The organism is Vibrio parahaemolyticus, assembly GCF_900460535.1.
Lineage (GTDB): Bacteria > Pseudomonadota > Gammaproteobacteria > Enterobacterales > Vibrionaceae > Vibrio > Vibrio parahaemolyticus.
The window spans coordinates 692059-749729 of sequence record NZ_UHIL01000002.1; the positions used below are offsets into that span (position 1 = coordinate 692059).

48 protein-coding genes and 1 pseudogene (2 of these 49 only partly in view) are annotated in these 57671 nt (G+C 46.1%); 28 read left to right on the top strand and 21 right to left on the bottom strand.

Annotated features, from left to right (window positions below; all coding sequences use genetic code 11):
- On the top strand, nt 1-1808 hold the 3' portion of the coding sequence (locus DYB02_RS20005; RefSeq protein WP_029804309.1) for an ABC transporter ATP-binding protein. 43 nt of this gene lie to the left of the window's left edge; 1808 of the gene's 1851 nt are visible here — the last part of the coding sequence; its start codon lies off the left edge, out of view; it ends in the stop codon at nt 1806-1808.
- 595 nt (nt 1809-2403) lie between these two features.
- Entirely contained in the window at nt 2404-3111 is a 708-nt protein-coding gene (locus DYB02_RS20010; protein WP_025793590.1) for a DUF445 domain-containing protein, read from the top strand.
- Nucleotides 3112-3192: 81 nt separating this feature from the next.
- On the opposite strand, the gene DYB02_RS20015 is transcribed toward DYB02_RS20010, so the two are convergent.
- On the bottom strand, nt 3193-3669 hold the full coding sequence (locus tag DYB02_RS20015) for an Lrp/AsnC family transcriptional regulator (RefSeq protein ID WP_005465952.1): 477 nt from the start codon (nt 3667-3669) through the stop codon (nt 3193-3195).
- Between the two features lie 322 nt (nt 3670-3991).
- Between DYB02_RS20015 and DYB02_RS20020 the strand changes: the two genes are divergently transcribed.
- Nucleotides 3992-4159 (top strand): hypothetical protein, encoded by a 168-nt coding sequence (locus DYB02_RS20020; RefSeq protein WP_005466428.1) that lies wholly within the window; start codon nt 3992-3994, stop codon nt 4157-4159.
- Between the two features lie 7 nt (nt 4160-4166).
- On the opposite strand, the gene DYB02_RS20025 is transcribed toward DYB02_RS20020, so the two are convergent.
- Entirely contained in the window at nt 4167-4415 is a 249-nt protein-coding gene (locus DYB02_RS20025) for a hypothetical protein (RefSeq protein ID WP_020838321.1), read from the bottom strand.
- A gap of 360 nt (nt 4416-4775) precedes the next feature.
- Between DYB02_RS20025 and DYB02_RS20030 the strand changes: the two genes are divergently transcribed.
- Both DYB02_RS20030 and DYB02_RS20035 read left to right on the top strand, forming a co-directional pair.
- A complete protein-coding gene (locus DYB02_RS20030) occupies nt 4776-5309 on the top strand; it encodes a GNAT family N-acetyltransferase (protein ID WP_029806432.1) in 534 nt (177 codons plus the stop codon).
- A gap of 18 nt (nt 5310-5327) precedes the next feature.
- Nucleotides 5328-5762, top strand: a complete 435-nt coding sequence (locus DYB02_RS20035) for a hypothetical protein (protein WP_005484769.1) — start codon at nt 5328-5330, stop codon at nt 5760-5762.
- Nucleotides 5763-5852: 90 nt separating this feature from the next.
- On the opposite strand, the gene DYB02_RS20040 is transcribed toward DYB02_RS20035, so the two are convergent.
- Nucleotides 5853-6092 (bottom strand): RNA recognition motif domain-containing protein, encoded by a 240-nt coding sequence (locus DYB02_RS20040; RefSeq protein WP_005466432.1) that lies wholly within the window; start codon nt 6090-6092, stop codon nt 5853-5855.
- A 148-nt stretch (nt 6093-6240) separates the two neighbouring features.
- On the opposite strand from DYB02_RS20040, the gene DYB02_RS20045 reads away from it, so the two are divergent.
- The gene (locus DYB02_RS20045) at nt 6241-6771 is read left to right on the top strand and encodes a GNAT family N-acetyltransferase (protein ID WP_029806434.1); all 531 of its coding nucleotides are present in this window, start codon (nt 6241-6243) and stop codon (nt 6769-6771) included.
- A 75-nt stretch (nt 6772-6846) separates the two neighbouring features.
- Here DYB02_RS20045 and putP read toward each other — a convergent pair whose 3' ends face one another.
- The 4 genes from putP to DYB02_RS20065 form a co-directional block, all read right to left on the bottom strand.
- Entirely contained in the window at nt 6847-8340 is a 1494-nt protein-coding gene (gene putP / locus DYB02_RS20050; RefSeq protein ID WP_005484781.1) for a sodium/proline symporter PutP, read from the bottom strand.
- A gap of 136 nt (nt 8341-8476) precedes the next feature.
- A complete protein-coding gene (locus tag DYB02_RS20055; protein ID WP_005467523.1) occupies nt 8477-9184 on the bottom strand; it encodes a 1-pyrroline-5-carboxylate dehydrogenase in 708 nt (235 codons plus the stop codon).
- Between the two features lie 11 nt (nt 9185-9195).
- Nucleotides 9196-12327 (bottom strand): bifunctional proline dehydrogenase/L-glutamate gamma-semialdehyde dehydrogenase PutA, encoded by a 3132-nt coding sequence (gene putA / locus DYB02_RS20060; protein ID WP_029805950.1) that lies wholly within the window; start codon nt 12325-12327, stop codon nt 9196-9198.
- A 387-nt stretch (nt 12328-12714) separates the two neighbouring features.
- Nucleotides 12715-13527, bottom strand: coding sequence for an AraC family transcriptional regulator (locus DYB02_RS20065; protein WP_005468852.1), 813 nt, complete (start codon nt 13525-13527; stop codon nt 12715-12717).
- Nucleotides 13528-14365: 838 nt separating this feature from the next.
- Between DYB02_RS20065 and DYB02_RS20075 the strand changes: the two genes are divergently transcribed.
- The gene (locus DYB02_RS20075; RefSeq protein ID WP_029805948.1) at nt 14366-15085 is read left to right on the top strand and encodes a helix-turn-helix transcriptional regulator; all 720 of its coding nucleotides are present in this window, start codon (nt 14366-14368) and stop codon (nt 15083-15085) included.
- A gap of 76 nt (nt 15086-15161) precedes the next feature.
- Here DYB02_RS20075 and pdxH read toward each other — a convergent pair whose 3' ends face one another.
- Nucleotides 15162-15797 carry a pyridoxamine 5'-phosphate oxidase gene (gene pdxH, locus DYB02_RS20080; RefSeq protein WP_029804697.1) on the bottom strand — a complete coding sequence of 212 codons (636 nt, stop codon included), beginning with the start codon at nt 15795-15797 and terminating at the stop codon, nt 15162-15164.
- 461 nt (nt 15798-16258) lie between these two features.
- Between pdxH and DYB02_RS20085 the strand changes: the two genes are divergently transcribed.
- From DYB02_RS20085 to DYB02_RS20120, 8 genes are all read left to right on the top strand, one after another.
- Nucleotides 16259-18109, top strand: coding sequence for a sensor histidine kinase (locus DYB02_RS20085; RefSeq protein WP_029862022.1), 1851 nt, complete (start codon nt 16259-16261; stop codon nt 18107-18109).
- On the top strand, nt 18102-19328 hold the full coding sequence (locus DYB02_RS20090) for a sigma-54-dependent transcriptional regulator (RefSeq protein ID WP_005477499.1): 1227 nt from the start codon (nt 18102-18104) through the stop codon (nt 19326-19328). The genes DYB02_RS20085 and DYB02_RS20090 overlap by 8 nt, the downstream gene beginning before the upstream one ends.
- Before the next feature lie 169 nt (nt 19329-19497).
- Nucleotides 19498-20889 carry an HlyD family type I secretion periplasmic adaptor subunit gene (locus tag DYB02_RS20095; protein WP_005464847.1) on the top strand — a complete coding sequence of 464 codons (1392 nt, stop codon included), beginning with the start codon at nt 19498-19500 and terminating at the stop codon, nt 20887-20889.
- A gap of 114 nt (nt 20890-21003) precedes the next feature.
- A complete protein-coding gene (locus DYB02_RS20100) occupies nt 21004-21687 on the top strand; it encodes a transglutaminase-like cysteine peptidase (RefSeq protein ID WP_005464869.1) in 684 nt (227 codons plus the stop codon).
- Nucleotides 21688-21692: 5 nt separating this feature from the next.
- Nucleotides 21693-23606, top strand: a complete 1914-nt coding sequence (locus tag DYB02_RS20105; protein WP_005500162.1) for a bifunctional diguanylate cyclase/phosphodiesterase — start codon at nt 21693-21695, stop codon at nt 23604-23606.
- Between the two features lie 15 nt (nt 23607-23621).
- Nucleotides 23622-25736, top strand: coding sequence for a type I secretion system permease/ATPase (locus tag DYB02_RS20110; RefSeq protein ID WP_005464845.1), 2115 nt, complete (start codon nt 23622-23624; stop codon nt 25734-25736).
- Between the two features lie 505 nt (nt 25737-26241).
- Nucleotides 26242-26835: a mechanosensitive ion channel family protein gene (locus DYB02_RS20115; RefSeq protein ID WP_020838327.1), complete on the top strand. Its 594-nt coding sequence runs from the start codon at nt 26242-26244 to the stop codon at nt 26833-26835.
- Between the two features lie 136 nt (nt 26836-26971).
- Entirely contained in the window at nt 26972-27556 is a 585-nt protein-coding gene (locus DYB02_RS20120; protein WP_025574527.1) for a flavodoxin family protein, read from the top strand.
- Between the two features lie 63 nt (nt 27557-27619).
- Here the strand turns inward: DYB02_RS20120 and DYB02_RS20125 are convergent, their stop codons facing one another.
- Nucleotides 27620-29245, bottom strand: coding sequence for an ABC transporter substrate-binding protein (locus DYB02_RS20125; protein WP_029804695.1), 1626 nt, complete (start codon nt 29243-29245; stop codon nt 27620-27622).
- Between the two features lie 141 nt (nt 29246-29386).
- Between DYB02_RS20125 and mpaA the strand changes: the two genes are divergently transcribed.
- Nucleotides 29387-30097: a murein tripeptide amidase MpaA gene (mpaA, locus tag DYB02_RS20130; RefSeq protein WP_029804694.1), complete on the top strand. Its 711-nt coding sequence runs from the start codon at nt 29387-29389 to the stop codon at nt 30095-30097.
- 19 nt (nt 30098-30116) lie between these two features.
- Here the strand turns inward: mpaA and DYB02_RS20135 are convergent, their stop codons facing one another.
- Complete coding sequence (locus DYB02_RS20135) at nt 30117-30968, bottom strand: SIS domain-containing protein (RefSeq protein WP_029804693.1); 852 nt, start codon at nt 30966-30968, stop codon at nt 30117-30119.
- A gap of 241 nt (nt 30969-31209) precedes the next feature.
- On the opposite strand from DYB02_RS20135, the gene murQ reads away from it, so the two are divergent.
- The 3 genes from murQ to DYB02_RS20155 all read left to right on the top strand — a co-directional run bounded on the left by murQ (nt 31210) and on the right by DYB02_RS20155 (nt 34799).
- Nucleotides 31210-32112, top strand: a complete 903-nt coding sequence (gene murQ, locus DYB02_RS20145; protein ID WP_029804692.1) for an N-acetylmuramic acid 6-phosphate etherase — start codon at nt 31210-31212, stop codon at nt 32110-32112.
- 28 nt (nt 32113-32140) lie between these two features.
- Nucleotides 32141-33595, top strand: coding sequence for a PTS N-acetylmuramic acid transporter subunit IIBC (gene murP, locus DYB02_RS20150; protein ID WP_029804691.1), 1455 nt, complete (start codon nt 32141-32143; stop codon nt 33593-33595).
- A 148-nt stretch (nt 33596-33743) separates the two neighbouring features.
- Nucleotides 33744-34799, top strand: a complete 1056-nt coding sequence (locus tag DYB02_RS20155) for a porin (RefSeq protein ID WP_029805170.1) — start codon at nt 33744-33746, stop codon at nt 34797-34799.
- A gap of 89 nt (nt 34800-34888) precedes the next feature.
- Here DYB02_RS20155 and DYB02_RS20160 read toward each other — a convergent pair whose 3' ends face one another.
- Nucleotides 34889-35554, bottom strand: coding sequence for a Type 1 glutamine amidotransferase-like domain-containing protein (locus DYB02_RS20160; RefSeq protein WP_029805168.1), 666 nt, complete (start codon nt 35552-35554; stop codon nt 34889-34891).
- A gap of 37 nt (nt 35555-35591) precedes the next feature.
- Complete coding sequence (locus tag DYB02_RS20165; RefSeq protein WP_029805166.1) at nt 35592-36503, bottom strand: LysR family transcriptional regulator; 912 nt, start codon at nt 36501-36503, stop codon at nt 35592-35594.
- A gap of 88 nt (nt 36504-36591) precedes the next feature.
- Between DYB02_RS20165 and catC the strand changes: the two genes are divergently transcribed.
- Nucleotides 36592-37251: a type C chloramphenicol O-acetyltransferase gene (gene catC / locus DYB02_RS20170; RefSeq protein ID WP_029805164.1), complete on the top strand. Its 660-nt coding sequence runs from the start codon at nt 36592-36594 to the stop codon at nt 37249-37251.
- A gap of 56 nt (nt 37252-37307) precedes the next feature.
- On the opposite strand, the gene DYB02_RS20175 is transcribed toward catC, so the two are convergent.
- The 4 genes from DYB02_RS20175 to DYB02_RS20190 form a co-directional block, all read right to left on the bottom strand.
- Nucleotides 37308-38987, bottom strand: coding sequence for a flagellar assembly protein A (locus DYB02_RS20175; protein ID WP_029805162.1), 1680 nt, complete (start codon nt 38985-38987; stop codon nt 37308-37310).
- Nucleotides 38988-39413: 426 nt separating this feature from the next.
- Nucleotides 39414-41435 (bottom strand): tRNA(Met) cytidine acetyltransferase TmcA, encoded by a 2022-nt coding sequence (locus tag DYB02_RS20180; RefSeq protein ID WP_029805160.1) that lies wholly within the window; start codon nt 41433-41435, stop codon nt 39414-39416.
- Nucleotides 41436-41559: 124 nt separating this feature from the next.
- The gene (locus DYB02_RS20185; protein ID WP_015313732.1) at nt 41560-42534 is read right to left on the bottom strand and encodes a ParB/RepB/Spo0J family partition protein; all 975 of its coding nucleotides are present in this window, start codon (nt 42532-42534) and stop codon (nt 41560-41562) included.
- A 7-nt stretch (nt 42535-42541) separates the two neighbouring features.
- Nucleotides 42542-43759 (bottom strand): AAA family ATPase, encoded by a 1218-nt coding sequence (locus DYB02_RS20190; protein WP_005500197.1) that lies wholly within the window; start codon nt 43757-43759, stop codon nt 42542-42544.
- Nucleotides 43760-45011: 1252 nt separating this feature from the next.
- Here DYB02_RS20190 and DYB02_RS20200 point away from each other — a divergent pair.
- On the top strand, nt 45012-46982 hold the full coding sequence (locus tag DYB02_RS20200) for a replication initiator protein RctB domain-containing protein (RefSeq protein WP_020838338.1): 1971 nt from the start codon (nt 45012-45014) through the stop codon (nt 46980-46982).
- A 288-nt stretch (nt 46983-47270) separates the two neighbouring features.
- Here DYB02_RS20200 and DYB02_RS20205 read toward each other — a convergent pair whose 3' ends face one another.
- The 3 genes from DYB02_RS20205 to DYB02_RS20215 are packed head-to-tail and all read right to left on the bottom strand — an operon-like array spanning nt 47271 to nt 49521.
- Nucleotides 47271-47738: a hypothetical protein gene (locus DYB02_RS20205; RefSeq protein WP_029806555.1), complete on the bottom strand. Its 468-nt coding sequence runs from the start codon at nt 47736-47738 to the stop codon at nt 47271-47273.
- On the bottom strand, nt 47738-48670 hold the full coding sequence (locus tag DYB02_RS20210; RefSeq protein ID WP_021452830.1) for an ABC transporter ATP-binding protein: 933 nt from the start codon (nt 48668-48670) through the stop codon (nt 47738-47740). Before DYB02_RS20210 ends, DYB02_RS20205 begins: the two co-directional genes overlap by 1 nt.
- Nucleotides 48667-49521, bottom strand: coding sequence for an ABC transporter ATP-binding protein (locus tag DYB02_RS20215; RefSeq protein ID WP_029806558.1), 855 nt, complete (start codon nt 49519-49521; stop codon nt 48667-48669). Before DYB02_RS20215 ends, DYB02_RS20210 begins: the two co-directional genes overlap by 4 nt.
- 362 nt (nt 49522-49883) lie before the next feature.
- On the opposite strand from DYB02_RS20215, the gene DYB02_RS20220 reads away from it, so the two are divergent.
- Together DYB02_RS20220 and ribA are read left to right on the top strand one after the other, a co-directional pair.
- On the top strand, nt 49884-50081 hold the full coding sequence (locus tag DYB02_RS20220) for a PA3496 family putative envelope integrity protein (protein ID WP_021450418.1): 198 nt from the start codon (nt 49884-49886) through the stop codon (nt 50079-50081).
- A 244-nt stretch (nt 50082-50325) separates the two neighbouring features.
- Complete coding sequence (gene ribA / locus DYB02_RS20225; RefSeq protein ID WP_005477438.1) at nt 50326-51387, top strand: GTP cyclohydrolase II; 1062 nt, start codon at nt 50326-50328, stop codon at nt 51385-51387.
- Nucleotides 51388-51492: 105 nt separating this feature from the next.
- On the opposite strand, the gene DYB02_RS20235 is transcribed toward ribA, so the two are convergent.
- Nucleotides 51493-52248, bottom strand: a complete 756-nt coding sequence (locus tag DYB02_RS20235; protein WP_005484702.1) for a substrate-binding periplasmic protein — start codon at nt 52246-52248, stop codon at nt 51493-51495.
- Nucleotides 52249-52316: 68 nt separating this feature from the next.
- On the opposite strand from DYB02_RS20235, the gene DYB02_RS20240 reads away from it, so the two are divergent.
- The 3 genes from DYB02_RS20240 to DYB02_RS20250 all read left to right on the top strand — a co-directional run bounded on the left by DYB02_RS20240 (nt 52317) and on the right by DYB02_RS20250 (nt 55376).
- A complete protein-coding gene (locus tag DYB02_RS20240; protein WP_029806602.1) occupies nt 52317-54215 on the top strand; it encodes a response regulator in 1899 nt (632 codons plus the stop codon).
- 100 nt (nt 54216-54315) lie between these two features.
- The gene (locus tag DYB02_RS20245) at nt 54316-54525 is read left to right on the top strand and encodes a DUF3283 family protein (protein ID WP_005464888.1); all 210 of its coding nucleotides are present in this window, start codon (nt 54316-54318) and stop codon (nt 54523-54525) included.
- A 134-nt stretch (nt 54526-54659) separates the two neighbouring features.
- The gene (locus DYB02_RS20250) at nt 54660-55376 is read left to right on the top strand and encodes a YebC/PmpR family DNA-binding transcriptional regulator (RefSeq protein ID WP_029806604.1); all 717 of its coding nucleotides are present in this window, start codon (nt 54660-54662) and stop codon (nt 55374-55376) included.
- A gap of 76 nt (nt 55377-55452) precedes the next feature.
- On the opposite strand, the gene rodA is transcribed toward DYB02_RS20250, so the two are convergent.
- On the bottom strand, nt 55453-56535 hold the full coding sequence (rodA, locus tag DYB02_RS20255) for a rod shape-determining protein RodA (RefSeq protein WP_005464909.1): 1083 nt from the start codon (nt 56533-56535) through the stop codon (nt 55453-55455).
- A 457-nt stretch (nt 56536-56992) separates the two neighbouring features.
- On the opposite strand from rodA, the gene DYB02_RS20265 reads away from it, so the two are divergent.
- Together DYB02_RS20265 and DYB02_RS20270 are read left to right on the top strand one after the other, a co-directional pair.
- Nucleotides 56993-57661 carry a hypothetical protein gene (locus tag DYB02_RS20265; RefSeq protein ID WP_029806303.1) on the top strand — a complete coding sequence of 223 codons (669 nt, stop codon included), beginning with the start codon at nt 56993-56995 and terminating at the stop codon, nt 57659-57661.
- 9 nt (nt 57662-57670) lie between these two features.
- Nucleotide 57671, top strand: a pseudogene (locus DYB02_RS20270) (ABC transporter ATP-binding protein); it runs 698 nt beyond the window's last position.

Consider the following 57671-nt stretch of genomic DNA (forward strand, 5'->3'; position numbering starts at 1 on the left):
CTACGCCCGATCAGCCCCCTTCAGGGATTTTTGCCTTTCTACGCCATTACACCCGAGGGTATGAAAAGCCACTGATCATCATGTCACTGATGTCGACGATTGTTGCCATCGTTGAAGTCATGCTGTTTGGTGCAATGGGCCAACTAGTAGACTGGCTTTCCACCAGTAATCCAGAAACCTTTTTGCAAGATAACCGAGCGGATCTGATTTTTTACGGCGTCTTACTTCTGGTTGTAATGCCACTTTTGGTTGTTATCTACTCTTTGCTGGTGCATCAAACCTTGTTGGGTAACTACCCAATGTCCATTCGCTGGCTTGCTCACCGTTATCTGCTCAATCAGAGTCTGAACTTCTATCAAGATGATTTTGCAGGGCGCGTTGCAACCAAAGTGATGCAAACCTCTCTCGCAGTACGTGAAACGGTCATGAAGAGCATGGACGTGTTTGTCTACGTGACGGTTTACTTCACCAGTATGGTCGTGATGTTAGCAGCTGCAGATTGGCGTTTAATGATTCCAATGATTGTCTGGCTTTTGGTTTACATCGCGATTCAGATTTACTTTGTACCGAAACTGAAAGATGTAGCCTCTGAGCAAGCCGATGCGCGCTCAACCATGACAGGCCGTATTGTCGACAGCTACACCAACATCCAAACCGTGAAGCTGTTTTCACATAGCCAACGAGAAACCCAATATGCCGAACAAGGCATGAAAGGATTTCTCAACACGGTTTATCGCCAAATGCGCTTGGTAACAGGCTTTGACGTGGCGGTTGAAATTTCCAACTACATCTTGGTGTTTTCCGTCGCGGCTTTGTCGATTTATCTGTGGTTAGACAGCGCGATTAGCGTCGGTGCCATTGCTATTGCGGTCAGCCTAGCACTGCGCGTTAACGGCATGTCGATGTGGATCATGTGGGAAGTAGGAGCCCTGTTTGAAAACATGGGTACTGTCGTGGATGGCATGAAAACACTGTCCAAACCTATCGATATCCAAGACAAACCGAATGCGAAAGACTTGGTCGTATCTCAAGGTGGCATCCAGTTCGATAACGTCAGCTTTCATTACGGTGAAAACAAAGGCGTCATCAACCATCTGAATCTCGACATCAAACCTGGCGAAAAAGTCGGCTTGGTTGGGCGCTCTGGCGCAGGCAAATCCACGTTGGTGAACTTGCTGTTACGCTTCCATGATGTGGAAGAAGGCAGCATTAAGATTGACGGTCAAAACATTGCTGACGTCACGCAAGATTCGTTGCGCTCGAAAATTGGTATGGTGACACAGGATACGTCTCTTTTGCACCGTTCAATAAGAGATAACATCTTGTACGGCAACCCAACCGCCTCAGAAGGGGAACTGCTTAAAGCGACGAAACAAGCGCACGCTCACGAGTTCATCGAAACACTGACAGACCCATTTGGCAATGTCGGCTACGATGCGCAAGTTGGCGAACGAGGCGTGAAGTTGTCTGGTGGTCAGCGTCAGCGTATTGCTATTTCTCGTGTGTTATTGAAAGACGCGCCGCTGTTGGTACTGGATGAAGCAACTTCAGCTCTGGACTCAGAAGTCGAAGCGGCTATCCAAGAAAGCTTGAACGGGCTCATGCAAGGCAAAACCGTGATTGCAATAGCACACCGATTGTCGACCATCGCCCAGATGGATCGCTTAATCGTTCTCGACAAAGGTAACGTCGTAGAGCAAGGCTCGCACCAAGAGCTGATCGCTCATAACGGCATCTACGCACAGCTTTGGGCACACCAAACTGGCGGTTTTCTTGGTGAAGAACTAGACAATCAGCAAGCTTCTTAACACCGCTTCATCCCTTTAAAAACGGCGCTTAAAGCGCCGTTTTTTATTCTCGAATTACATGAGCACTGAACTGACGAACTCACTTATTCTCATTTATGAAACACCAACAATGATGAAGATCACACTTTTTCTGCTAATATAGCGCCTCGTTGCGTATCTATTGCAATGGACACAATGCAGAGTACCTAGCTGAATTCATTTGTCGTTTCACTTTTTGATAAGCAGCTATACTCAATAGATGGCTTAGTTATTAAATTAACAATAAGGTAATTAGCTTATGTGTAAATGTGGTTCAATGCAGATCGTACAAGTAAAACCTAGTTGGGCTGACAAGCTATTCGGCTATTCAGAAAGATGGAAATGCCAACTTTGTTGTAAGATCTACCGCATCTAAAAATTAAAAAATAGAATCTTAGTTTTTCTAAGAAAAAGCAGTGGCCCGACAATGATTGTCGGGTTTTGTTTTTCTAAAGCCTCAATTATCTCCCTACGCTTCCACGCAAACCAATCTGCTCAACACCTAGCATCTCAATGTGACTTAGGTATAGAATCTGGCCCACTTATTTCTTCCTCTATTCATACATAACTGGTCACTATGAACAAAAGTTTGCTAACGAATCTGCTCGCCATCGCTTTGATGGGTGCGGGCCATCAATTTCAGAACGACTATCTTTGGTATGCAGGTCTCTTTGCCTTCTCTGGCGCCATCACTAACTGGCTTGCCATCCACATGCTGTTTGAAAAAGTGCCGGGCTTATACGGTTCTGGTGTGATTCCCGCACGGTTTGAAGAATTCAAACTGGCGATCAAAAATTTGATGATGGAACAGTTCTTTACCGAAGCGAACATCGACCGATTCTTGAATAAAGAAATGGCGGGCGGTGTGAACATCGATCTTCAACCTGTGATTGAGAAAGTGGATCTAAACCCAGCCTTTGACTCACTAGTAGAAGTCATTGAGGGCTCCCAGTTTGGCGGCATGCTAGCGATGTTTGGTGGTGCGGAAGCTCTACAGCCGATGCGACAACCTTTCGTCGAAAAGATGCAAGTGTCCATCATCGAACTGAGCAAGAGCGACAGTATTAAAGAAGCTTTGAAAGAGCAGTTTGAATCACCAGCCATGATGGATGAGATTAAGCAGAACATCGAAGGCATCATCGACCAACGCCTTAGCGAGTTAACGCCGGCATTGGTTAAAGAAATGGTGCAAAAAATGATTAAAGAACACCTAGGCTGGCTAGTAGTTTGGGGTGGCGTATTTGGTGGTTTAATTGGTGTTATTAGCACCTTTGTCGGCGCATAATCCTTCACTAAACATCCAAAGACCTATCGAAAAAGGAGCCCGTTGGCTCCTTTTTTTATGTCCTGTACCATGACAAATGCGTTAACCCAATAGCTCCGGATTCACACCAAATCCCGTTTTGTGCTCTTCTATCACCACTTCACTTCGCGTCTGAATAACACCCGGTAGCGTGCCTAGCTTACTCGACATGAACTCTTGATACGCTTTCATGTTCTTCACTCGGACTTTAATCATGGTGTCGAAGTCACCAGAGAGCGAATAACACTCTTCAATTTCTGGCATCAATTCCACCGCTTTGGCAAACTTTTCAAAAATCGAGAAGCTGGTTTGATCCAAACGAATATGAATGAACACCTGAACATCCAATCCTAATTTTTCAGCATTCAACTCGGCATGATAACCATTGATATAGCCTTCTTTCTCAAGCCTTTTGACGCGATCTGAGCACGGCGACGTGGTTAAGTTAATCTGCTTCGCCAGTTCGACGACTGGAATTCGCCCGCGTGAATGAAGCACTCTCAAAATATGCAGATCAATCCTGTCTAATTGGTAGCTCATCAACACATCCTTGTAACAACTCAGGGAGCTTTACATTAATCGTTACCGTTATGTTTGCAAACTAACAAATGAACAACGTGTGAATTCCGCTTAGTTTTAACGTTTGCTTAGCACAAAAAGTCATCATCAACCTAAAAACACATCCTAGCTGTTAACATAAGTTTATAAATAACAAAGGCACTCACATGGCTTTTATAAGAGAAAAATCGGTGTGAATGAAAAAGTGAAACGATGAACTTTGCAGAGAATAAAGTGAGCTATAAACAGAAGAAATGAGCCAAATAGTAAGGCAATAATAGGAAAAATTATTGAGGAAAAAGCAATGTTAACCTTACAACTGGCGTATAAACCGTTTGGTGTTGGCGAATGGACATACACCACGGTTTCTCACGAAGTCGCGAAGTTTTTAGCACGTGAATACGCATCTTATGGCTGGCCAGTGATGATCGACGGATCGCCCTACTCCAACGAAGAACCTTTAGCAGCGTAACGTTAAACTACAGAGCGGCCGATACGTGTCTTGCCGGGTGAGGTACCACTTCACCGATCGCTCGGTGGTTGCAGCAACGACAAAAATACTGTGGTTCCATCTCGTAATAGTGCTCACCTGAGACAAACTTCGCCATCAGTTGCGTGAAACTCACCACCTTACCGGTTAACGTGTCAACGGCTTGAGGCTCACAACGCTTCATGATCACCTTATGTTGCGTTGATTTTCTACACGCTGAGCAATATATATCCGGCATCTCTCTTCTCCCTGAACTTTTGTGTGCTACTGACAATTGACATATTTTGTTCAAAATAATTCCACAATAAAAAAGCCCCTTTACTTTTTTGTGCCCTATCTTCAAAAAATCCTACTAAAGTATGAAAAAACTGAGACCTTGGTCAGACCTCAACTTTTATACCACTTATATGAAAAACAGCACCTATGTGTGTAATAATACGACACATCACACATAAGCTATTGTTAGGGCTTATTATTTAGTAAGGCGCGTGACAACTTTACAGTTGGCTAGGTCGAGCTTTCGTAACGCTTTGTTATCTCGATTTACCCCGCAAACCAGTTGCTAGCAACAACAGCCGTCTCATCAAGGAAGAAATGCATGACGATACAACCGACTCTCACTACCGAAAGACTCGTCCTCCGGCCATTCCATATAGGTGACTGCCAACAAGTGGCTTTACTCGCTGGAGATAAGCGAATTGCCGACATGACAGCAAACATCCCACATCCTTATGAGCTACCGATGGCGCAAGCATGGATAGCTAGGCACGATCCGATGTATCAGCAGCATCAAGGCGTGGCGTACGCTATTACCTTGCGAAACACTGGGGAATTACTTGGTGCGGTGAGTTTACCGCGTATCGAAGAGGGGTACGGAACATTAGGCTACTGGGTTGGCGTGCCACATTGGGAAAAAGGCTATGCATTCGAGGCCTCCAAAGCCTTACTCGAATTTGCTCGAATTCACTTTGAGTTAAACGGAATAACCGTGATGCATTTGGTGGACAATCAGCGTTCTAAATCGGTGATCCAAAAACTAAAGATCCCTTACGTCGGTGACAAAGCATTGCGCATGCAAGGCAAAGAACGAAAGGTTTGTGTCTACCAACTCACGTTCGTCGCTTCTGAATAAAGTCGAGGGATATGTCGGATGATCATCCATGAAACTTCACAAAATCTGCCCAAGAACAACCCTTTCTTGCTGGGAACTGTATCGTTGTCGCTGTTCTATTTTTCCTACCTAGCAGACAAGCTCGTCGAGTTTGGACTCTTGGCACTCACAATAGTCGGATTGAAACTGCTCTCAACGTACTTCACTCGCCGCGCGTTCAATCCTAAAACGCTATATATCGATGCAAGCACTAGCGCCTTGAAGTACAGCCAGGGCTCAACGGTTTACTTCCGTCTACCTCTTGATGACATTGTCAGAGTCCAAATACAGAAAGAGTCCTTCTCCAGCCAAAGTTTAATGATCTACACAGTCAACGACTCTTACCAAGTGCCGAATTCTGACAATTTCGATTCTCTGCAGTTAAAGGATTTAATGAAACAACTTGAAAAGAGGATTGATGATCAACGTCGTTAAAGCAAAAAAAGAAGATATTCCAGAAATTTCCAATTTGGTCACAAAATAGAAAGACAAAAAAGCCAGCAATTACGCTGGCTTTTCTCTGTGTTAGTCTTGTGCGACTTTCACGCGAATTTTGCTTTTTTCTACGTTCGTCAAATTCAGTGCTTCAAGAGCAGAAATTGCTTCTGCTTCGTCCGGCATGATGACAAAACCGAAGCCTTTCGACAAACCCGTTTCTTGATCAAGCACTAGCGAACACAGTTCTACTTTGCCGTACGCTGAGAATAATTTGCGGATATCTTGCTCAGTCATGTGACGAGCCAAGTTTCTTACTAAAAGTTTCATAATGAACCTAGTTGGTTTGATAACGGTTCGATTCTCTCAGTTTCTCTCTGGCAAACCAAGTGAATAATAAGACGGCGGTGACTAGATCATTCTAAGTACATCTGTTTAAATGATTTTCCGTTCATTTTTCACCCATAGGATAGCCAGCATGGAAACGAAACGTCTCAAACTCATCCCCGCTTGTTTAGAACGAGCCGAAGAGGCGCATCAAGCTGTCGTTCGCAGCCAAAAGACTCTCGAAGTCTATCTGCCGTGGGTGCCTCATGTGCTGACATTAGAAGCGATGATAGAAGGGACAGAGAAAGCCATCGCAAACTTTGAAAACTTCGAAGAAGAGCTGCGTTACTACATCATTGAAAAGGAAAGCGATCGCTTACTGGGTGCGGTCGGTTTGATGATTCGAGATCCCGACGTACCATCCTTTGAGATAGGTTATTGGTTAGATGATGCAGCCGTTGGCAATGGTTATGTTGCCGAGGCTGTGCTCGAAGTTGAGCGCTATGCGTTTGATGATTTGGGTGCCAAGAGAATCGTAATTCATGCTGATAGCACCAACCAAAAGAGCCGTGCTGTAGCCGAGCGCTGTGGTTATGAGTTCGAAGGCGAACTCAGAAACGAACGTCTTACCACATCGGGAGAGCTGAGTAACACCGTGATTTACTCAAAAATCCGCGAGTAAGCCGCTTAGCTAAACCGATTTGAACACAATAAAAAAGCCCGCGATATTCGCGGGCTTTAGTCATCTGTGCAGTGGTTAGTCTAAATCAACCAACTTCTGCTTGTACTCTTGGTGTTGGTCTAGAACTTCTTGACCTGCACCGCCAGTCATCTTGCTAACCAACACGATAGCCAGTGTTGAGAAGATGATGCCCGGTACGATTTCGTAAACGTCGAACCAACCGCCAGTTAGCTGTTTCCAAACTACGATGGTCACGCCACCCACTAGGATGCCCGCTAGTGCGCCGTTACGGTTCATACCGCTCCAGTAAAGGCTAAGTACTACGGCAGGGCCAAATGCCGCGCCGAAGCCCGCCCAAGCGTAAGATACAAGACCTAGCACAGAGCTGTCTGGTGTCATTGCTAGGAACAATGCAATCAAAGAAATCACGATAACGCCCACACGGCCAATCATCACCACTTCTTCTGAAGAAGCATCAGGTTTGATCACTTGCTTGTAGAAGTCTTCTGCTAGTGCAGACGAAGATACTAGAAGCTGTGAATCTGCTGTACTCATTACTGCCGCTAGGATTGCTGCTAGTAGGATACCAGCGACCACTGGGTGGAATACGGTGTTCACAAGCAACATAAAGATTTTCTCACCATCTTCTAGTTGCGTGCCTGGGTGGCCAGTCACCCATACCAAACCAACAAGACCCACTAGCATTGCACCTGCCATTGAAAGCGCAGTCCAACCCACAGCGATACGACGCGCTGTAGTTAGGTCTTTGTTTGAACGTGATGCTTTGAAACGCGCTAGGATGTGTGGCTGACCAAAGTAGCCAAGACCCCATGCCGCTAGCGAGATAATCGCGATCGCTGACAGCGGCTCACCTTTCACATCATTCCACAACGTCAGTAGCTCTGGGTTGATGTTGTGCATGTCTGAAGACAGTTGGCCAAAACCACCGTCCATAACAGCAATCGGAACGATCATCAGTGCTGCAGCCATCAATAGGCCTTGCACTAAGTCAGTCCAAGATACCGCTAAGAAACCACCGAACAGCGTGTAAGAAACCACACAAACTGTACCAATAACTACTGCAATGCTGTAATCAAGGCCGAATACGGTTTCAAACAGTTTGCCCCCTGCAACCAAACCTGAGCTGGTGTAGAAAAGGAAGAATAGAAGAATGAAAAACGCAGAGATGGTCTGAATCAGTTTTGATTTGTCGTTGAAACGACGTGACAGGAACTCTGGCAATGTTAACGCGTCAGTTTGGATGCTGTAAGTACGCAGACGTTTTGCACTGATGAACCAGTTGGCCCATGTACCAGCAAGTAGGCCACCTGCTAACCAAAATGCCTCGATACCTGCTGCATACGCGTAACCTGGCAAACCTAGTAGCAGCCAGCCACTCATGTCTGATGCACCTGCAGATAACGCAGCAGGCCACGGACCTAGGCTACGGCCACCTAGGAAGTAGTCAGATGAATTGGAAGTCCTCTTATACGCGTAAACGCCAATGGCAACCATAATTATTAAATACGCCACAAAAGTGGACGTGATAGCAAAGCTATTTTCTATCATTTGATAGTCCTCGTTATAATTATTTCCTTCCTTGTCTTCTCTGACATTTTGCCATCTCAGCAATACATCAAAGCAAGAGACACCAATCTGAACAAGCTCTCAGGCTGGTTATTTCAAATTGGTGTCACAAGTCAGGTTAGTGAGTTTCGTTCCCCAACTCGAGTAGAGTCGCGTTACCACCCACCGCTGTAATATTTATCGTTCGAGTACGCTCAGTAATAAAGCGCAACGAGAGATGCGGATCGTGAGCCAGTTTTGGTGACTCCAAATCCGTTTCAGAAACTAAGCCAACGATAGCACCATCGCGCTTAGCCAATTGAAGATTGAGCGCATGCTCAACCTGAGAATGCCCAACATAACCCACACTACGTACATCGCTTTCTAGCAACGGGGCAGACGCATCGTACGCAACTACTTGGACTAAGTTAGATGGGAAGTTTGTTGACGATACCGCTTGCTCAACCAGTCGGTTTAGCTCGGCATTGTCGCTGCAAATCACAACACTGTTACCTGCGATGAGGGCACAAGTGATCATTGCAAAAGTGCTGTACAGCGCGTTTTCCGTGTTTTCGATGTTGTTTTCACAAATCACCAAAGCCACACCACGACCAGCCGCGTACAGCTCGTTAGTTTCCCCCGTAGGGCCTACTAACTGATGAGGTTCTGCAAGCAGTGCAGACGCTTGTTGCAAGTGGTAAGACACTACTTTTGCCACAACAGCATTCTGCCCTTCTAGTGCAGATTTTAATGCCAACACATGTTCGCATTTGTAATCAAAATCGGTCAGATTCCACTGCTCCCAAGCAGAGAATGCATCTTTAAAATATGTGATCTGATGAACCATAATGCGACTCCTTATGCGTTCTCTGCTTGAGCAAGAAGATGTTGTGTAAAGCGGTACAAGTAGTGAGGACCACCAGCTTTTGGACCTGTACCAGACAAGCCTTGCCCACCAAATGGCTGAACGCCAACAACCGCACCAACTTGATCTCGGTTGATGTAGCAGTTACCCACGCGAGCGTGCTTTTCAATCCAGCGATAAGTGGTTTCGTTACGGCTGTGAATGCCCATTGTTAGACCAAAACCTGTTTGGTTGATCTGCTCTACCACGTTTGGCAGTTCAGACGCTTTAAAGCGAACAATGTGCAAGATAGGACCAAATTGCTCTTCTTTCAGAACATCAATGCCTGAGATTTCAAACGCACTTGGCGCAACAAAATCGCCGTATTGACACGCTTCTTCCAGTTGCAGCTGCGCAACTTTCTTCTGCGTGCCGCTCATCTGTTCTAGGTGAGCAAGGAGTTTTTGCTTCGCATTGCGGTCAATAACCGGACCCACATCGGTTTTGTGCAAGTAAGGCAAGCCAACGTGTAGCTCTTTCATCGCACCTTGGATAAGGGTGATGATGCGGTCCGCAACGTCTTCTTGTACAAACAGCACACGAAGCGCAGAACAGCGTTGACCCGCCGATGCAAACGCAGAGCGAATCACATCACGAACCACCTGCTCTGGCAGTGCAGTACTGTCGACGATCATGGCGTTTTGGCCGCCAGTCTCCGCGATAAACGGTACTGGCTTCGCGGTACGCTCTGCCAACGTTACGTTGATGCGCTGTGCCGTTGCCGTAGAGCCCGTAAATGCGACACCTGCGATGGCGTCGTGAGAGGTTAGTGCATGACCAATCTCACCACCGCGACCAGGAAGTAATTGAATTACGCCAGCTGGGAAGCCAGCTTCCAGCATCAAATCAATCGCGCGAGCAGCAATCAAGCTGGTTTGTTCAGCCGGTTTAGCAACCACAGTGTTACCCGCAACAAGCGCCGCGGTTACTTGACCAAGGAAAATCGCCAGAGGGAAGTTCCAAGGGCTAATACAAACGAACACACCAAGACCTTCACGGCTTGAAATGCGTTTCACACCATCAAAACCTTCCAGTTCAAATGGTTGTAGGTTTTGCGCTTGTTTTGCGTAGTAACGACAGAAATCAACCGCTTCACGAACTTCATCAATGCTGTCGTGAATGGCTTTACCCGCTTCTTGATGACAAATCGCCACCAACTCCGCCAAGTTTGCTTCCATCAGGTCAGCAAGTGTTTCTAAACACTTCGCTTTTTGCTCAATCGCAGTGCCTTTCCATTCTGGGAATGCCGCTTGCGCCGCTTCAATCGCAGCGGAAACATGATCAAGAGTTGCAAAAGCTACTTGACCCACTTCAACACGACGATCGTAAGGCGCGGTAATGATCTCAGCGAGGTTTTCCTTGATCATGCTTTCGGCAAAACGTTCACCGTTGATCACAGGGCCCGCAACCCACTTATTGTTTAGGAAGCTTTCAACTTGCGCTTCAAATGGTTTTGCTTCGCTTTCGATATCGATGTTGACGCCGTAAGAGTTTTTACGCTCAGGGAAAATACCTGAAGGCATTGGGATCTTATCGTTATTCAGCGTCGCAAAACTGGTTAGCGCATCCACAGGGTGATGTGTCAGTTCAGAAATTGGGCAACGCGCGTCAACCAAACGGTGTACAAACGAGCTGTTTGCGCCATTTTCTAGCAAACGACGAACAAGGTAAGGCAGTAGATCCGCGTGGCTACCAACTGGAGCGTAAATACGAACAGGTTGACCGTATTTCTCCATCACGTGGTTGTAGAGTGAATCTCCCATGCCGTGTAGGCGTTGGAATTCAAAATCCTTATGCTGCGCCATCACTGCAATCGCAGTAACTGTGTGCGCATTGTGGCTGGCAAACTGCGGGAAGATATTACCACGTACGCCTTCGCTTAATAGGAAACGCGCACATGCAAGGTAAGCAACATCGGTCGCTTCTTTGCGTGTGTACACTGGGTAGTTGTCGTAGCCCGCTTGTTGTGACCATTTGATTTCGCTATCCCAGTACGCGCCTTTTACCAAGCGAAGTGGGATCAAGTCACCTTGCTCTTTCGCAAGGGCATTGAGCCAAACCAATACTGGTAGAGCACGCTTCGAGTACGCTTGCACAACAAGACCAAACTTGCCCCAACCTTTCACGAGGTCACTGCGGTAAATCTTCTCGAACAGCTTTAGAGACAGCTCAAGGCGATCAGCTTCTTCTGCATCAATCGTGATCGCAACGTCGACTTCAATCGCACGTTTTAGTAGTTGCATGAGCGTTTCGTACAGCTCAGTCATAACACGCTCTTCGTTCGCCACTTCGTAGCGAGGGTGCAATGCTGAAAGCTTGATAGAAACCGAAGGCGCAGGGCTGGTGTCGTTACCGTAAGTCTCGCGACCCACCGCTTCGATCGCCATTAGGTAATCTTTGAAGTATTTGTTTGCATCCGCTGTTGTTAGCGCCGCTTCACCCAACATATCAAATGAGTAAGTGAAACCTTTGTCGCGCATCGGGCGACCATTTTTCTGTGCTTCTTCAATCGTGCGGCCGCGAACAAACTGGTGACCCATGATCTTCATTGCCTGATACATGGCTTTACGAATCACAGGTTCAGAGAATTTGTTAACCAGACGGTTTACAGCCTGACTTGGGCTCTGGGTGCCTTGCTCACCAAGACCGACCACTTTACCTGTCAGCATTAGGCCCCATGTTGACGCGTTAACGAAAACAGAGTCTGAGTTTTTCAGGTGAGATTTCCAGTCCGCAACGCTTAACTTGTCTTTAATCAGCGCGTCTGCGGTTGCCGCATCCGGGATTCGCATTAACGCTTCTGCAAGACACATCAGCAAGATACCTTCTTGAGTATCGAGACTGTATTCCAGCAAAAGTGCATCAATCATCTGGATTGACTTCTTATCGGCACGAATGGCTTCAATAAGTTTGGTCGTTTGGTTAGTGATCGCCGATTTTTCTTCCGTTGTCGGCGTCGCTAGTGGCAATAATTGCTCTAGCCATTGAGACTCGTCCACCATATACAATGGCGAGATCAGTGACCACAACTTATCAAGCGGCTGCCCGATAAATTCCGGTGTCAACACGTTCGTAGCTGTAAACATGTGTGTTCCTCAATCTCACTCCTCGAAAACCGCTTCGAGGATCATCAATGGCTGGCAGTGTATTTTGAGGCCGATAATAATACTTGTCAAAAACTACGATATTTTTGCCAAAAACTCGCTTTTATAACAAAACATCCACATAGTCACATTCAAATAGATAATATTTTGTGTTGTAAATTTTAATTTTTGCATTTTAATCACAACAAAATGTTAGGAATATCAATAAGATTATTCTTATAGCAACACCTTCTTTTGAGCATTGGAGGCCGTAACGCTCAATAAACCGTCAATTTGGCCTCAAATCTATAAAATTGAGAAATAGATCACAGGTAAAAAAGTACAAAAAAACCATGCATAGAGCATGGTTTTGTCTTTTTCTGGGTAAATTTACCCAACCTGTTTCTTATACTGAGAGGGAGAAAGTCCCTGCAATCGAGTGAAGGTATGAGTAAAAGTGCTTTGACTTGAGAAGCCGGTAAACTCGGCGATTTGCCCTAAAGAGAGGTGACCTTGCTCGATTAGCTCACGAGCCATATCAATGCGCTTACCTAATACGTATTGATGCGGAGTAATCCCCATCTGATCTTTAAACAAGCTGTGGAATTGGCTTTCACCCAAGAAAACGCGCCCCGCAAGCTGAGCAACGCTGATCTTATGGCTGAGGTGTTGTTCGATGTAGCGATCTATTGCTTCTAGATCAAAGCGCGAATCTTTGCGGCTGGTTTCAAATGCAGAGATATGGCGCTGCATCAATGCAATCACGGTGTCATTACACGCGCGACTAAGCAGCAGATCATCAGGATGGTTACGCATTTCCTGTACCAGCATCTGAATCAGCTTCTGAATTTGACCATCGAGTTGAAAATAAAGGTGGGAACGCTCTAGGTTATTGATCTTCTGAAGCATCTCAGGGTCATCATTGGTCGGCTTCGGCATATTCAGCACTAAAATATCCGATTGATGAATCACGCCGCCGAAAGCATGATCAGAGCATGCTGTTACCACACAACCTTGCCCAGGACCGACTAAATTACCCTGCCCACGGACTTCGAATTCCGCTTGACCTTTCAGCCCAATCACGATCTGCGTGTAAGCATGATCATGGCAATCCATATAAGATGGCAATGTGATCAGTTCTGCTGGTTTTGGCAGCATACTTTCTTTATATGGTGGGGCTTTCGGGTTATCTGAGTCACTCATTTCACACGGTCATCTTAAGCGTTCGGCTTACATCGAGGCATGATATACCTTCTCGGTTGCCTTGCAAATCTCCACGGAGCCAATCGCGCAAGATCAAACCAACAAGATCAACCCCAACCACATGATCATAGTTCCGGAACGATGATCATGCGAGATTAACTTACGGTCAATGTACAACCAACTTTCTTAACAAAAACGGGCAGATAGAAAAGGCAGGCATTGGCAACAGGCTAAGCTCTTAAAGATCTTCACTACAAAAGTCTCGTATTTTTCTATGTATTCCTACCGCGAATGGCTAAAAACGCATTAATCGATTGAATATAAACCACATAGAGGGATTTCCCCCCTTACTAATATGCCCCTGATTCAATACATTAGACCTCGAGCTCTAGGATGCATACGACCCTGAGCTCTCGGTATCTGATTGATACCTCTAACTTACTTAGCAGACCCTCGCTATGTAATTTAGAACCTCTTCTACACGTCGACAAGATTATATCTTGTGTTGCCAGCCCGTCTTCAGGCTGGCTTTTTTTTGTATCTCAAAAATGAAAACAATGGCATAAGCTGATATTATATCGGCCATCTCACCGTATCCTTACGTCAATCACCACGCTGAGTACTCTTGATCCATTTTTCTCCGCTCCCAGTGTCATCTGGTGCTATTTACCGAAAGCATGATCAAGGAATAACACCGCGTAGATGACGAAAGAATCCATGAAGTGAGCATACTGACCTGCATAAAGCAGGCAATGTATCCAAGTCATGTCTGAATGCTGGTGTAAACACAGCTTATGGAGAGATGGCTTGGGGCTAAATAGCAGTAGTGAGTCCTCTTGTGAATATTCCAGTCAATACCATAGAACAGTCGCTCCTCCGACAGCTACCGGGTTGTTGGGGATGCAAAGATAAAGATTCGGTATTCCGTTATGTGAATCAGGAATACGCCGAATTATTGGGCCTTGCCTCACCAGAAGAGTGCATTGGTAAAACTGACTTCGAGATGTCGAGCCCAACCACTGAATGCGCACAAGAATTTCAACGCCAAGATAAACATGTGATCGAAACGGGCGAATCGTTGAAGATCCTTGATATTCATCCTTACCCTGACGGGCGTTGGCGCGCACATATTTTCACGAAAACCCCTTGGCGAGATGAACAAGGCAACATCCTCGGCACCATTTTTTATGGCCGAGAGTTAACCGACACCGCCGTGATTGAAGTGGGCTACTGGGTGTGTCGAGCCATCGGTACAGACTTAAACCATCAATCCATTTTCCGTTTTTCGAATCTGAACCCGAAGCCAGAAAAGCTCACATGCCGTGAGCAAGAAACGCTATTTTTACTGCTTTACGGCAAAAAACCTCAGTTTATTTCTCAAGTGATGGGCATCTCCACAAAAACGGTAGAAGGGCACGTCGCACGTCTAAGAAACAAGTTTGAAGCGAATAGTAAGAACGAGCTGATCGATAAAGCAATGGAGGCAGGCTATGGCTCTGTTGTACCCAAAACGCTGCTTAAACATCAGCTTTCTGTTGTTTTGAATGGAGAGCGCTAACGCCACGCCGCTTTATCTTTATAAACACAAACACCGCCTTAAAGGCGGTGTTTTGTTAGGCGTTAAGTAAGATGCCCTATGGCGCGAGACGGTCGATATCCCATTCGCCATCTTGTTGAGAGAATAGGAAACGGTCATGCAGACGATGCTCACCGCCTTGCCAAAACTCAATGCTTTGCGGTTTAACTCTAAAGCCGCCCCAAAATGTTGGCATTGGAATTTCACCTTTGGCAAATTTCTGTTTGAGCTCAAGGAACTTACCTTCCAGCACTCCACGAGCAGAAATACGGCTACTTTGCTTACTCGCAATGGCCGCCAACTGGCTATCTTTAGGGCGAGAAGTAAAATACTTCATGTTTTCCATCGCAGTCAGCTTTTCAGCCACACCAGTAATGTGAACTTGGCGCTCTAATGGATGCCAAGGGAAATGCAGGCTGATGTTGCTGTTATGCTCAAGGTGCTGCGCTTTGCGACTACCTAAGTTGGTGTAAAACACGAAGCCATCTTTATCGACGTTTTTCAATAAAACGATTCGTTGAAATGGCATGCCGTTTTCATCCACGGTCGCCACTGTCATCGCAGTAGGATCCGTCAACCCCGCCTTAATCGCTTGCTCCAACCAAAGGTTGAATTGATCAATTGGATCAGCTTTCAAATCTTTACGACGTAGGCCACCTTTCGTGTACTCACGACGAATATCAGCAAGTTCCATCTTTACTCCTTCACTCGTTTTTTGTCGATTGTGCTCCCGAAGCTACTGAAATACAAGGACAGCAAACATAGATGTTGAAAAACCGATGGTAACCTCTAGGTTCAGGCAAAAAGCGAGGCGCGGCAACACTTCTAACGAGACCAAAGACCAACTGCAGGGCAAGTTTTTCCACCCAAATAATGAGAATGAAGCGACGAGAAGTAACGTGAAGTCATCCCAAAATAACTTCGCTTCGTTTGCTCTCTAACGGGACAAGATTGACTATTTAACCTCAAGTGAGCACAAACTGACCGCTATGTTACGCAACAAACCAATCGCTTACTTGGCAAACAACCGTTACGTATTTATTAGTACGGAATACTACTTCTAAAATGCAGTTCGATTCCTAGTTAACGTTACCGCTCACAGCATCGTTTAATACCTTTTGATAACATGGCATTAAAAACTCCGGTGAGCTAATTGTGAACTTACTCAATCCCAAAGCCCTGCGCCATTTTCTATTGCTGTTGTTTGTTATCGGCATTCTAGGGCTTGCTCTTACGCATCACTACGCAACTCGCTATCAACACGATCAATGGCAACAAAAACTCAAAAGCCAAGCGGCTCAAGTCTCACAAGAAGTCGACTACGAACTGGCGAAGTTTGAGCAAATTCCCAATTTGCTTAGCCATGACCCACGCTTGCTTGAAGCCGTTGAGAAAGGTGCACCGTCGACAGAACTGAACTTATTGTTGGCGCAATGGCTGAAGCAAAGTTTGGCCGATACCATTTATGTCCATGATAAAACAGGCTTGGTTATCGCTTCGAGTAACTATCAACAGGCGGATACGTTTGTCGGTTCGAGTTTTAGTTATCGCCCTTACTTTAAAAATGCCCGTCGTGGTGAGCCAGCCCAATACGTGGGGTTAGGAGTACGCTCTAACAAACGGGGTTACTTCTTTTCCTCTCCACTATGGTTGAACGGCGATGTCATCGGCGTCATCACGGTAAAAGTGAATTTGGAGCAGTTGGAACAGCGCCTTGCACAAAGTGGCGCAGACGTTTTGGTGACCGACAAACACAACGTAGTGTTTATGAGCAACCTACCCGATTGGCGCTATCGCGCGCTGTTTCCACTCTCACCAACGGCCATCAATGAACTGACTGAAACTCGCCAATACGGTGACACGTTGCCCGAATATTACGGCGAACTTACCGCGCAAAGTGACGAAAGTGAGTTTGCGGATAACCAATTATTGCTGTCACCAAACTACCTCGCGTACGCGACACATTTGTTGGATAAAGGTTTTCGCGTTGTAGCGTTAATCAATCACCACACCGTACTGACGGCAGTATTGCAAGCAGATGTAGTCTATTTGATTTTATACGCGCTGATTGCCCTGATCGCATTGGCATGGTTTCAGATGCTGGTAAACAAGGCACGTCTTGCCAATCTCAATGTGAGCTTGGAAGAAAAAGTCATGCAACACACGGTTGTACTAAGTGAAGCAAACCACAAGTTGCAGCAAACGGTTCGTCAGTATGAACAAAGCCAGCAAGAGTTAAGACAAACTCAGCAAGAGCTGACTCAAGCCGCCAAACTTGCTTTGCTGGGAGAGTTGTCTGCCAGTATCAACCACGAGATAAACCAACCACTTGCCGCGCTGAGAACTTACACCGAAAACTCCCAGCGCTTGTTGTCGATGGAACGCTACCCGATGGTCGCAGACAACTTAAACAAGATGCTCTCGCTAAACGAGACTATTGCCGAGGTCATTGCTAGGCTAAAAGTCTTCACCCGTAAAACTTCTCATGAACCTCATAATGAAGTGTCGATACTCCACGATGCGGTGCACAATGCCACCAGCATATTGAGCAATAAGTTGATCAAGCAAGGCGTCACACTCAAAGTACCGACGATCGACCACGAGGTAAGGCTCGCCATTCACAGCGTTGAACTAGAACAAGTGCTCATCAATCTGTTCCACAACGCTGCGCAAGCGATGGATGGCTATTGTATTGATCCACAAATTTCCATCGCGATTCAATGCCACGATTCGAGCTGCGATATTCTGGTGTCAGATAACGGCCCGGGGATGTCTGACGAGGCATTGGCGAAAATCTTTGACCCGTTTTTTACCACCAAACCAGAAGGGCTCGGACTGGGTTTGACCATTTCAAAACGTATTTTAGAAAGCTATCACGGAGCACTAAGCGCCTATAACCACCAAGGGACGCAATCGGGTAAGTCAGGCGGCATGACCTTTGTTGTCACCGTTCCGATGGCAAACACCAGAACCACCAAACCAGCAACGGAAAACGACCATGCATAACGCAGTTATCTTTGTTGATGACGAACCACACATTCGTGATGCCGTTTCACAAGCACTACTTATCGAGGGCATTGAAGTCACTTGCTTTCCCAATGCCGTTGAAGCACTCAGAGTTATCGATGCCAATTCTCCAGCAATCATCATTACGGATATTCACATGCCGGTCATGGATGGCTTAGAGTTTATGCGTACGCTGCTGAGCAAAAATCACCACTTTCAATTCATCGTTCTAACTGGGCATGGCGACGTTAAAACGGCGGTCGAAGCGATGAAAAGCGGCGCGTACGACTTTCTGGAAAAACCATTTTCAACCGATCAACTGATGAAATCACTGAACAACGCCAGCGATAAGCTGAACTTGTTGCAAGAAAACATCTGGCTAAAGAAAGAGCTCGACATGCAAACCCATGTCGGCCCAAAAATGATTGGTCACAGTAAAGTCATGGTGAGTATTCGCCGAGCCTTAATCAGCGCACCGACGAACCAACCTCTGATTTTCGTGGGACAAGACGGCACTGGTCGCCGATTAGCTGCGCAATTTGCTCACGATATTCACGCCACACCAGACAGCGAGCTGATTGCCGCCTCAGGTGAAGACCTTTACGAACTGTCGCTAGATGCACTCGACAAAGCCATTGACCACCTGACGGAAGACTCAAATCGTTGCAGTTTGTACCTGCACAGCGCAGAACATATCTCGCTCGCACAGTGGCAATGCCTGTTTAACCACCCGAAATTGGAGCGCGTATTTGGTGCGACGACCAAGGTTGATGCCGATGTTAAAGCGTTCGCAACGCTCATCCACTTACCAACGCTGGATGAACGCAAAGAAGATATTGGCCCACTTTACAAACACTTCGTACGTCATGCAGCAAGCCGTTATCAGCTGCAACCACCGCACATCAGTTTGGACGAAGTACGCCGAATTACAGAGCTTTCTTGGCCAGAAAACGTTAAACAACTGCGCCAATTTGCGGAGCTGCGCGCTCTCAAACCTGAGACTTTTCGCATGGAAGATTGGGACAGTGAAAAGAGCATCGAAATTCAGAGCATGACTCAACGCACAGAACACTTTGAATATTGTCTGTTATTTGATGCATTGCAGCGACACAGAGGCAGACTTAAAGAGGTTCAACTAGAATTACAGGTGTCACGCAAGACCTTGTACGACAAACTAAAAAAACATCAGTTGGACAAATCGAAGTTTAAGGCTCAGTAGCAATACCTCAAAATCTATTTAGCCTTTCAGCAAGAACGGGCTGAAGCCTGACGGTTAACCAGAGCGAATGTCCTCTGTTACTTATTTTTATTATCCGGAATGCTGACATGATCGGGTAATAATAATAAGATCAAAAAGATAATCCGTATTTATATAAGCAGAGAATGTGATGAGCCGAGACAACTACAACAAACTCAGCAATGATGAGCTGGATTTTGTCGATGACAAAACTGCCGCACTGCTTCTCAACACCCCAAATAGTGCCCGACTAATGTTGTGGGTTATGGTGTTGTTTTTTGTTGCAGCCATTGGTTGGGCATCGTGGGCACAGATCGACCAAGTCACCGTCGGTCAAGGTAAAGTAATTCCCTCTTCTCAAATCCAAGTAGTTCAAAACTTGGAAGGTGGTCTCGTCAAAGAAATTCTGGTGAAGGAAGGCCAACTGGTGAAAAAAGGCCAGCAACTTCTGTTGATCGACGATACTCGTTTTCGCTCGGACTACCGCGAACGTGAACAACAAGTTGCCAACCTGACCGCCTCGGTATTACAACTTTCTGCTTCTATCAACAGCGTTGCCGTCAATCGCGATTTTAATATTCAAGATTGGGAAAAAAGCGTCGTTCTCGATTACGGCAAACTGACTTTCCCACCGGTATTGGAAGAGACGCAGCCACAATTAACTCAGCGTCAAAAAGCAGAATACCGCGAAGATTTGGATAACCTACGCAACCAACTGTCGGTGATCGATCAACAAGTTGAGCAAAAACAGCAAGACTTGGTCGAGATTGAAGCGCGAGTGCGCAACTTACGCCAAAGCTACCAATACGCGAAGAAAGAACTGGATATCACCCAACCGTTGGCGGATGAAGGCGTTGTTCCACGCATTGAGCTACTCAAATTGCAGCGCCAAGTGAACGACACTCGCCGTGAAATGACATCTAGCGAACTGAAAATCCCAGTGATCAAATCCGCCATCAAAGAATCCATGCTCAATCGCATTGATGTGGCGTTGAAGTTCCGTTCCGAACAACAAGAGAAACTCAATAATGCTCAAGACCAACTGTCTGCATTAGTTGAATCGGCAGTTGGCTTGGAAGACCGCGTAAACCGCACGGTGGTTGTCTCTCCGGTGACAGGCAAAATCAAAACGCTGAACGTCAACACCGTTGGCGGCGTTATCCAACCGGGTATGGACATCGTTGAAATCGTACCAACCGAAGACACCTTGTTAGTTGAGGCGAAAATCGCCCCGAAAGACATCGCTTTTCTACGCCCGAACCTAAATGCCATCGTAAAATTCACCGCGTATGACTTTACAAAATACGGCGGCTTAGTGGGTGAACTGGAGCACATCAGTGCAGATACCACCCAAGACGAGGAAGGCAACAGTTTCTACATCGTGCGTGTGCGCACAGAAAAAACCAGCTTTGGTCAGGATGCCGATTTACCAATCATTCCAGGAATGACAGCATCGGTCGATATCATCACAGGGAAGCGAACCGTTTTGGAGTATCTGCTTAAGCCGATCTTAAGCGCCAAAACCAACGCCTTGAAGGAGTAACTGATACAAAGGCACTCACAATGTGCAGTTAAGCTCGATAAGTGGTTAAATAAAAAGCACTTATTTCTCACCAACGAGCCCATTGGAAGAGTACACTTGTGATGTGAGTCGAATATGCGATCCAATTTGAAGCGTAAAGTTACATTATTAATCAGTTTAAGTTGTTTTTCGTTCCAAATTGGTGCGTTAAGCACAAAAGAACAACGATGGGTCGATGCGGTCACAGCGGTGTATGGCGAACGCGCCGGATTGCGCGTAAATACATGGCGACAGAACATCGACCTTTTTAAACAATTGGAGACTCATGAACAGCTCGTGGGCGTTAACGATTTTTTCAACCAACTCTATTTCGTTGACGACATAAAACTGTGGGGAAAGACAGACTATTGGGCTACGCCACTCGAATTTTTAGGGAGCAACGGCGGCGATTGTGAGGATTTTACCATCGCTAAGTACTTCTCGTTACTCGAGCTAGGAATACCAGATTCAAAGATGCGTTTGATCTACGTAAAAGCCATCGAACTGAATCAGTTTCACATGGTATTAGCCTACTACCCGACCCCAAGTTCTGAGCCGCTCATCCTCGACAATATCAATCCAGAAATTGTCCGAGCCTCTAAACGTAGCGATTTGCTACCGATATACAGTTTTAATGGTACAAACCTGTGGTTGATGAAGTCCTCTGCTGGCACTGGAGAGCTGGCGGGGAAAGCATCACGTTTGAGCCTTTGGAATGACTTACGCTCGCGCGAACGTAAGTTGCAGTTAAATAAACCTAAAATTAACTATGACGAGTGAGAAACATGACCCTATATAAGAAGCTTGTAGTGGGAATGGTTACGGTCTTTATACTCTTGATGGCATCAGTATTCGTAATCGAATTCAATACTACTCGAACGAGCTTGGAACAACAGCAACGTTCAGAGGTCAACAACACCATCAACACCGTGGGTTTGGCGTTAGCACCTTACCTAAAAGATAAAGACAAGGTTGCCGTTGAATCGGTAATCAATGCATTATTTGACGGCAGTACCTACTCAGTGGTGCGTCTCACCGCGTTAGATTCTGATTACCAGATCGTACGATCTTACCCAGTAAAACCAAGCACCGTTCCGCAATGGTTTATCGACATGAATCTGTTCAAAGCGATTCACGATAAACGCGTGGTCACCAGTGGTTGGATGCAACTGGCCGAAGTCGAAATCATCAGCCACCCAGGCGCGGCGTATGAACAGCTATGGCAAGGTTTTATCCGTTTGCTATCTGCGTTTAGCGTCATCTTCCTAGCCGGATTGATTGCGATTTCTTACATTCTGCGTCGTTCTCTAAAACCACTGGCTGCTATCGTGAAGAAAATGCACGACATCGCAAACAACCAGTTTGGTGAGCCACTCACTCGCCCTAAAACCAAAGACCTGATCGCGGTCGTGGATGGCATCAACATGATGTCGGCACAGATTGAGTTGTCATTTAAAGAACAGGCCAAAGAAGCACAACGTCTACGTGCTCAAGCATACCTAGATCCTATCTCCAAACTAGGTAACCGCTCGTTCTACATCAACCAAGTTGACCAATGGTTGGCAGAACAAACGCAAGGGGGTATCGCGCTACTCCATGCAGAATATATTGGCGACATTTACGAGACAAAAGACTACCAACGCGCTGATGCCCACGTGAAAGAGTTGTCTCAACGTCTGAAAAACACCATTGATGTTCCGGGAGCCACCATTGCTCGTCTTTCTAGTGATGAATTCGGTCTGCTTTTCCCGCACATGGATGAGAGCGAACTGCGCATTCTCGCGGACAGCATCGTCAACTGTGTCAATGGCCTAAACACTGATCCAACTGGCTTAGCAAAACCAAAAGCCTCGCTTGGTGTGGCACACAGCAAAGATCAGAAAACGCGTTCTGAAGTTCTATCTATGGTGGATAACGCACTATCGAAAGCCAAAGCACAGCCAGACAAACCATACGGCTTCATTGGTAGCGATACGCCATCTAACTTGATGGGTAAACAGCAATGGAAAGCGTTGGTTGAAGAAGCAATCCACAGCGATTGGGTGAAATTCCGCTTCCAAGCTGCGAAGAATACTTGGGGCAAAGTGTTCCATAACGAAGTGTTCTCAAGCATCGAAAAAGATGGCGAGACTTACCGTGCTAACCAATACTTATTTGCATTGGAACAGTTGGATGCAACCAACATCTTCGACCAATACGTGATTGAGTCGATGATTAAGATGCTAGAAAGCGGCGAGCTTAACGATCCAGTCGCGATTAACATCGCACAAAGCAGCTTGTCTCAGCCATCGTTCATTCGCTGGACAACCAACATGTTGGAGAAACACTCGAAAGTGGCGTCTAAACTTCACTTTGAGATTCCTGAAGAGTGCTTCATCGATCATCCGCACCATACCGCACTGCTTTGTAACGCAATTCGTCAGTCTGGTGCTGAGTTTGGTGTCGATAACTATGGTCGTAACTTCCAGTCGCTGGAATACATCCAAGAGTTCCGTCCGAACTACGTGAAGCTGGATTACTTGTTCACACACAACTTACACGACGAAAAACAGAAGTTCACACTCACGTCGATCTCTCGTACCGCTCACAACTTGGGCATTACTACGATTGCATCGCGTATTGAAACTCAGATCCAATTGGATTTCCTCACCGAGCACTTCGTAGAGGTATTCCAAGGATTCATCGTCGACAAGGAATAATAAGGTTCACCAACGATGAAAGACCCTTTACTGAATTCGCTCATCTACGTTAGCCGTTACTATGGGTTAGCCAACTCGCCGGAAGCACTTGTGAATGGGCTTCCGCTGTCAGATGGTAAATTGACCCCGTTCCTGCTACCAAGAGCGGCGGAAAGGGCCGGATTGGTTGCCAAGGAAAACCGTGCAGAGCTGGAGAAAATCTCCAGCCTGATTCTGCCGGCAATCTTAGTTCTTAAAGGTGGTGACTCTTGCGTTCTCAATAGCATCAATATGGAGACACGCGAAGCAGAAGTCACAACCTTAGAAAGTGGAATGGTGCCAATCTCCATTCCATTAGAAGACCTACTTGAGCAGTACACTGGTCGCTACTTTTTAGTTAAAAAGCAATTCCGTTTCGATGAGCGCTCTCCCGAAGTGCTCAAAACCAAAGAAGGTCACTGGTTCTGGTCAACCTTGTGGCAATCTAAACGCATCTACCGCGATGTGCTTATCGCTTCTCTTTTGATCAACATCTTCGCCATTGCCGCACCAATGTTCACTCGTTTGGTGTACGACAAAGTGGTGCCAAACCTCGCGTTTGAAACCTTATGGGTGTTGGCAAGCGGTATCTTCGTCGTGTTCATTTTCGACTTTTCTCTCAAGTCACTTCGTAACTACTTCATCGATGTGGCGGGTAAAAAGTCGGATATTCTGATCTCCTCTAAACTGTTTAGCAAAGTAATGGGGATTCGAATGGAATCCAAACCGCCGTCAGTGGGTGCATTTGCACGTCACTTGCAGGAGTTTGAATCCATCCGCGAATTCTTCACTTCCGCTACCGTCAGCGCGTTGATCGACCTACCATTTGCGATTCTGTTTTTAATCATCATTTGGTTGATGGCGGGCAATTTGGTATTTGTGCCGATGGTAGGTGTTCTCATTCTGATCATCCACTCACTGCTCATCCAAGGCCCTCTACGCCGTTCTATCGAGGAAGGCTCACGTCTGGCTTCTCAAAAATACGCCAACCTGATTGAGAGCTTGGCAGGCTTAGAAACGGTGAAAATGTTGAGTGCTCAAAGCCAGTTCCAATACCGCTGGGAAGAAGCGGTAGCGCACATGGCAAACTGGAACATCAAGAGCCGTCGCATTACCGACAGCATCCAAAACGCAGCGGGTTTCGTGCAGCAAAGTAGTAACGTCGGAATGATCATCTTAGGCGTTTACTTGATTGCAGAAGGTGACTTAACCATGGGTGGTTTGATTGCCGCAACCATGCTAAGTGGTCGTGCGATTGGGCCTTTGGTTCAGCTATCGCTACTTTCAACGCGTTATAACCAAGCCAAATCGTCGATGACCATCATCAATCAAGTGATGGAAATGCCGGACGAGCAAGAAGAAGGCAAACGCTACATTCACCGCCCTATTGTACAAGGTAAGATTGAGCTAGAACGCGTTACCTTCCACTACCCAGACTCACCAGTCGCGTCAATTCGAGATTTGAGTTTGACGATTAATCCTGGCGAGAAAGTGGCGATTATCGGCCGTATCGGCTCGGGTAAAACCACGTTAGAGCGTCTCATCATGGGCTTATACCAACCGACAGAAGGTCATGTTCGCATTGATGACACCGACATCGCGCAGCTTCATCATGTCGATATTCGCCGCAATATCGGGTGTGTGGCGCAAGATTCCAATCTGTTCTTTGGCTCCATCCGCGACAACATCACGCTAGGCCGTCCATTAACCGATGACCGTGACGTGATGGATGCAGCCAATCGTGCGGGTGTGACCGCCTTTACGCAATCGGACCCAGCAGGTTTGGAGCGTCAGGTTGGTGAAGGGGGCGCAATGCTTTCTGGCGGTCAACGTCAGGCGGTGACGATTGCTCGCGCGTTCCTTGGCCGTCCTCCGGTACTCTTGATGGATGAGCCAACCAGTGCAATGGACAACCGCTCAGAAATGCACATCAAGCATCAATTGGCGCAGTTAAAACCGAGCGAAACGCTGATTTTGATTACACACAAAACGTCGATGCTCGATATCGTAGATCGCGTGATTGTAATGGAGAAAGGCAGCGTAATTGCAGACGGTCCAAAATCTCAAGTGCTGAACGACTTGAAGCAAGGTAAGGTTAGAGCAGTTAGCTAATCTCTGAAATCAAGAAAGCCATTATTGAAATACAAAGCCCCGTTGAATCGAATGTTTCACGGGGCTTATTTGATCGGCAAACCAAGATAGTTCAGCTCTTCAAGCACAACCCAAATAAGCACGAACCCCACGATCACCACCAGCATCATGATCGCCTTTTCATCTTCTTCCATACGCCCGCGCCTCTCCTACCAACTTCTTTCAACCACTACTAGGTTAGCAGGACGAAGGTCATATTCATCAAATTTATGACGCGCTTCACTTGGCGTAATTTTGGATATGGGATGAAGCTCAAACATTGAGCACATGAAAGAGACGTCGACTCTAGTTGAATATTAGGTATGGTAACGAAATACTACCCATCGCAGTCTTTCATTATGCTATTTCAGTAACATGTAAGGCGTTTTAATGCTGATACAGGGTAAACAGAGTAGAAAAATTGTGATTACTTACAGCAGAAAATCAGCTATAAAAGCCGCTTTCTAAATATCGTCGAGTTGAAGAAATGAATGATTGGATCCAATTAGAACAAGTGAGCCAGTATTTCACTACAGGCTCCCTCGGTTACAAAGTGTTGATGGGCATTTTTGTCCTGATCGCTTATCGTATCCTGAAGAGAATCGTCAATCGAGCCATCTTAAACTTAGCAACCTCAAAGGGCGTAAAAAAGGCCCGCCTGAGTTTTATTCAGCGCTGTTTCAATGTCGCGCTGCTGTTTTTGACCGCCTCTGTTTTTGCCATTATCACCGGTATAGGCTATGGCGATGTGTCATTGTTCCTATCGTCCATTTTCGCCGTATTGGGTGTGGCGTTTATCGCGCAGTGGTCAATTCTGAGCAATATCACCGCCAGCTTTTTGATCTTTTTTGTCTTCCCATACCGAGTGGGCGATCGTATTAAAGTCGTAGACAAAGACGAAGACATCAGTGGCGAGATTCAAGAAATCAGCATGTTTCACGTGTTAATTAAGCACGACAACGGAAACTTGATTACTTACCCAAACAACCAGATTTTGCAAAAAGCGGTACTAAAGCTGGCGAAAAATAAGCCAGAGCCAAGTAAAACAAAATCTCGGATTTATACTCGCAGAAAGAAATAACCCACTAAAAAGCCGATGTATCTACATCGGCTTTTTTAATGCACTTCTTTTTAAGTTTTAGTGTTGACCTAAACCAAACTTGAGGTTTTAGCATGCTCAACATTACACATTAATCAGAAAAAAGAAGGAATCTTTCATGTCCAAAATTGCGATTATTTATTTCTCTAAAACCGACGTTACTGGCCAACTTGCTCGCGCGATTGCCGCAGGCGTTGAACAACAAGGCATTAAGCAGCAAGGTGAATGTGAAATCCTCTCTCACCGAATTGAAGGCAGTGAGATTATTGAGGGACGTTTTGTGAACTCTCACTTAATGGATGAACTTGCTGAATGTGATGCGATTATCTTTGGCTCTCCGACCTACATGGGTGGAGTGGCTGCGCAGTTTAAAGCATTTGCCGATGCGAGCAGTGAATCTTGGTACAACCAGAAGTGGGCAAACAAAGTGGCAGCAGGTTTTACTAGCGGAGGAGCGTTGAATGGCGATCAATCTTGCACACTGCAATACCTTCAAACCTTTGCATACCAGCACGGCATGATGTGGGTCGGGTTGGATAAGATCAGCAATTCTGGGGAGCAAAACCTGAATCGCTACGGTGTGCAAGGTGGCATTGTTGCTCAAGGCGGTGAAGATGGTCAGTTGCATGCCTCTGATGTTGCAACGGCGGAGTATCTTGGCAAACGAGTCGCAATGCTAGTTGACAAGCTCTCCACTCGCTAACAATAAAAAGAAACCCCGTAAGATACATCTTCGGGGCTTCGTATTTATCGCTTGTTTTGAGAGCTACTTCTTGATGTAGAGGTCTTTCGAGTAGATACGACCCTCTACGTTGTTTTTGGCAAAACCGCCAACTGTAGGGCGAACCAAACGCGCTTGCATGTAGTAATAGATTGGCGCAATGGGCATATCTGCCGCCAGCAACTGTTCTGCTTGGTCATAAAATCCTTGGCGCGCTTTCTCATCGGTTGCAGCCAATGCACTGTTCATCACGTTGTCGTACGCTTGGCTACTGTAACGTGCAAAGTTACCCGAAGAACCTGAACGCAATAAACTCAAGAAAGTGGACGCTTCGTTGTAATCACCACACCAAGACGCACGCATCACATCGAAATTGCCTTGTTTACGCGCCACTAAGTACGACTTCCACTCTTGGTTTTCTAACTCAACGTTTGCACCGAGATTCTTGTGTAGCATCGAGGCTATTGCAACGGCGATAGATTTATTTGCCTCACTGGTGTTGTACAGCAATTTGAAATCCAAAGGTTTGCCATCACCGTATCCCGCTTCTTTCAGCAGTTCACGTGCTTTCTCATCACGTTGTTGTTGACTCCAGTTACTGTATTCTGGCGGCGTTGCATCAAACCCTGCGGTGTACTGATGCGCAAAAGTATAAGCAGGAAGGTTGCCGACTTGAGTGACACCATTCGTGATCACATCGCGCATGATGGAGTACGATACCGCTTGACGCACTCGCGCATCATCAAATGGTGAACGAGTGGTATTGAACGCGTAGTAATACGTGCACAGCAATGGCACCACCGTGTAAGCCTGCTTGTAATCTTGTTTAAGCTTCTGCGCCATATGAGTCGGCACATCTGACGTGATATCCAGCTCTCCTGCCGCATAACGATTGATCGACGCGTTTTGGTTTTCAAACGGAATGTAAGTCACTCTGTTTAAATGCGTATCTGCGCTGTCCCAGTAACTTGGATTCTTAACCAGTTCAATGCGCTCATTCACGACCCACTTATCCAATGTGAATGCACCGTTGCTAACAAATTGGTCTGGATCGCTCCACGGCTTGTCGCGGTTTTCCACTGTCGCTTGATGCACTGGCATCATGGACGTGTGCCCAGTCATAGCAACAAAGTACGGTACTTGACTGTCCAACTCAAAACGTAAGGTGTATTTATCCACCGCCACGATACCGAGATCGTCCAAAGGCTTTTTGCCCTCTGCCACATCGGCGATGTTTTTGATCTTGGTGAGTTTGAGATACCAAACATTTGGAGAAGCGGTCTTCGGGTCCACCGCTCGGCGCAGTGAATAGACAAAATCATCCGCCGTCACAGGCTCGCCATTTGACCATTTCGCTTCTTTGCGCAAGTGAAAAACAAAGGTTAGGTTGTCCTTGGTTTCCCACGATTCCGCCACACCGGGAATGATGTTTCCGTCACGATCTTGAATCACCAGCCCTTCAAATAAGTCACGAATCACGTGCATTTCTGGCAGACCTTCGGCTTTTGCCGGATCAAGCGTTGCCGCCTCTGCGTCATTCGCACGTACCAAATGTTGCTCTGCGGCGAGTTGAACGCCGTTAGGTAAGGTATCCGCAACGACAGATGCAGAAAGAAAAGGGGTGAATAAAGAGGAAATCAGCAACGCCGTTGAATGTTTTTTAAAATCCATATCGTTTTTCGTTCTCCTAACGCGTCTTGTGAAGCAAGCGCCACAATTAACATTTCAACCGTTGACGAGTTTAAACGGTTCGGTTTAGCTAGGTTTAATTAGCTTAGATATTGATATTACTTCATCAATCAGGAGATTACGGTGAGTCTAATTCCAAGAACGGAAAGAGCGACATTTTTAATTCGGCCAACAACATACGGTCATTCCGTGCTTGGTGCGCCACTACTGTATTTTCCGGCGCAAGTCGAAAGTGCTTCGCGAGGTTTGATTTTGGCAGGCACTCACGGGGATGAGACAGCCTCGATTGCAGGTTTGTCCTGTGCGCTAAGAAGCTTGCCAGCTAAAAACTTACGACATGATGTGATTCTGTCAATGAATCCTGACGGCAACCAGCTAGGCACACGCGCAAATGCAAACCAAGTGGATCTCAATCGCGCGTTTCCAACCAAAAATTGGACTGAGCATGACACCGTGTATCGATGGAGCTCTCACACACCCGTTCGAGACGTAAAGGTGAAAACAGGCTCTAAAAACCAGCTAGAGCCAGAAGTTGGCGCATTAATTAACTTGATTGAACTGCGCAGGCCAAAGTTTGTAGTGTCGTTTCATGAACCGCTTGCGTTTGTAGATGATCCCAAACATTCCAACCTTGCCAAATGGCTCGGCGAGCAGTTTCAGCTGCCAATCGTGGACGATGTCGACTACGAAACCCCCGGCTCATTCGGCACTTGGTGTAGTGAACGTGATTTACCTTGCATCACGTTGGAGTTACCGGCAATTTCTGCCGATCTCACCATTGAAAAGCATCTATCCGCTTTTATTGCTTTACTGATGCACGATCCGGATCTTTAGTTCGCTGTTGGTTAAGCGATCATGTGAGGATCTGTTTGATGTCGGTACTGATATCGCTGATCAACTGACGTGCACTTTCGTCTCTTTGCTGAACCAAGATGATAAACAGCAAATCGGTGATCACGTTTTGCGCGGTGCGTGAAGCAATGGATGAGCTGCGATGTTCCGTTTCATTGGCAATCGTATCAAGCGTAATATCGGCAATACCGCGCAAGCGACTTCTCCCAGGAGCAGATAACGCAATCACCTTCGCGCCCTGCTCTTTTGCCGCTTCTGCCGCGACGAGAATTTCTTTGCGTTCGCCCGAATACGAAATCGCTATCTGCACATCTTCTGAAGAGAGGGTACGAGCAACAGCAATCTGCACGTGGCTGTCTTGTTCGGAAAGCGCCGTAATACCGAGTTTAAGCAGTTTAAAGCTTAAATCCTTCGCGGTCAGGGCTGAGCCCCCAATCCCGACCACTTGCACTCGACGCGCTTCACTCAACCATTTCACCGCTTGGTGACACGCTTCATAAGACAGCGCATTGGTGGTTTGAAACATAGCATCTGTTTTTGCTTTCACCAGTTTCTGTGAAATAACCGCGATGGGATCATCTGCCAAAATATCACTGTGCAACGGTGTCGACTGCATCGCATGCTTACGGCCAATCTCTTCATTCAGAGCTAACTTAAACTCGCTGTAGCCTTTAAAGCCAATACGCTGAGTAAATTTCACAATGCTCGATTGACTCACTTTTACTTGCGCCGCAAGTTCTTGGCTGGTGAGCTGCGCCGCCTTTTCTGCGTTTTCAACAATCCAATCGCCGACCAAACGACCACTTTGCGAAAGCTGAGTACGCCTCGCGACTATCTTATTGATAACTGACACAACAAAAACCTCAAAAATTTAAATAAATTATTCCAAAACAAAAATAATTGGAGTTTGATTTAACTCCATGATTATTCTAACCAAGCCAGTTTATACCGGATGTAATGGACGTATATTTTCTCTCATTATTCCAAATTTCTCCTGCACAAAGAATAACCTCAAGTGTGATTTTTATCACCAAAACAGAATATTTTATTCCATAGAATCGCCCTCAGATTGAACATTACGAAGAGTGTAAAACATGAAAATTGATTTAAGCCGATTGGTGACAGAAAGCCGTAATCCAGCCAGTGCAGAGATTGATACGCTTTCGACCATCGAGATGCTGCAAGTCATTAATGAAGAGGATCAAAAAGTCGCGCTCGCGGTCAAAGCAGTGCTACCACAAATTGCAAAGACGGTTGATGCAATTACTCAAGCGTTCGCCAATGGTGGCCGTTTGGTTTACATGGGAGCTGGCACATCAGGCCGCTTAGGAATTCTTGATGCGAGCGAGTGTCCTCCTACCTACGGCACGCATCCAGATATGGTGATTGGCTTAATTGCTGGTGGACACCAAGCGATTTTGAAAGCGGTAGAAAACGCAGAAGACGACGCGAAAATGGGTCAAGACGACTTAAAAGCGCTTCACCTCACCAAACATGACGTGGTTGTAGGCATTGCAGCGAGTGGCCGTACACCTTATGTACTAGGTGGTTTGGAGTACGCTAAATCCATCGGATCTACGACCGCATCTATCGCCTGTAATCCGGAATGTGCCATGGCAAAAGCGGCCGACATCGCGATTCTGCCGATTGTTGGCGCAGAGGTCGTTACTGGCTCTTCTCGCATGAAAGCCGGCACCGCACAAAAACTGGTGTTAAACATGCTCACGACAGGTGCAATGATTCGTAGCGGTAAGGTATTTGGCAACTTAATGGTGGATGTAGAGGCCACCAACGCCAAGCTCATCCAACGCCAAACCAACATTGTTGTAGAAGCAACTGGCGCATCAAAAGAAGAATCAGAGCGAGCATTAAATGCCTGCGATCGCCACTGCAAAACTGCCATCTTAATGATTTTGGCCGATTTGGATGCCGAACAAGCCAAATCACGCCTCGCCGCGCACAACGGTTTTATTCGCGCAGCACTAAATAATAACTAAATAATCCGAGTTCTGAAGGATAGACCCTATGGCAAAAATAACTTCAAACACAGTATCGCAGTTGCTGTCCGCAGTGGGTGGCAGCAGCAACGTAAGCAAATGTGGTAACTGTATGACGCGTTTGCGTTTATCGCTCGCCAACAATGGTTTGGCTGATCAGTCAGTTATCAAGCAAATTCCCGGCGTAATGGGTGTGGTGGAAAGCGATGAGCAGTTTCAGATCATTCTCGGTCCCGGAAAAGCTCAACATGCGGCTGAGATGATGAATCAATTGATCGACAGCTTAACCTCTGGTGACAGTGAAGAACCAGATATGCCACAACAAGATCTTTCTGCCGTCGCGGCCGAGCAGAAAAAACAGATGAAGAGTAAACAAACCAGTGCGGTTCAGCGTTTTTTAAGCAAGTTTGCTACCATCTTTACGCCGTTGATCCCTGGCTTTATTGCCGCTGGTTTGTTGCTAGGTTTTGCGACGTTATTGGAACAGATGTTTGTTCTCGACCAGACACCAAGCCAGTTTATGTTGGATTTGATCGCCTACATGAAAGTCTTTGGTAAGGGTCTGTTTGCTTTCCTAAGTATTCTGATTGGTTACAACGCGCAGCAAGCGTTTGGCGGCTCTGGTGTTAATGGTGCCATTCTCGCCTCTTTGTTTGTGCTGGGTTACAACCCAGAGGCTACATCCGGCATTTATTCTGGCATGAACGAGTTTTTCGGCTTTGCGATTGATCCGCGCGGCAACATTATCGGCGTACTTTTGGCGGCGATCATCGGTGCGCAAGTCGAGCGTAAGGTTCGTCAATACATGCCAGATGATCTGGACATGATCTTAACGTCCGTTATCACTCTGTTGATCATGGGCGCGGTAACCTTCTTGATCATCATGCCAATCGGCGGCGAGCTGTTTAAAGGGATGTCTTGGTTGTTCCTCAACTTGAACGATAACCCATTAGGCGCTGCAATCTTGGCAGGTTTGTTCTTAATTTCTGTGGTATTTGGCATCCACCAGGGTTTTGTTCCAGTGTACTTTGCATTGATGGAAGCACAGGGCTTTAACTCGCTATTCCCTATCCTGGCGATGGCTGGTGGCGGTCAGGTTGGCGCGTCAATGGCGCTGTATTTCAAAGCCAAAAAAGACGCTCTACTGCGCACTCAAGTTAAAGGCGCTATTATTCCGGGCCTTCTAGGCATTGGCGAACCATTGATTTACGGCGTGACATTACCACGCGTAAAACCATTCGTTACCGCTTGTATTGGCGGCGCTGCGGGCGGCTTCTTTATCGGTTTAGTTTCTTACCTTGGCTTACCAGTTGGTCTTAATACGGTGTTTGGCCCGTCCGGTATCGTGGCGATTCCTCTCATGACATCAGAAAATGGCATCTTCCCGGGCATGATGGTGTTTGTTGCTGGCCTGCTTATCTCTTACATCGTTGGCTTCCTCGCGACTTACTTCTTTGGCTGCAAAGACGTCGATTTAAGCTAAATCATTCTTCCCCTATAGGAATGGACTAGCTCGCGCCCTTGGCAAACAAGGGCGCACCCTCTCTCTACTTCACGACAATTTTTCTTATTCCGTTACTCGGAAGGGGCTTTGTCGTACCTAAAACAATAGAAATGAAAGGTCGTTAATCATGAAAAAGCACATTTTGACTCTACTTATCCCAACATTGATGGCATCAAACGCAATGGCAGCGCAGCTGTATCAAGCGGAAGATGGGTCAGTTTTAAATATTTACTCTCGTCTTGGTTTCAATGTCACCAGTAAAAATGATGAGCACGGCGATGCAAATGGCGAGTTTGATGGCCGTATTGGTTTAAACGGTTCACAAACCATCAACGAGTACGCGTCGATCATCGGCCAAGCGCAATACCAAGTGGGTGCCGCTGAATACGCAAACCAAGTAAACGACAAACCGTCTCTGACCGCACGTTATGTATGGGCAGGTATTGATGCGAAAGATTATGGTCGCATTACTGGTGGTCGCGTGGCATCTGGATTGATTATGTTTACCGACATTGGTGATGTGTTCGCCTCTTCCGATGTTTCTATGGCGCGCCAAGCGAACAAAGTCGACAAAACCGCGACGCAAGTTTTCCGTCAAGATGGCACGCTGCAATACCAAAACAGCCTAGGTAATTTCGACTTTTCTGTCGCGTACATTTTAGGAAATAACACTTCTGAGCTCGACTACGGTTACAACGCTGCACTGCGTTATACGCTAGACATGGGGAATTTGGGTACCTTGGCACCAGTGGTGGCGATGCAGAAAAATAAAGGTGATGCACGTGAAAACAACGACACCGATTACACATTCTGGGGCGCAGGTACACGTTACTACCTAGGAGATTTGATGTTGGGTGCGTTGTACTCGGAAGATGAACTAGAGGGCTATTACTCGCAAACCAGTACCGACAAAGTGATGGAATTGACGGCGGTTTACAGTGTAAATGACAAATGGGCACTGCGTGCTGGTTATCGTTCTTTAGAAAACAGTGAGGGTGACGAGCTAGAGCTGAAAGATACAACGCTAGAAGTGCAATACAAACTGACGCCTCGTTCTTCTATCTACACAAACTACGTTGATCGTAACGGTTCGCGTGGCTACAGCAATGGACAAGAAGTCTCGTTTGGCGGTGCGCACGCAGACGAAAGCTACTACCACTTAGGTCTGCGTTACGAGCTGTAAGCACGATACTTAATGTAAGTTAGCTGAATCCATGAGCTTCTTCTGTGTCCGGTCAGTAGTTATTGCCTTTAATGCTGATTTGAAGAAGCTCACCCTCGTAATATGTTTTCATCGTTACCTGTTTTGACCAACACGCCTGCATCAGGAAAGCTGGTGACAGTAGCTAACAATTTTCCATCGACAAAGTGCAATGCCGCATAATCGTGAATACCATAACAAGTGATCCTCGGTTGAGAACGAGCAAAGGCTTGGAAAACCTCAAACTTCTCACCAACATGGGAAAAATGCGCCGCAGCCAAACCGTCAATTAATCCAAGACAACGCATAACTTGGTATGCTTCGGGATCACTGTCTGTCACCGCAAACTCAAACCAACAAATTGCACCAGCGCTCATGCCACAAATGATGATGCCTTGTTCATAACACTGCTTGAGTATTCTATCGATTCCCCATTCGCGCCAAATGGCCAACATCGAACGCGTATTACCCCCACCGACGTAAATGATGTCTTGTTCAAATAGCGTTTCTTTCCAACCAGCATCAAACTTAAACAGCGGAAAATGGGTTACGTTTTCACTAAGCTTCGCATTGTAAAAACGTTCAATAACTTCATCGGCGTCTCCCGTGGCTGTCGGTAAAAAACAAATGTTTGGATTCTCCTTACCAGACAAAGACAAAATGTATTGATCGAGCGGACTCGGGTTCTCTCCCATCATCCAGCCACCACCACCAATCGCAATACAGTGTTTTCGCATTCCTTTGCTTCCTCTATTGTTGCTAAGTTTGTTGTCGCTATTCGCCGACAGAATATATGTTCCTAAAGTGATCAATGAACGCTCGCGTTCTTCTTGGTAAGTGCTCACGTTTTGGGTAGAGCAGATAAAGCGGCAAAATCGCATCCGTTTGCCAATCTGGCAGCAAACTCACGAGTTGTTCTTTTTGTGCAGATTCGAGTTTAGCCAGTGCAAATTCATCTAACATGGCTACACCACAGCCAGCCAAAGTAGCATCCAACATGGACTGGACAAGATTAAAACTCAGCGTACTTTCTAACTCAATTCTGCACTGCTGTTGAGTTTGCTTATGCGTATACGTCCACTTGTCTAACACCAAGTCACGACTTTTATAAAGGATGTGCTCTAAGTCACCAAGATCCTCTGGCGTACTTACATTTGGTTTATCAGCTAAATACGAGCGATGAGCGATCGGTTTACAGTGTAAAGTGCGTAGCTGATGGCCGACGTATCCCTCTGGGGGAGTATCGGTAAAGTAGAATGCGATATCAAACCCAGCCTCAATCAAGTCGAGAGGTGCCTCTGTGAAGATCACTTCGACGCTCACTTGTGGATGTTGCAATCGAAACTCGATCAGTGTTTGGCTGAGTAATGCGGCTCCAAAAGAAGCGGACGCCGCTATTCTCAATTTTCCCGATACGATCTCGTTTGCCATGACTTGCTCATTGATCTGCTCAGCGCCTTCTAGCAGTTGCTTTACCTGCTGATAAAACCGCAAACCATCGTAGGTCAAATTAAACTGGCGCGTAGTTCGCTGAATAAGCTGCACCGACAATATGTCTTCTAGCTGCTTAAGTTGCCGACTTACATGCGCATTCGAACAATTCAGTCGCTTTGCTGCGCCAGCAATACTTCGCTCCTCGCACAAAGCGACGTAAAGTGGTACGTAGCTGAGCCATTTTATTTCCATACAGTAATTCTGAATCTCTAAAATCAAACTACTGGAAATAATAAAAAGCCTCTAAACTCTGTACAACCTAAATTTGAAAGGATGAGTTATGAGTGTTTTCGACACGTGGTTAAAAGGTCAAGTCATTAAAGATCACATCACTAATCCCAATATCATCGTTGGCGATTACAGCTATTACTCGGGCTTCTATCATCAAAAAAGCTTCGAAGAGCAAGCAGTACGCTACTTGTTGGGTGACCCCGTCACACTTCAAGAATGGCAAAGTAGAGAACCCGATAGCATCGACAAATTAATCATTGGCAAGTTTTGTTCCATCGCTTCTGGAGCCACCTTTATGATGGCAGGAAATCAAGGTCATCGCATTGACTGGATTTCGGCCTTCCCCTTCTCTCCTGAAGAATTTGGAGAAGGCGTGCAAGACGGTTTCGAGCGTGCCGGAGACACGGTGGTGGGGAACGATGTTTGGATTGGCAGCGAGGCGATGATCATGCCCGGAGTAAACATCGGCGATGGAACCGTCATCGGAGCACGCGCAGTAGTGACGAAAGACGTCCAACCTTATTCGGTGGTGGTTGGAAACAACCAAGTCGTACGTCAACGATTCAGCGATAAAGAGATTGAAACTCTACTCAATATCCAATGGTGGAACTGGCCAATAGAACACATTAAACAAGCAATGAAAGTAATGTGTAGCAGCCAAGTCGGTGCGCTTGCGGACTACTATCAAGAGCACATTGTCGATTTGTAGATAAACAAAAGCCCACACATCTTGTTGCGACGTGTGGGCTCAGTGAGTAAGAAAGCTTAAACCGCAGCGACGTCCTCTTCTTCCAAGTTCGCCGAGACTTTAATTTCGTATTGATTGAAACGGAACGAACAACCGCCATGAGTACGCTTTGTCGTTACTTGCTCGTCGCCAAACTGCACCGTCACGCGAGTGAAGACACGCTCTTTGGCTTCGACAATATTTTCTTCTAACGCGACTTCAAAGTCATGTTCCGTTTGTTCTAGCTTTTGCTTTATCGCTTCAAGCTGCTCGTTGTTTTGTGTTTTCATCACATTAATCTGAGCTTGTTCTTCGTCGGTACGTTCGGCTTTAGGACGTTTCTTAAATTCGAGCTCTTTACGAATCACATCCATCGTGCCTTCTTGAGCGCGTTTGTATTGATCTTTGAGCTCTGCTAATCGCTCCTTAAATGCAGAATAGCGCGCGAACGCTTCTACCTTAGTGGCGGTGTCGCCTTCTACGCCCAATTGTAAGCACACCACTTTGTCACCGACTTTTGCATCTCCGCCGCTGAGCGTACCGTTCCTACCGTTCGCATCCAGCACCGTCAGATTGCGCCCACAAACAATATCGTTATTCATGCTGTGCACCGCCAACTCAATATCTTCGCCAGCTTGCAAATCACAATATTGGGCGTAGCTCGCGCGAATCGAACCTTTGGCTTTGACGTGACAACTCTTTGGCTGGCCATCACTCACGGTGTGGCCAATGATCCCTTTACCAACTTGAATGTCGTCTTGCGCTTGTACGTCAGCCGATTCAATGAAGCCGCCTACAGTAATAGAGCCCGTAGCTTTAACAATCATTCCGGATTCAATGTTGCCACCGATAATCACATTCCCTTTGAATTTCACGTGGCCTGTATTCACGCCAACGCTATTGAGGCAAAGTGCGTTATCAACTTCGATGGTTTTGTCTTTAATCAGGGGCGTACCGGATACCGATGCAATCAATAGGTTTGGGTCGTGCTTGCTTATCTCGGTGCCCTTGCCTGGCTTCATTGGGCTGTCTTTCCCGGCTTGTGGAGGAATCACTCGCCCTTGAACAGTAAAACCAGGCGTACCTTTGGTCGCAGGCGTGCGGCGCATCACCTCATCGCCTACGTCAACCGCGATAGTTTCACCGAGGTTACGTAAATCAATTTTGTCGCTAGCAGATTGGCCGTCTTTGGGTTTGAGGATGCGTTTGGTGATGTCTTTAACGAGAGGAGTAAAAAGAGCGTCTTTGCCTTTGATAGGTTGCTTACCAACCGCTACAGGTTGAGAAAAAGTTTCGCCGGGTTTGAGCTGAGTGCTGACAACCAACACTTTCTTCAAAGCCAGTTTGTTGATGCCTTTCGAAACTCGCGCTTGAGCAAGGGCTTGAACAATCTCGGGGCCACGTAAACCTCGGCCTCCGTACGCGCCGACAACGTTCATACTGGCGAGCATGTCATTATTCGATAATTCAACCTCAACTTGCGCGTTGCGTTTTTCCGCAATGACGATGCCTTCGTAAGCTTCGGCTTTACGTTCTTTGGCGCAGTTAATGAATCTCACGACTTCCCCCTCAACAACAAACATCCTTTCTGCGTTCATTGCGACGAGCTGCTCGTTTAATTCATTTTGATTTAGCTCACCACCGAGGTCCACTTCTCCCGGAAGACGGGCTATCACCTTGGTCTTATCTTCAGATAACTCAAGACACAGCTTCCACATACCCTTACCACTTTGCTTCCCATCAACACTTTCAGTCTAACCAAAAACATTTTCTGAACAAACCTCGCACTTCGAAGAATAGGGCTCAGGTCACTAAAGGTCGAAGCCTTGGTATTATTGAGTAAATAAAGTATTAGGCATGGTGATTCATCCGCGTAAATCATTCCACTCTCGTTTCACTTCATGCTCCACTCTACAGCATGAGAAAGTTGTAGCTTGTAGTTATAGTGCTTCAATACAATAGAAGTGGCGACGCCACTCCTTCCCTTTTATTGGCGATTTTGTTTACAGCTCAACATTGAACTTAGTCGGTCATGAGTTTGCTTTTTATCATTCATCAAAAACAAAAAAGGAGTGAATTTACAGTGTAAAGTCACTCCTCTCAGCTCGTCTCTATTTACAGTGTAAATCCATAAGGCGTTGCGTTTACACTGTAAATTGACTCAACAACTTTTCTAACTCACTTCTTAACTGTTGCTCAACTTGCTTTCTTCCCGATAATCCAAATTGTTTGGCACAAATGCCCCAATCATGGTTTAAGAACACTTTACTTATCATCAAATCAGAAACAGGCCCCAAACCATGTTGACGCAGCCACTGTTGTAACCACACAAAAATCGATTCATAGCTTGCACCACCCTGCGCATAGCTTTGAAGCAATACTCGCTTAGTCGGATGTAAGGTTTGATGTTGAATCGGTTGACGCAACAAGCTTCTAGCCAGACTCGGCTCTAACTTAGGATAAACAAGGGAAAGGCTCGCAGACAAAAACTCATGAAACAATGCTTGTGCGTCATCAATCCAAGTTTGTGATTTATTCGCAAGTTGGCGAACCATCAACAATGAATAACAACCACTGGCGGCATCGCGCATAGTTCCTAAACGAATGGATTGATAGCCAGCTTGTTGCCAAAACTGAATCAACTCATCCGTCGCACCAAAACTTGTCGATAGATAATCCACATGGGCACCAACGCTTTCCGCGAGTAGTGTTAGCATGCGCTTGCCAATGCCCAAACCTTGTAGATCAGGATGCACCGCAATTCGCATTACTCGTGAAGTAATAAGCTTACCTACTTTTACCAAACCAAGTTGATTGATGATGGTGATTGGCGTCAAATGCCCCTTAGGACGACGTTGACCAAGTTGAACGGCTTCAATTAACTCGTCATCAAGGCCGCCCTCCTCAACCGTGAGAATGACTCCGATGATATTTTGTTTATCCATCGCGAGATAAACGGAGCTGTTGTCATCTCGCAGTAAATGGAGCAAATCATTCGGTGAGGTTTGATAATGAGCATTAACCAGTAAAGCAAAGCATTCGCGTAGTAAGTTGGGTTGGTGAACCAGTACTTGCTTGTCCACTTTGTTCAACGATACGTTCGCCATGCCTTCAATGGATTGCGGCGATAATTCCGCGTTCAAGATAAAAGCGTCATACAACCACGTTTCTAACTTATCATCTACGCTCCAACGAATTGGCTGCTGCATCTGATACGTCTTCATGCCAGGTCGTTGTTGTTGCAACCATTCAATGAATTTCAACGTGAAGCCACGTCCGCAGCCTTCATAGCCATGAATCGTGCTAGAAAAGACCAAACGATGATAATGCTCGGTGATTTGTTTGAGCATCGGGACGGGAATCGCAGCCGCTTCATCAACTAGCAACAAATCACACTCAGGCAGCGAAGACAACAATTCGTCAGGCGCAATAAACTGAATATACCCATATCCGACTTCCAAACGGTCTTTCTTCATCTGTTTGGCATCCGTAAGTAAACGCTGCGCGTGCTGATAGACTGGCTCAACAGCGTTAATAGAAGGCGCGGTAAGTAATATACGCAGCGGCTTGTGTTGCAACAACTGAGCACAAGCGATACCTAACGCGCTGCTTTTACCTCTACCGCGATCAGCCGTGAGCACTAAAGGACGCTTACGATGCCCACTCACCACTTTCTCGATTAATGAAACAGCGTGAGTCTGCTCTATGTATTCTGTATTTCTCTGCGCAATAGCAAACTCAGAAACCTGGGGAATGACTTTCCCCTGCTCAAGCACTATCAGCTTTTGCCATTGGGTCTGCATCCATTGCTCAGCGAAGTGTTGTGGTTGAGCAGTATTTGTCACAACAAGTAGCATTCCACCGCCAACGAGAGAGCCAATTGCCGCCGTAAAGCTATTAGCATCGAACTCTTTTCGCGCGTCAAACAGCAGCACATCACATTCTCTTCCGAGTAGTCGATTTCCCTGCTTCATTCCAACACAAAAGGCACTCTCGAATGACCAATCCCCAACACAGAACCAACGTTGTGTGGTTTGAGTTTGAAGAAATGCAGAGAGAATGGACTCTTGCCAATCGGCCTCTCCTTGCAAAACAATACCTGAGCGTTGAAAAGCATGTTGAGATTGGCGCTGAAGTGAAGATAGAAATTCAGATTGTGCGTGCATGGGGTCTATCCGATGTTGAACTACCGCCATCTTATCACATCTGCTATTCGGAGCATGCTTCCACACGCTCAAGATCGCAGACATAAAAAAACCGCCCGAAGGCGGTTATCGTTAAAGCTTAGTTTTATTGCATTTTGCTTTGAACAAAAGCAAGGATTTCTTCCATCAAGCTGTCATCGACTTTCTTCAGATTGAGAGCAAGATTGCTGCCTTTACGACTGTAGCTTGCTCGACCTTTGACAAGATCAACTTTTTCAGCCTTTTTTGCAGGTTTAGCTGGTGCTAACTCTGAGATCCAACTTTCGATGCTTTCCGTCACTTCTTTGGTCAAACGAGCCACGCCTTGTGCCTTGCTACGTTGCCACAAGTAACCTTCCGACGTACGGCATTTATCCAACAAGTTTTGCTGCTGCTCAGCGGTCAATGTTGAGAACTGTTTGTGCAGTTTAACAATGGTTGGACGACCTAAATCGCCAACATTTGGATACGCTTGTAGCAATTCTAGCGGCAATGCCGCGGCTTTAAGCGCACCACTTACCAATGCTTCACTGCATTGGAACATTTTCGCTAGCGCTTTTTGGTCTTCGGCTTCACCGCTTTCCAGCTTAGCCTGCATCTCTTTGCCTTTTTCGTAAAGCGACAGCGGTTTGTGAGCATTCGCGACGTCAGATAGGAATTTCGCGTGTTCAGTGTTGATGCCATCACCAACGTAAACCAAGAAATCCTTACCCGCCAAGATACAAGACATACGACGGCGGCTACCGTCTAGCACTTCAATTTTGCCATCGTCAGTGCGACGACCAACAGCTGGGTACTGTTGACCACGCTCTTTCAGTGTCACCAAAACATCAGATAAAGCATGCTCATTCAAGAATGATTGTTCACGGGCGTTGTCCGCGAATACACGCGTCTCGCTTGCCACTTTATCTGCGGGAATACGAACTAATTCAAACTGAACTGTGCCCTCTCCCGCCACTGCCAACTCGATGGTTTGCGCTTTTTCTTTTGCTGCCGTTTGCGCTTCTTGTGGAGTCGCTACTCGACGTTTATTCGTTTTACCAAATAATTTCGCGTTTAATTCAGACGTTTTCAAAGCCATTTACTGTTTACCCCTGATTTAATGACGGCCAGTTAGAGTGCAATACGCGCTCCAATTCCAATGCGCTTTTGTGAACCGCATCTTGAGCAGTTGCAAGTGTCTTCTTGCCGCCTTCGAAATCACTTACGGTTAAATCAAACACAGTGCTGTAGGTGTCTGCACACGTTTCAAATGCACGGCTACGTGGAATGGTTGCCATCATCACTTGGTCACCAAGCAGATAGTTCATTTCCGTCAATACCGAAACTTGCTTCTTGTTGTCGTCTTCGAACATGGTTGGCATTAGACGAACAAACTCTAAGCCATTCCAATCTTCTGGGAACATCTCATAAACCGTAGGCAAATGCTGGAAGAAGTTAACCGTAGATGCCCAGTCTAGACGTTTTGCCGCACAAGGAATTAACAGTGCATTGGACGCGTACATCGCATTCCAAACCAGAGGGTCGACGTGCGGACCGGTATCAATCATGATGATATCGAAGTCATTCGCAATCTTGTCGATAAGCTGTTCTTTCAATAGACGAACTATATCAAGTGATGGGTCTTCAGACAGCGTTTGCCACGCTTCTGCGTTAAACATAGCATCTTCTGGGAATGCGGAGATTGACTTCAAGTTCGGATATTGCGTCGGCAACAGCACGTTCTTGTGTAAAAATTCGCGGTCGATCTCTACTCCATCAGGCACGTTGCCTAACATGATGTCTACCGCTGAATAAATGTTGTCGTGCTCAGCCACACTGATTTGCGGGTTTAAAAACAGACGTAATGAACCTTGAGGGTCCAAGTCAATCAAACAAATGCGGTAGCGTTTATCTAGGTTAAGCGCCAAACAAGCAGCCAAATGTACGGCCGTCATTGATTTACCCGTACCACCTTTTTGGTTTTGTACATTGATAATCCATGGTTTATTGCCGTTATTCTTCTTACGCTCATAGAATTTTGGCACTTCAGCCGCATCCATCAGCATGTGTGCTTCTTCTAACGTAATGGAGTAATGATTCGCGTTGTTTTTAGTAAATTGGTGGCCTGCGGCTTCCATCTTACCGATCGCTTCATCCAGTTTACGACGAGTTAAACCAGAGCGAGTCTCCATCATCGCCTTAGACATTGGTGGGAAGTAGTTGTCACTTCGCTCTTCCAAAACAATCTCAATACGGTCAGCTTGAACTTGTTGCGTCAGCTCAGCTAACTCTTGAAGATTTTCAATCGTTTTTTCTCTTTTCATGCCAAATTCCGTTGGAAGGATATCTGCACCCAATTGTACAGCAGTAGACTTCAAAAACAACAAAAAGGTGCACGTTCATTTTGAACAACCATCACATAAAAAACCATCAAAATTGGCTGTTTTATGATTTAAGAAGAAAAATATATCAATTTTTAATCAATTTATTCCAAATAAAAGAGGTTAGTTCTTACTAAAATTAAAAGTGTTACATTGTCACTTATTTACAATGTAAATCTATTTTATCCGGAACGATTATATAAGTGGGCTAAATTACGGATTATGTGATTTCAATCGACTTAAATCATTTTACATACTGATTGTGGAGGAAAAGAGAGGAAATCGTGTCGCGTCACGACCTTGATCATGCATCCGAAGCAAAATCAGCGAGAAGACAACGAATAAGAACGGAACCATGATCAAGGAAGACTCTTGATCATGTTTTCGAAGATAACTGTAAATACGAAAGCATGATCATGGCAGATAATGGACGAATGAAGGTAAATCAAGGCTTGAGTACATGGATCCATTTCTCGGAAAAATGATCAAGCAAGTAGGTTTCTCGGAAGCATGCTTTTTAATGCGCTATTTACGGCTGAATGCAGACGGAATGGGGGATTGAAGCATAAATGCGCCTCTCAACCTTCGGAACGATGAAATACAGTATCGGTAAACAAGACATAGTGTCTTTCATGATCATGCTTCCGTTAATTCTGATAATCATGCAATCTTTGAGGCTAAGGACCCAAATTGACGTCATTTTAATCGTTTGGCTAATTTGGCAACAATTGAAGGTAAAGAGAGATGAAATAACCTTAGCTTGATCATTGATCCGCAACCTCGAAACACTCACAATAGCAGAGGATCGACAAATCAAGATCGAGGTAATCACGGATTTCTGTGGATAACCTGTACAGACATCATGATCATCGTTTCATGATTGTTTTGATCATCTTTTCAGGAACTTAATGATCATGCTTGCGGAATGAAGTGATCATGCTTTCAAGGTTTTGTTGATCATCGTTTCGATAAAGCTATGATCATAGTTCCGAAACACCTCAAAAAAATACTCATTAATAACAGCAACTTAGGCTCGTGAAAATAACCAGATCAATAGATCATATAATCAATTAAGATCAGAATAATCAAAAAGATCAGTTATTTAAAAAACAAGATTTTTTCTTTATTTATGATCTGTTTTTCTTTATTCTTCGGAACCATAGCACAACTACGGCTAGTGTGATCTGGATCTAAAATGACGGCTGATGAAAAAATTCTGATTAAAGCACCAAGAAGCCATAAGGATGGCCATCTTTTTGAGGTACATGAATCCTCTGCTGATTGGGTAGAGCAGTACCAACATTTCAAAGGGGTGACCAAAAGCATCTTAGAGTTGCTTAATCTGATCTCATTGCGAGGTTTCAGCAGCAAAGATGGACTTGTTTCAACAACTGAGATTGTTGAAGCCACAGACGGTCAACTGACTCGTGCTGCACTTCAGCAACGTTTACGAGCGGCTGTCAATATCGGCTTGTTTACCCAGACTCCAGTACGTTTTGAGGAAGGCCTAGCAGGCAAAACCATGCTGCATAAATTTGTAAACCCAAACCAGCTCATTTCGGTTTTGGGGGCAACAAGCTTAGTCACTGACAAAGTTCGTCAGAATGAAAAGCAAAAACGTTCTAAGGCACTCGCACAAACCCAAGTGAACAAGCGCTTGTTGAATGAGCACGGCTTAAATACGCCACCAATGATGAAGGATGAAGCGGATCAATTTGTCGTTTCACCAACGAATTGGGCTGGGATCATTGACCAAGCACTCGCACCACCTCGCACTCGTAAAAGCTATCAGAAATCCATGGTGTCGATCTCAGGCACCAAAGCGGTGATTGAAACGCGATCTTCCAAAAATATCATGACAGTCGATGATCTGATGACGCTGTTTGCGTTGTTTACTCTGACAGTGCAATACCATGATCATCATAAAGATCAATATCAAATGGATGCCGCGCACGTTCCGAATAAAACGCCGCTCTACATCACCGATATTTTGTCATTACGTGGCAAAAAAGACAGTGGTCCAGCGCGTGATTCCATCCGTGACAGTATCGATCGTATCGAGTTTACCGATTTCCAACTGCATGAACTCACTGGCCGATGGCTCAGTGAAAATATGCCCGAAGGCTTTAAGAGTGACCGCTTCCGCTTCTTAGCTCGTACCATCACGGCTTCAGAAGAAGCGCCCGTTGAAGGCAGTGATGGCGAAATTCGTATTAAACCCAACTTATACATCTTGGTGTGGGAACCGTCGTTCTACGAAGAACTACTAACACGCGATTATTTCTTCTTGTTCCCACCAGAAATCCTGAAACAGCATACGTTGGTGTTCCAGCTGTATTCGTTTTTCCGTAGTCGTATGGTGCGCCGACACACAGATTGCATGCTGTTGAGCGAGTTAAATCAGAAGCTTGCACGTAACATTGAATGGCGTCGATTCTCAATGGATCTGATCCGTGAGCTGAAACGCTTGTCAGACGGCAAAGGGACAGACGATCTTTTTGTGGTGAACTTGTGGGGTTATCACTTAACGATCGAAACTATGATCGAGAATGATAAAGTGATGGATTACCAGATCGACATCAAATGTGACGTCGAAGAGGTGTTGCGTTACTCACGTGCTCGTACAACCAACGCAGGCAAGCGCAACATGGCGCCTACGCTGCCAAACCCGCTTCGTAATGAGATGGTAACCCGACAGCAGCTTGAAGCGCTCTCAGGCATCATTGACGGCGAATTTGAGCCTATTCAGCGCAAAGCCCCGTCTCCGCGAGGAAATTTGGGCCGTCGAGTGAAGCAAAGAAAGCACCTTGTCGAGATCAACGCAGATGAGATCACCATTACTCTGTCGAAATACACCTCTCCAGAGGCGCTAGAACGCAGTATAACGGCGTTGTCTGCAATGACAGGGCACTCGTATGCCTCAATCAAAGAAGAGTGTTCTGAGTACATTGAGAAGCTAGATTGGCTGAGAGTAGGGGATGAACCGATTCCTTATGAGACTCTGAGCAAAACTGTAGAGCTGTTTAACACTCAAAACGAGGTTAAACATCTCACGATTGAACGTTTGATTGCTGGTTTAGCGGTGCGCCGTAAAGTTTGCCGACAAGTGTTTGATGGTCACATGGATGAGATGGTGTTCCGTGCTTTGGATGAAATGGCGATTTAATATGATCTCGCGCAAGCAGGGGTGAGTAATAGCCGTGACTGATTGATTTAAAATGTAACAATGTCTTTCGATGATAGAAAACAGACTCAACTCTAACAAACCACTGACATTACATGTCTGAGCGAAGACTAAGATTTATCTCGAATAGACAACCTTTTGTCCTTTCTGATGATTAATAGATTGGCTCATATTGTTACATTCATTCTGAATAGACTTCGCGAGTTTCTCCTCAAGAAACTCGCTTTTTTTTGCCTAATTTTCCTGAACACTCTTGATCATTCTTCCGTATTAATGTCGCAGTCCTTGATCATGTTTCCCTGCCTCGTTCCAGTTAAGTGATCGCATTAAGGCGACATGTGATTCGATCAAGTTATTGGCCTGTTGTTGCCATTGGTTTTGATCTTGCTGTTGATTGCAAAATTCCAACGCTAATACGGTCAAATGCTGTAAACGTTTTAAGCACCAATCTTTAAGCAGAATATCACTCATGGGGTGGCATGCCGCTTGTTCGAGCTTCGCGCTTGCATAGAGCAGAGTTTGGTAAGCTTTGTGATGGTCTTGATACCTGGCGTATTGAAATACTCTCAAACATCCATCTAGCCAGCAGGCGATGGCTTTGCTTTGTTGATCAGACAACACCGGACCAAACACGGTATCAGGAGCTTCGTACAAGATCGCTTCTAACACGTCTACTTGATCATGCTTCCTAGTTTCATACCAATCCGAGATTTGATCTTGCCAGGAGGTCAGTTCCATCATGCAGCCTCAATCCATTGTTTAACAAAGTGATTCGGACCAACTTGATCATATTCATCAACCACAACACTGCTGCGATGACGGATCTCATCGGCGTCTATTGAGTAGTTTGGTTCATTTTTCACCAAGTTTCCAAATGGCAGATCAGGATCGGGTACGGCTGAGATCAACAACTTAGTGTATGGGTGCTGTGGATTTTTCAAGATCGCGTGTGTGTCACCCCATTCAACGATTTGCCCTTTATACATCACCGCTGTTTCTTCAGCGATGTAGTGCGCGGTGGCGAGGTCGTGGGTAATGTACAAAAAGCCAATCCCAAGCTCTTGCTTCATACGCTGCATCAAGTTCAATACGCCCAAGCGAATTGACACATCCAGCATCGATGTAGGCTCATCGGCCAAAATTATTTGTGAACCGACGGCCAGTGCGCGTGCGAGGTTTACTCGCTGACGCTGACCGCCGCTGAGTTCGTGCGGGTACTTGTTTAACGTCTCTTCTGGCAATTCCACCAGCTTGAGAAGTTCGTCCAATCGCGCCGGGATCTCGCGGTCATGCTGCACCTGCTTGTGGATTTTCAACGGGCGAGTTAGATGATGACGAATTGTGTGGGTAGGGTTCAGCGATCCAAAAGGGTCTTGGAACACCATTTGTACCTTACTGCGATAATCTTGAATATCGTGTCGTGAGATGATGTCATTGATGTTGGTGCCGTTAAATAGAATTTCCCCTTCGCTCGCCGGGTAAACCTTTGTGATTAGCCTTGCACACGTGCTTTTACCGCAGCCTGATTCGCCAACGAGAGCCAATGTTCGCCCAGCGTAAAGATCAAAACTGACGCCTTGCAACGCTCGAAAAGTCTCTTCTTTGGCAAAGCCACCGCCCACAGTGAACTCTTTGATCACGTTTTTCATTTGAATGATCGGTTGACTCATGCTGGTGCTCCTTGTTGCTCTGGCTGCTTGTGAACATCGTGAATATTGGGGAACGAGGCCCACAATTTTTGGGTGTAAGGGTGTTGTGGGTGATTGCGGATCTCGTAAGCGTGATTGACTTCTACGATCTCACCATGGCGCATGATGGCGATGCGGTCGCACAGTTGGCTCATCAAAGCTAAATCGTGAGTGATGAAAAGAACTGAGAAACCAAATTCTTCTCTCAGCTGATAAATTTGTTGCAGGATCTCTCGCTGCACCACCACATCAAGCGCTGTCGTTGGTTCATCCATAATGATGAGCTTAGGGTTTAAAGACAGCGCGATGGCAATAACCAGCCTTTGGCGCATTCCCCCAGAGAACTGGTGCGGATATTCACCCAGTCGATCTCGAGGGATGTTCACCAAATCGAGCAGTTTTTCGGCGCGATCTTTGGCTTGTTCGTTGCTGAGTCCTTGATGATGACGTAGGACGTCTGCAAACTGCTCTTGAATGGTCAGTACTGGATTAAGCGAGTTCATGGCACTTTGGAATACCATGGCGATTTCGCTCCAACGCAGCGCGCTTAGCTCCTTATCGGACAAACGTAAGATGTCCTTACCTTGGAACAGAATTTGTCCGCCAGAGATAAACGCGGGCGGCTTGTGCAGACGATTGATCGAAAAAGCGATGGTACTCTTTCCGCATCCAGATTCCCCAGCAAGGCCGAATACTTCGCCTTTTCCAATATCAAAGCTGACCGATTTCACCGCATTAAAGTCACCATTGTCGGTGATGTAGTCCACGCACAAATCTCGGATCTGGATGACCGGATCACTGTGAAAGGGGTGACTTAAATTAATCTCACTCATTAAAAATACCCAACCAATACAAAAGATAATTATTATCATTATCGTATGTGCAAATGAGAAGAAAGCGTAATCGACCGAATAGGTGAAGTGACTCGAAACTTGAATGAAAGAAAAAGTCGAATTTTGGTTACGAGAGTGTGATAAAAAAAGACAAAAGTGAGAGCTGGATCAGCACACTTTTCTTAAGGGGAATTTTCCAAATTTAATCGTAAATTTGGCCTTTGGCAAAAGGTAAGTGATGAATCTATTAACGAGTTGATGAAAGGTCGGGAGGGGTCACATTTCCCCACTGTTTTTCTTACCTCCGCACAGTGGGTTTGCTATAGATTAGCTGTCCAAAACATGGTGTGTTCGGAGGAAATATGTCCATTAATTCTATCGACCATGAAGAGATGACCAACATCGCTCACAAGTGGGAATTACCCGAAGAAGAAACCGTTGTGAAGCCAGAGAAAACAATGAAATCAGCAGAAGCCAGACGTCGCATTGAGGCACTGCGTGAAATCCGCGAAAGCGGGTTAAGCATTGAAGAAGCAAGAGAACTTGGCTTGATTCACTGATTCTCTCAATTCGGTGTACCACTCCATAGGGTAGCCAACTGGCTGCCCTTTTTATTTGCTAACCCCATCATTTAACCGAAGTTTCTTGTTCATTTTATTTGTTCTCCAACCTTATTTTTATTCAGTCTGAAGTCACTTTGCTTGCTTACTATGGTTTGACAAATGGTAGAGGCGTTACTAAAAGATATATCAGTAGGATATGCCTTTTGTTGACTATCCATATCATCTAAGCAGGAGCGCGAATATGGTTGATCAGATCCTTTTCTACGAGCCCGATGAGCCGCACGGCTTCCTCTCCAACTTCTGTCATGCCCCCGTCGAAATATCTTCCCAATCTTGGCCCACCAGCGAACACTACTATCAAGCTCAGAAATTTGTTGATGCCCAACTGCAAACCAAAATTCAGAAAGCCCAATCGCCGGATGAAGCGTTCGCGTTAAGCCGTCAGTACGAGCATCTCGTTCGCAGCGATTGGGACAACATGAAGCTCTCAGTTATGGCGTTCATTGTGCGAGAGAAATTCCTCCAAAACCCGAAACTTGCTCAGAAACTGATGCGCACGGGCAATGCTTGCCTTACCGAGCATTCGCACAAGGACGCATTTTGGGGAGATGGGGGAGACGGTAAAGGTTTGAACCACCTAGGAGAAATTCTGATGAACGTACGCGCAGAGCTGCGACATGTCGAGCCTTACAATTTGGTTAAGTTCATCGACAAAGCTAAGCTGCCAACTCAGTGGGGCACATTCATGATGCACGGCTTCATCGAGACGGCTACAGGGAAGGAGCATCTCGCGCTGGTGTATGGCGACCCGACGTCTCAGCCTGCGCCATTGATTCGGCTCCATTCTGAATGTCTCACTGGAGACGCACTATTTAGCACACGCTGCGATTGCGGTTTTCAGTTAAATCGTGCGTTGCAAAACATCGTCGAAGAGGGCTGCGGCGTGCTGCTCTATTTGCGTCAGGAGGGACGTGGCATCGGTTTAATCAACAAAATTCGCGCCTATCACTTGCAGGATGATGGTGCGGATACCGTTGAGGCGAATGAGCGTTTAGGGTTTGCTGCTGATATGCGAGACTATGCGTTTTGCAAAGGGATGTTAGAGCATTTAGGGATTGACGAAGTGCGTCTGATGACCAACAACCCCCGTAAGCTTGCGGCTTTGAAAAACGCGCACATCAATGTCGTTGAGCGTGTGCCACTGCAAGAAGGTCGCAATCCAAGCAACCAACACTATCTAAAAACCAAAGCAAACAAATTAGGGCACATGTTTGATCCCCATTTTGTTGATCAAACGGAATGATCGTTTCTGGCGGGTATCAAATCGAATAGACTAAAACGCCAGCTTGAGAAGGCTGGCGTTTTAGTGGGGATCTCAAAAGCTGCACCAGTAAAAGGGCTAGGCGCGTTAAAGATAGTGTTTGACGATGTTATCGATCTCTCCCGAGGCTTTTAGATCCGACAGGCGTTGATTAATAAAGTGTTGTACTTCAGGTTTCATCTCTGGAGAAAAGGCCAGATAGATCGAATAGTCGGGGATCACAGCGCTAAAAGATTGAATCTCAAATTGTTCGAGTGGCAGTTCCAGACGTTTTAAGTTGTACATCACCCGCGATTCCATCTCGACAAACGCCGTATCGCCTGGCGTTCTCTGAATTACGCGATATGCGGCGTCGTAATCTTTAACGCGCATCTCGTTGACGGTTTTATCTTCAAAAAACGGCATTAAGTTTGGGTAGTCGAAACCTAGCAGCAACACGATGGAACGACCTTTGATGTCTTGCATGGTATTGAATTTAAAAGGCGCATCACTGCTGGATACCAACACGTGTTTTACAGTGTAAATAGGCTCTTTAGATAAGTTTTCTGATTGAACTCGGCCCCAATCAGGGCTGCCGTATGTCAGCCAGTTTTCTTCCCCACCCGCTTCTAATACTGAAATCATGCGCTTAAACGGATAGGTGTGAAAATTCACCTTATAATCTGAGTTGGCAAAAATCGCGTTCACAATATCCGTCACGATCCCGGCGTGTTGTTGTCCTTGTTGTTCGATTTGAAATGGCCTTGCTTGGTCGGCGATAACGTAATAATTCACCTCTTCAGCGGCGGTCGCTGCACTGACTGCCATACAACTAAAAGCCAATACACGTAGAAGTCCTTTCATCCTATCCTCGATTATTATTTGCTCACGACTATATTTAGAGTAGCGCAAGATTATCGGAGTGATTTCATATGGATGTAAAAGAGCGAACTCAACGCCGGTTTAGTATCGGTAACCAGCTTATGCTGGCGGTTTTAACGTTGAGTTTGATCTTTACGTTAGTCATTTCTGCTATCAGTTTATACCGTGATTTTCAAGAAGAGTTGTCCCATCTCGACACCGACTTAAAACAAGTGGAGTCGAGCTACCTCTCCAGCTTTTCAGCCAGTTTGTGGGTTGAAGACCGTGAGCTGTTACTCACCCAAGCGCTGGGAGCGATGCGTTTGCCATCGGTGGATTACCTATGCATTGCTACCAAAGACGAAGTTATCATCGAGCTCGGAACAGAAATCAAGCAAGATGTGGTTGAGAGGCGTTGGCCGATGCAGTTTAGTGTGGGGGAAAAAACGTTTGAGCTCGCAGAGCTGACTGTGCAGTCTGACCTTAGCGCCGTCTATCAAGATTTATGGCAACAGTTCTTTTTTCTGCTCACGACAGAAGCGATAAAAATTTTGCTGTTGATGGTTGGGGTGTTGTGGGTTGCCTTCCGTTTATTGGTGAATCCTTTGCAGTTGCTTTCCGGTGCGGTGAGTGATTTTAGCGGCGGTAATGCGCCGAGTACGGTCACGCTGCCCAAACGTTGGTGTTTTGATGAAGTCAGCTTGTTGGCGCAAAAATACAATCGAAGCGTGCAAAAAGTGCGTGAGCATCAAGCCGAGTTAGAAGCAGAGCGAGATAAGGCGGAAGTTGCCAATCGCAAGAAAAGTGAGTTTCTCGCGACCATGAGCCACGAGATCCGCACCCCTATGAATGGCATTATTGGTGTGGCGTCGCTGCTTAGTGATACTAAGCTCGATCCGCAGCAAAAAGAATTTGTGGAGATCATCGATAACTCATCGCAATCGCTCATGACCATTATTGATGACATCCTCGATTTCTCCAAAGTCGAAGCGGGGAAGGTGGAACTCGCCAGCGAGACGTATCATTTTCGCCAGTTATTAGATGATGTGATCAGCTTACACACAGTAAAAGCGCAGCAAAAGAATTTGCAATTGCTCAGTGATATCGACCCTAAGTTGCCCGCTGAAGTACAAGGAGATGAAGGGCGTCTGAAGCAGGTGCTCAATAACTTACTTAGCAACGCGGTCAAATTCACCGAGCGTGGTCATGTCAAATTACTTGTCTCATTGCACGAGCAAAACAACGATATCGCCCAAGTTCGCTTTCGCGTGGTGGACTCGGGGATAGGTATTGCCAAAGAGCACCAGCAAGCGGTGTTTGAAAGCTTTCAACAAGCCGATGGCAGTACAACTCGCAAATATGGTGGTACAGGGTTAGGTTTGGCGATTTGTGCCCAACTCGTTCACATCATGGGTGGAGACATCAAGCTAACCAGTGAACTTGGCTTGGGAAGCTGTTTCGATTTCACCATTCCTTTAACGGTGGTGAGTGGTCTTCCAACATATACCGATCCGCTCAATGTGCTCGATTTTCCTCGAACAGAGGCGAATGAGGCAACGAACAAAAATCCAGATACGCCGTGGGTTTTGATTGTCGAAGATACAGAAGTGAATCAGAGGGTTGTTCGCATTATGCTGGAGCAGCTAGGGCTTAAAGTCAGTGTCGCGAGCCATGGTGAAGAAGCGCTGCAGTTATGCCGCGAGCACGCCTTTGATCTCATCTTTATGGATTGCCAAATGCCAGTGATGGATGGGTTTATCGCGACAGAACAGATCCGTGACATGAATGAGTGGGGCGCTCACGTGCCGATCATCGCATTAACTGCCAATGTCGTGAAAAAAGATCAGCAGCGTTGCTTTGAAGCGGGCATGAACGAGTTTGTTGCTAAGCCTGTGACGAAGGCGCGATTACAGCAAATCTTTGAACAATATTTGCCAAAAGCCCTCAAAAATATCGCCACACCCAAGTGAGTAACTTGAAATTGATCAAGTTAAGTGCGTTTCTATTCTGCAATTGTAACTCTGTATGCTATAGTGCGCGGCTAGTATTTAAAGTACCTTGAGGCTGTGAATGTCGTTTAATCTATCCCTGTTGCCGCCTGATGAAAAAAACAAGATCGAACTGGATAAACAAGCGTCGTTTTTGGTTTGGAAACTCAGAGAGGCCAAATCTGGCCCTGAAGCAATAGAAGAACAGCTGTCTAAGATTAACGATGCTGATGAAAAAGTCTTTTTTCAACAGGCAGTCGAAAAGTACAAACGAGTAATGGGTGTCGCATGATGCGAACCGTGGCTCGGTGTAAACCGTAGCGGCGAATGAGGTTTCCTCCCCATTCCTTTGCAGAGTGAAATGGACAATGTTTCACTCTTTGCTAAAATCCTTCGCATTAAATTTGAACTTAGAGAGACATCCCGATGGGAAGAAGTTTTGAAGTGCGCAAAGCCTCTATGGCGAAAACTGCAGGCGCAAAAATTAAAGTTTATTCCAAATACGGTAAAGAAATTTACATGTGTGCGAAAAACGGTGGTAGTGACCCAGACATGAACTTGTCTCTGAAACACCTAATCGCAAAAGCGAAAAAAGACCAGGTTCCTGCGCACGTTATTGAAAAAGCACTAGACAAAGCAAACGGCGGCGGTGGTGAAGACTACGTACCTGCACGTTACGAAGGCTTTGGTCCTGGTGGCACAAGCGTGATCGTCGACTGTCTAACAGACAACGGCAACCGTACTTTCCAAGATGTTCGCCAATGCTTTGTAAAAGTTGGCGCGAAAATTGGTGTGGAAGGTTCTGTGTCTCACATGTTCGATCACCAAGCGGTATTCCAATTCAAAGGCGAAGACGATGAAGTGATTCTTGAAACGCTAATGATGGAAGACGTAGACGTAACTGACGTTGAACTAGAAGATGGTGTGATCACAGTATTTGCTCCTCACACTGAGTTCTTCAAAACGAAAACAGCGCTAAACGCAGCATTCCCTGATCTGACAATTGATGTGGAAGAAATTACTTTCGTTCCTCAAACTCAAACGCCAGTAACGGGTGAAGACGCAGAGAAATTCCAGAAGTTCCTAGACCTTCTAGATGACTGTGACGACGTTCAACAGGTATACCACAACGCTGAGCTATAATTTTTAGCTTTCGTTGTTGTAAAAAAGGCTTCCCGAGGGAAGCCTTTTTTGATCGTGCTGAATGTTGCGAGTAGCGCTAAGTATTACGGTATTTGGAGTAACACAGAGACATGATTACGCCAAAGCAGATGCCCTGTGTCAGCATGGCAGTTCCGCCGTAACTAAAGAATGGAAGCGGGCTTCCCATTACTGGCAACAATCCACTCACCATTCCAGTATTAATAAAGGCGTAGAGGAAGAAGCTCATCGCCAAGGTGCCACTGACTAAGCGACTAAAAAAGTGCTCAGATTGGCATGCTAGCAACATCACCCGTGCTGTAATAAATAGGTATAGCGTCAGCAATACCACACAGCCAATGAACCCCCATTCCTCCGCATAGGTTGAAAAGATAAAGTCGGTATGACTTTCTGGAATAAAGCCCAGTGTTCCTTGTGTGGCATTCATCCAACCTTTGCCTTTCATACCGCCCGAACCGATCGCAATCAGCGACTGAATGATTTGGTAACCAGAGCCAAGTGGGTCAGATTCTGGGTGTAAGAACTGAGTCACACGGCTTTTTTGGTAGGCTTCCATCACGAAAAACCACAGAATCGGCGCGAGCGTTAGAACGCTCACCACAAATCCGCCAATGATTTTCCAGCTCATACCCGCAAAAAATAACACGAACAGCGCGTAGATCACGGTAAAGATCGCACCATCCAGATCGGGTTGCAGAGCGATCAACCCTGCGGGAACCAAGGTAATCATCAAACAAAGCGCGATTTTACGAAAGTCAGGTCTGCCGCCTTCCAGATGCAGCATCCAAGCGATCATGATCGGAATCGACAGCTTAATTAATTCCGAAGGTTGAAAACGAAAAAAGCCGATATCTAGCCATCGTTGTGAACCGTTAGTGCTGTCACCAAACAGCGCGACGGCCAGCAGTAACGACACGGCGACAAAATACAAGTACGGTGCCGAGCGTTGATAACTGGCTGCTGGAATGGATGACATCACCAGAATACACACCAGTGTCAGTGCGCAGCGGGCTAAGTGTTTAAAGAGCATGGATTCATCGAAGCCACTGGCGCTCCATAGCGTCAGCGAACTCAATAACATGATCGGAATTATCGCCATCAAAAGTGGCAAATCGATTCTTGGAAAGAAACGCTTGTTCATTTACTACAACCTAAAAACGCTCTCAAAAGAGCGAAAACAACCAGAACTCAAGAGAGTTCAAACTATTCCGATGCTAAGAATCCAATAGGTCGGGTATGTTGGCTTTCTTAGATTTGTTGAAAGTGAAAGCGCAACAGGCCTGTTCACAGATGCGGCGCAAAGGAGTGCGAGAAAGGAGGTGCAGCATCATCTGTTGTGGTACGTCGACTGGGAATGTTGTGAAGAGGATAAATACACCAGCCTTGATATTTTCGCCACTCTTTTTATCGTACTTAGTGTTGAATCCAGCAATAATTGATAACTCGCTCGGATGTTATTGTGTTTTCACTCAAAACCATTTATCGCCGCTCACGCCCATTTACTCCCTAAAAATACCATTGGTCGCATCCTACAGCTGACTATGAAGCGATGGCGTAATCTGAAACCATCAAATCACGTTCAACTAAGGACAGTCACCATGATGGTTTTCAATCTTCATTTATCCAGAGCCACAGCCTTGCTCGGCGCTGCATTGGCTGCGTTTACCTTGAGTAGCAGCTTGGCGTTGGCAAACCCTACTGAGCAGTTACTAACCCGTTTTAACCAAGCCGCACAGGGCGACACGGGTTTGGTGGATACTGTACATGACGAGCTTTCACAATTAGTTCAAAAGCAAGGCGCTACGCCTGTGACATTGGTTTACCTTGGCAGCAGTGAAACCTTGCAAGGGCGTGATGCGTTTATGCCATGGAACAAGATGAAGTTCACTGAACGCGGGCTTGCCACCATTCAGAAAGGTTTGGATTTAATGGCAAACCAACCTATGCCGATTCAAGAGCAGCAGCGTTTACAAGGGCTACCAGAATATCAATTGGCTACTGCGATGGCGGCCACTACTTACACTTCGCTTCCGGATATGTTTAATCACTTTGAGCGTGGGTACGAGCTGTACCTGACCCTGCTTAATGAACCGAGCTTCAATCAACAACCGTTCGCGGCAACGGCTTGGGTTTACCTTTACGCCATTGAAGCAGCGCTGCGTGCTGAGGACATGGAGCAAGCGCAGAAATGGTTGGCGAAAATGGAAAGTTTCGATAGCACTCACTTAGAAACGCAAACTGCCAAAGCGTTACTGGCTAAACATTAAGGAGGCGTCA

Excerpts from the sequence above, each read along its gene's own strand:
- DYB02_RS20010 (WP_025793590.1), top strand. The coding sequence starts at position 2,404 with ATGAACAAAAGTTTGCTAACGAATCTGCTCGCCATCGCTTTGATGGGT.
- DYB02_RS20015 (WP_005465952.1), bottom strand. The coding sequence starts at position 3,669 with ATGAGCTACCAATTAGACAGGATTGATCTGCATATTTTGAGAGTGCTT.
- DYB02_RS20020 (WP_005466428.1), top strand. The coding sequence starts at position 3,992 with ATGTTAACCTTACAACTGGCGTATAAACCGTTTGGTGTTGGCGAATGG.
- DYB02_RS20025 (WP_020838321.1), bottom strand. The coding sequence starts at position 4,415 with ATGCCGGATATATATTGCTCAGCGTGTAGAAAATCAACGCAACATAAG.
- DYB02_RS20030 (WP_029806432.1), top strand. The coding sequence starts at position 4,776 with ATGACGATACAACCGACTCTCACTACCGAAAGACTCGTCCTCCGGCCA.
- DYB02_RS20035 (WP_005484769.1), top strand. The coding sequence starts at position 5,328 with ATGATCATCCATGAAACTTCACAAAATCTGCCCAAGAACAACCCTTTC.
- DYB02_RS20040 (WP_005466432.1), bottom strand. The coding sequence starts at position 6,092 with ATGAAACTTTTAGTAAGAAACTTGGCTCGTCACATGACTGAGCAAGAT.
- DYB02_RS20045 (WP_029806434.1), top strand. The coding sequence starts at position 6,241 with ATGGAAACGAAACGTCTCAAACTCATCCCCGCTTGTTTAGAACGAGCC.
- putP (WP_005484781.1), bottom strand. The coding sequence starts at position 8,340 with ATGATAGAAAATAGCTTTGCTATCACGTCCACTTTTGTGGCGTATTTA.
- DYB02_RS20055 (WP_005467523.1), bottom strand. The coding sequence starts at position 9,184 with ATGGTTCATCAGATCACATATTTTAAAGATGCATTCTCTGCTTGGGAG.
- putA (WP_029805950.1), bottom strand. The coding sequence starts at position 12,327 with ATGTTTACAGCTACGAACGTGTTGACACCGGAATTTATCGGGCAGCCG.
- DYB02_RS20065 (WP_005468852.1), bottom strand. The coding sequence starts at position 13,527 with ATGAGTGACTCAGATAACCCGAAAGCCCCACCATATAAAGAAAGTATG.
- pdxH (WP_029804697.1), bottom strand. The coding sequence starts at position 15,797 with ATGGAACTTGCTGATATTCGTCGTGAGTACACGAAAGGTGGCCTACGT.
- DYB02_RS20090 (WP_005477499.1), top strand. The coding sequence starts at position 18,102 with ATGCATAACGCAGTTATCTTTGTTGATGACGAACCACACATTCGTGAT.
- DYB02_RS20095 (WP_005464847.1), top strand. The coding sequence starts at position 19,498 with ATGAGCCGAGACAACTACAACAAACTCAGCAATGATGAGCTGGATTTT.
- DYB02_RS20100 (WP_005464869.1), top strand. The coding sequence starts at position 21,004 with ATGCGATCCAATTTGAAGCGTAAAGTTACATTATTAATCAGTTTAAGT.
- DYB02_RS20105 (WP_005500162.1), top strand. The coding sequence starts at position 21,693 with ATGACCCTATATAAGAAGCTTGTAGTGGGAATGGTTACGGTCTTTATA.
- DYB02_RS20110 (WP_005464845.1), top strand. The coding sequence starts at position 23,622 with ATGAAAGACCCTTTACTGAATTCGCTCATCTACGTTAGCCGTTACTAT.
- DYB02_RS20115 (WP_020838327.1), top strand. The coding sequence starts at position 26,242 with ATGAATGATTGGATCCAATTAGAACAAGTGAGCCAGTATTTCACTACA.
- DYB02_RS20120 (WP_025574527.1), top strand. The coding sequence starts at position 26,972 with ATGTCCAAAATTGCGATTATTTATTTCTCTAAAACCGACGTTACTGGC.
- DYB02_RS20125 (WP_029804695.1), bottom strand. The coding sequence starts at position 29,245 with ATGGATTTTAAAAAACATTCAACGGCGTTGCTGATTTCCTCTTTATTC.
- murQ (WP_029804692.1), top strand. The coding sequence starts at position 31,210 with ATGAAAATTGATTTAAGCCGATTGGTGACAGAAAGCCGTAATCCAGCC.
- murP (WP_029804691.1), top strand. The coding sequence starts at position 32,141 with ATGGCAAAAATAACTTCAAACACAGTATCGCAGTTGCTGTCCGCAGTG.
- DYB02_RS20155 (WP_029805170.1), top strand. The coding sequence starts at position 33,744 with ATGAAAAAGCACATTTTGACTCTACTTATCCCAACATTGATGGCATCA.
- DYB02_RS20160 (WP_029805168.1), bottom strand. The coding sequence starts at position 35,554 with ATGCGAAAACACTGTATTGCGATTGGTGGTGGTGGCTGGATGATGGGA.
- DYB02_RS20165 (WP_029805166.1), bottom strand. The coding sequence starts at position 36,503 with ATGGAAATAAAATGGCTCAGCTACGTACCACTTTACGTCGCTTTGTGC.
- catC (WP_029805164.1), top strand. The coding sequence starts at position 36,592 with ATGAGTGTTTTCGACACGTGGTTAAAAGGTCAAGTCATTAAAGATCAC.
- DYB02_RS20175 (WP_029805162.1), bottom strand. The coding sequence starts at position 38,987 with ATGTGGAAGCTGTGTCTTGAGTTATCTGAAGATAAGACCAAGGTGATA.
- DYB02_RS20180 (WP_029805160.1), bottom strand. The coding sequence starts at position 41,435 with ATGCACGCACAATCTGAATTTCTATCTTCACTTCAGCGCCAATCTCAA.
- DYB02_RS20185 (WP_015313732.1), bottom strand. The coding sequence starts at position 42,534 with ATGGCTTTGAAAACGTCTGAATTAAACGCGAAATTATTTGGTAAAACG.
- DYB02_RS20190 (WP_005500197.1), bottom strand. The coding sequence starts at position 43,759 with ATGAAAAGAGAAAAAACGATTGAAAATCTTCAAGAGTTAGCTGAGCTG.
- DYB02_RS20200 (WP_020838338.1), top strand. The coding sequence starts at position 45,012 with ATGACGGCTGATGAAAAAATTCTGATTAAAGCACCAAGAAGCCATAAG.
- DYB02_RS20205 (WP_029806555.1), bottom strand. The coding sequence starts at position 47,738 with ATGGAACTGACCTCCTGGCAAGATCAAATCTCGGATTGGTATGAAACT.
- DYB02_RS20210 (WP_021452830.1), bottom strand. The coding sequence starts at position 48,670 with ATGAGTCAACCGATCATTCAAATGAAAAACGTGATCAAAGAGTTCACT.
- DYB02_RS20215 (WP_029806558.1), bottom strand. The coding sequence starts at position 49,521 with ATGAGTGAGATTAATTTAAGTCACCCCTTTCACAGTGATCCGGTCATC.
- DYB02_RS20220 (WP_021450418.1), top strand. The coding sequence starts at position 49,884 with ATGTCCATTAATTCTATCGACCATGAAGAGATGACCAACATCGCTCAC.
- ribA (WP_005477438.1), top strand. The coding sequence starts at position 50,326 with ATGGTTGATCAGATCCTTTTCTACGAGCCCGATGAGCCGCACGGCTTC.
- DYB02_RS20235 (WP_005484702.1), bottom strand. The coding sequence starts at position 52,248 with ATGAAAGGACTTCTACGTGTATTGGCTTTTAGTTGTATGGCAGTCAGT.
- DYB02_RS20240 (WP_029806602.1), top strand. The coding sequence starts at position 52,317 with ATGGATGTAAAAGAGCGAACTCAACGCCGGTTTAGTATCGGTAACCAG.
- DYB02_RS20245 (WP_005464888.1), top strand. The coding sequence starts at position 54,316 with ATGTCGTTTAATCTATCCCTGTTGCCGCCTGATGAAAAAAACAAGATC.
- DYB02_RS20250 (WP_029806604.1), top strand. The coding sequence starts at position 54,660 with ATGGGAAGAAGTTTTGAAGTGCGCAAAGCCTCTATGGCGAAAACTGCA.
- rodA (WP_005464909.1), bottom strand. The coding sequence starts at position 56,535 with ATGAACAAGCGTTTCTTTCCAAGAATCGATTTGCCACTTTTGATGGCG.
- DYB02_RS20265 (WP_029806303.1), top strand. The coding sequence starts at position 56,993 with ATGATGGTTTTCAATCTTCATTTATCCAGAGCCACAGCCTTGCTCGGC.